Genomic DNA, 57,671 nt, shown 5'->3' on the forward strand with positions numbered 1-57,671 from the left:
GGACCCGCGCGAAGCGGTGAAGGCCGGTGATGTGGTGAAAGTGAAGGTCATGGAAGTCGACATCCCGCGCAAACGCGTCGGCCTGTCGATGCGCATGAGCGACACGCCGGGCGAAAAAGTCGACGGGGCCCGTGGTGCGCGTCCTGGCTCGACGCCACGCCAGTCGCAAAACACCGCGCCACGCAAGGAAACCGCCACCGCGGCACCCGCGAACAACGCCATGGCTTCTTTGTTCGCCAACGCCAAGCAGCTGAAGAAACGCTGATGGACGTGCCAGCCGGGTTGGTGGAGAGCGCCTTTTTCAAGCTGCTTGGCTGCCGTCTGCACAGCCTTGGGGACGGGGTGGCGCAAGTCGCCCTGGGCCTTGAGCCGCCGCTGCGCAATCGCGGCGGCAAGCTGCACGGCGGCGCGCTGTTCAGCCTGGTGGACATCGCCATGGGACTGGCCTGCTCCAGCGTCCATGGCTTTGACCAGCAAAGCGCGACCATCGAATGCAAGATCAACTACATTCGCGCCGTGTCCGACGGCGACGTGTTGTGCACCGCCCGGGTCATCCACCCCGGCCGGCGCACGCTGGTGGTCGAGGCCGAGGTGATGCAAGGCGACAAACTGGTCGCAAAAGCGCAAGGCACGTTCGCTGTCCTATAGCTCCCTGTCATCGATTTGAGTTAATTTCGATGCCATGAATGCCGCGCCGAAACCCCTTGTGGGAGCGAGCCTGCTCGCGATAGCGGTGGACCAGTCAATATAAAAGTTGACTGACAGACCGCTATCGCGAGCAGGCTCGCTCCCACAGGGGGTGTGATGATTGTCTTTGGCAGCATGAAAACCAGGCGAAAACGCCAGTTTTAACTTCACCCTTGTAGACCGTCTTGCCCACCCCCATATTGGGGCGACTGACGCGTGAAGGAATTCAACTTGAGCGACCTTTTAAACCGCCGCCTGGCCCTGCTCGGCGAGCGCGCCAACCTCTCTCTGCTCGAACAGTGCCTGCACGGCATCGAGCGTGAATGCCTGCGCGTCACCGGCAATGGGCACTTGGCGCCGACCCCGCACCCCAAGGCCCTGGGTTCGGCGTTGACCAACGAACAGATCACTACCGACTATTCCGAGTCGCTGCTGGAGTTCATCACACCGGCCCTGGCCAACCCGGCCGATACCCTGAGCAGCCTCGACAAGATCCACCGGTTTGCCTACAGCAAACTGGGCGACGAGTACCTGTGGAGCCCTTCGATGCCGTGCCCACTGCCGGCGGAAGAGGACATCCCGATCGCGTATTACGGCACCTCGAATATCGGTCGGCTCAAGTACGTCTATCGCCAGGGCCTGGCCCTGCGCTACGGCAAGAGCATGCAATGCATTGCCGGGATCCACTACAACTTTTCCCTGCCGGAAAAGCTCTGGCCCCTGCTCCGGCAGGCCGAGGGCATCGAGGCCAGCGACCGTGACTTCCAGTCGTCGGCCTACATCGCACTGATCCGAAATTTCCGCCGCTACAGCTGGTTGCTGATGTACCTGTTCGGTGCCTCGCCGGCCCTGGACGCCGGTTTCCTGCGGGGTCGCCCGCACCAGTTGGAACAACTGGACCCGGACACCTTGTACCTGCCCTACGCCACCAGCCTGCGCATGAGCGACCTGGGTTACCAGAGCAACGCCCAGGCCGGCCTCACGCCTTGCTACAACGACCTGGCCAGCTACACCGACAGCCTGCGCAAAGCGGTGGCGACACCTTATGCGCCGTACGTCGAAGCCGGCACCCACCAAAACGGCGAGTGGGTGCAGCTCAACACCAACATCCTGCAGATCGAAAACGAGTACTACTCCAACATCCGCCCCAAACGCGTGACCTACACCGGCGAGCGGCCGATCCAGGCCTTGATGGCCCGGGGTATCCAGTACGTCGAAGTGCGTTGCCTGGACATCAACCCTTTCCTGCCAATGGGTATCGACCTCACCGAGTCGCGGTTCCTCGATGCGTTCCTGCTGTATTGCGGCCTTAATGACAGCCCGCAGCTGGAAAACAACGAATGCAGCAACGCCACGAGTAACTTCCTGACCGTGGTCAAGGAAGGCCGCAAGCCGGGTCTGCAATTGCAGCATCAGGGTCAGTCAGTGGACATGCAGGCCTGGGCCGTCGAATTGCTGGAAAAAATCGCGCCGCTGGCCTCGCTGCTCGATCAGAGCCAAGGTGGCGATGCCCACCGCCAGGCGCTGGATGCACAAGTGGCGAAAGTCCGTGATCCGTCCCTCACGCCCTCCGCCCAAGTGCTGGCCGCCATGGCCAAGCACCAGGAAAGCTTCTCCCAGTTCTCCCTGCGCCAAAGCAAGGCCCACGCTGAGTTCTTCCGCGCCGAGCCTCTGCCCGCCCAGGCACAGGCGGCATTCGAAAAAACCGCCCGAGAGTCACTGGTCCAGCAAACTGAGCTGGAGCAGAACGAAGTGGGGGACTTCGACGTGTTCGTGGGTTCGTATCAGGCGAGCATCCTGGCAATCAGCAACTGACCCCTCTTTGACGAGGACGCTTCGCTGGACTGCACTGTAGGAGCTGCCGAAGGCTGCGATCTTTTGATCTTTTGATCTTCTGATCTTCTGATCTTTCGCTTGAGATTCAAGTGGCTGGGGGAAGATCGCAGCCTCGTTGCACTCGACAGCTCCTACGCGGTTCCGGCACGGTAGGGCGTTACTCAGCCGACGAAGGTTTCTCCCAAAGATTAATTCCGCCTTCCTGGGCAAACCGATCGATCTGCGCCAGTTCTTCAGCACTGAAGCTCAGGTTCTGCAACGCCCCGACGTTCTCGATGACTTGCTCCGGCCGGCTCGCGCCGATCAGCGCACTGGTCACGCGTGGATCGCGCAGGGTCCAGGCCAAGGCCATTTGCGCCAGGCTTTGGCCGCGCCGCTGGGCGATCTCATTGAGGGCGCGTACATGGGCGATGTTTTCCTCCGACAGGTGCGAGGCTTGCAGCGAGCCACCGCCCGGACGGTTCACCCGCGCATCGGCCGGAATACCCTTGAGGTACTTATCGGTCAACAGGCCCTGGGCCAGTGGCGTGAAAGCGATCACACCGGTGCCCAGTTCGTCGGTGGCGTCCAGCAGGTCCGTTTCCACCCAGCGGTTGAGCAGGTTGTAGGCCGGCTGATGAATCAGCAGCGGGACTTTCCACTCGTTGAGCAGCGTCGCCATTTCCCGGGTTTTCACCCCTGAATACGAGGAAATGCCGATGTACAGCGCCTTCCCCTGCTGTACGGCAGTGGCCAGTGCGCTGGCGGTTTCTTCCAGTGGGGTATCGGGGTCGAAGCGGTGGGAATAAAAGATATCCACATAGTCCAGCCCCAGGCGTTGCAGGCTCTGGTCGAGGCTGGCGAGCACGTATTTACGCGAGCCACCGCCCTGGCCGTAGGGGCCCGGCCACATGTCCCAACCGGCCTTGCTGGAGATGATCAACTCATCGCGGTACTGCTTGAAATCTTCGCGCAGCAACCGGCCGAAATTGATCTCGGCGCTGCCGTAGGGAGGGCCGTAGTTGTTTGCCAGGTCGAAGTGGTTGATGCCCAGGTCAAACGCCGTGCGCAGCAAGGCGCGCTGGGTATCGATGGGCGTGCTGTCGCCAAAGTTGTGCCACAACCCCAGCGACAGCGCCGGCAGCACCAGCCCGCTGCGACCGACGCGGCGATAAGGAATGGACTCGTAGCGGTTTTGCGCAGCGGTGTAGGTCATCGAAAGGCTCTCTGTTCGGACGCTGGTGGCAGAAGCTAACACTTCACAGACGCATCGGGGATTTCGTAATCGGTCATGGGCTTCATTTCAGGCCCGCCTGTTTCAATATGCTATTGATCGTGCCTCTGGGCAGATCGGCGTCTGGGTGTTTGCAGCTCTGCCGGAAAACTCTAGCTGCGAAAGATGAGTTCGATACACACAACACACACCCTGAAAAAGACTGGCTCAACTCTCCAGCCAATGCGTCGCCATCACCACTCGGTCATTGCGCCTGCGCAAACGCCTCCGCCAACCAATCCACAAACACGCGCACACGCGGCGACATGAGCCGGTTGTGCGGATAAAGCACCGACACCGGCATGGACGGCGGTGGGGTGGCGGTGAGGACTTCCTGGATCAGGCCCTGCTGGATCTGCTCTTCCATTCGGTAATGCGGGCATTGGATCAAGCCCAGGCCGGCGATGGCCGAGGCGGCATAGATTTCGGCGCCGGACACCGACAGCGAGCCCCCGATCGGTACCTCCTTGAGCTCGCCATCGACCATGAACTCAAACGGATACAGTTTGGCGGTGGTCCGAGAGACGTAGTTCACCGCTCTGTGATGTTTCAAGTCATCGAGGCTTTTCGGCTCACCGTACTGGCGCAGGTAAGCGGGACTGGCACAGGTAATCTGCCGAAGATTGGCGACACGTCGACCGATCAATGACGAATCCGCCAGCGCACCGGAGCGCAGCACGCAATCGACGCCTTCGGCGATCAGATCGACGAAACGATCCGCCTCGCTGATGAACAGGTCTATTTCGGGATAGCGGGCCATGAATTGCGGCAACGCCGGTATCACGAAGTGCCGAGCCTGGGTTCCGTGCAAGTCCACCCTCAGCTTGCCTTTGGGCGCCACGCCGCGAAACGCCAGTTCGGCTTCTTCAAGTTCCGCCAGCAATTGCACGCAGCGTGGGTAATAGGCTTCGCCATCGAGGGTCGGGCGCACTTTGCGGGTGCTGCGTTCCAACAAGCGAACACCCAGCCAGGCTTCGAATTGATTGAGGGTGTGGGTCATCGTCGCCCGTGGCATGTTCAAGTCTTCGGCGGCCAGGGTGAAACTGCTTCGCTCGTAGATGCGCACGAACACCTTCATCGCTTTGACTTGATCCATCTGAAACCGGCGCCTTTATTGTTAGCGATTGTTGAACAGTCAAGGCAACTTTCCGGCATTTATCGCCGAGAGTAAACATGTGAGCCTGGCCTCACCCACTTCAAGAGGACTCAACTATGCCGACTCAAACATCCAAAGTTGCCATCATCACCGGCGCGTCCCGCGGCATCGGTGCCGAAATCGCCAAGCAACTGGCCAGCGAAGGTTTCGCCGTCGTCATCAACTACGCCAACAGCGCCAGTGAGGCGTCCAAGTGGGTGGTGCAATTGCGCCAGGCCGGCCACCAGGCCATAGCGGTGAAGGCCGACGTGTCCTCTGCCGCCGATGTCCGTAGGCTGTTCGATGAAACCGAAGCGCAACTGGGCAAGGTCGATGTGTTGATCAACAACGCCGGTATCCTCCAGGTGATGCCTCTGGCGCAGCACAGCGACGAACTGTTCGACCAGACGTTCGCCATCAACACCCGTGGCACCTTCAATACCCTGCGCGAAGCCGCGACCCGCTTGAACGACGGCGGCCGGATCGTGAACTTTTCCAGTAGCACCGTGGGCCTGAACCTGCCCGGCTACTCGGTGTACATCGCCAGCAAGGCCGCAGTGGAATCCCTGACCCAGGTGTTCGCCAAGGAACTGCGCGGGCGGCAGATCACGGTCAACGCCGTGGCCCCCGGCCCCGTCGCCACCGAACTGTTCATGCACGGTAAGAGTGAAGAGCAGGTGCAGCACTACGCCAAGATGCCGCCCCTGGAACGCCTCGGCCAGCCACAAGACATTGCCAGCATCATCGCATTCCTGGTGAGCCCGGCTGCCGGCTGGGTGAACGGGCAGATCCTGCGGGCCAACGGTGGGCTGGTCTGAGGTTTCTTCGTCGCCAACCAAACCGCTCCGCCCGGAGCAGGCTCGCTCCCACAGGGTTACGTGATTGCCTTGTGGGAGCGAGCCTGCTCACGATGGGGTCGGCACGGTGGCACGTTGGTCAGCGCACCAAATGCAGGAACTGCAGATGACGCTCGTACTGGTCGAGGATGTCGTTGATGACTTGCTCCTTGGTGTAGCCCACCAGGTCGTAATCCTGGCTGCCTTCGCTCAAGTGCACCTCGGCACGGTAGTAACGACGGTTGTTGAGTTCCTTGGAGCCCATACCACCCCGGGCGAAGGACGGCGTGAAGTAGCCGCGCATCTGCACCTGGTAGATGAATGGATGCTGCTCGCCGTGACCGATCTCCAGGCTGACACTGTCGTTGGCCGGGTCAGGCTGAGTCACCACCGCCAGGCCTTTTTCGACGAACACCGCCGTCACCTCTTCAATGGCCGGGCGCACCGTGGTGTTGAGGAAACGGTACACCTCATCACGGGACGGAAAATGCACCGCCTGGCTTAAGCGTTGGCGCCAGCCGCCCGTGCCCCGGCGTGAATCCGACACCGGCGCCAGGGAGTGCAATTGCGCGATTTGCTTCTGCGACTCCAGGTAGAACGCCTTGTGCAGTCCCCACATCATCAGCAACAGAATCAACGAGAACGGCAAGGACGTCAGCACCACCGCCGACTTCAAGGCATCGATGCTGCCGGAGAACAGCAACGCACTGGTCACCAAGGCCGTCATCGCCCCCCAGAACACCCGCAGCCATTTCGGCCCGTCCTCATCGGGGTTGCCGCCCTTGGCCGACAACGTCGACAGCACCACGGTGCCCGAGTCGGCGGACGTGACGAAGAACACGAAGCTGATGAACACAGTGACCGCGATGACGGTCTTGCTCCAGGGGTAGGTTTCCAGCAGCAGGTAAAGGCTCATCGATGGGTTTTCCAGAGCGGACATGCCCAGGGCACTCATGCCGTGGTTCAGCACTTGGTCGATGGCGCTGTTGCCGAAGATCGACATCCACGCCAAGGTGAAACCCAGGGGAATCAGCAGCACGCCAAACACGAACTCACGGATGGTGCGGCCACGGGAAATCCGTGCGATGAACAGCCCCACGAACGGCGACCACGCGATCCACCAGGCCCAGTAAAACACCGTCCAGCCGCCCAGCCAGTCGCTAGGTTCATTGTAGGCGTACAGGTCAAAGCTCTTCATCGGCAGGGCGCCGAGGTAATCGCCGATGTTCTGGATCAAGGTGTTGAGTAAATGCTGGGTGGGCCCGGCGAACAGCACGAACAGTAACAATGCGCAGGCCAGCAGCATGTTGATATCGGACATGACCCGCACGCCCTTGTCGACACCGGCCACCGCCACAATGATCGCCGAGCCCATCATCAGCACGATCAGGCCGACCTGAATCCACTGGGTATGGGCGATGCCGAACAGGTAGTCGAGCCCGGAATTGAGGTGCAGCACACCAAAGCCCATGTCCGCGCCGAGGCCAAACACCGTGGCGATTATGCCGAAGCCGTCCACGGCGTAACCGATGGGGCCGTTGATGCGCTTGCCGATCAGCGGATACAGCGCCGAACGCAGGGCCAGCGGCAAATTGTGCCGGTAGGCGAAGTACGCCAGGGCCATACCGACGAACGCGAAAACACCCCAGCCGTGCAGCCCCCAGTGCAAGAACAGGATCTGCATGGCCTGGCGCGCCGCCTCGGCGGTACCAGCCTCGCCCTGGGGCGGCTGGACCATGTGGGTCAGTGGCTCGGACACGCAGAAGAAAAACAGGGTGATACTGATGCCGGCGGCGAACAGCATGCCGGCCCAGGACAGGTAACTGAATTCGGGTTCGTCGTGGTCGGCACCGAGCTTGATCTTGCCGTAGCCGGACAAGGCGGTGACCACCACGAAGACCAGATACAGCGTCATCGCCAACAGGTAGTACCAGCCGACCGTATTGGCCGCCCAGTTCTGCGCCGCCAACAACCAGGCGCCGGCCTGGGCGGGCATGGCAATCACCACCAGGCCGAACAACAAGATAAAGGTCGCGGCGAAGTAAAAGACCGGCGGGTTCATACGGACCAGGCCGCTGGATGGAAGGGGCGAGGTACTCATGAAACCAGCACCTCGGGAAAAAGAATCCGGGTGGTCGAAAATGGACTCGGCAAAGGCAAGCCTCCTGTTGTGAGCGGGCAGCAAACCGACGGTTTAACTTGAATGAACGTTCAAGTTAAACATAAATAGCTAGCTAAGGACCAATCGCAGGGCTTGATAGCACGCTTGCTACACCAACCTACGGGAGGGTATGACGTTGCCTGGAAGGCATTCGTTCATTAGCGCCAAGCCCGCTCCCCCAGATCAAGTACAGGGCAAACCGACGACGTGTCGCCAGATCCACGCTCAAACAAAAACATGCCGGTTGCCCCTGAATATCGGCGTGCCTATAGTCCAGGCATCGCCTACAACCAGTACGGACCCATGATCAAAGAACAGCTGTCTCGCTTTAACCGTCTCGACCTGCTCGGCCATCCGACACCGCTGGAAAAACTTGACCGCCTCTCCACCTGGCTCGGCCGGGACATCTATATCAAGCGTGACGACCTGACGCCCTTGGCCATGGGTGGCAACAAACTGCGCAAGCTCGAATACCTGGCCGCCGACGCCATCGCCCAAGGCGCCGATACCCTCATCACCGCCGGGGCGATCCAGTCCAACCATGTGCGCCAGACCGCAGCCCTGGCCGCGAAACTGGGCCTGGGCTGCGTGGCCTTGCTGGAAAACCCCATCGGCACCGAAGATAGCAATTACCTGGGCAACGGCAACCGGCTGCTGATGGAGTTGTTCGACGCCAAGGTCGAGTTAGTGGACCACCTGGACAACGCCGATGAGCAGCTACAAGCCCTGGCCGGTCGCCTGCGCAGCAACGGGAAAAAACCCTATCTGGTGCCAATAGGTGGTTCGAACGCCTTGGGCGCGCTGGGTTATGTGCGCGCCGGCCTGGAACTGGCCGAGCAGATCAAGGACACCGGAATTGAATTCGCCGCCGTGGTACTGGCCTCCGGCAGTGCCGGCACCCACAGTGGCTTGGCGCTGGCGCTGAGTGAAGCCCTGCCGGCGCTGCCTGTCATCGGCGTCACGGTTTCGCGCAGCGAGGAGGACCAGTTTCCGAAGGTCCAGGGCCTGGCCGAGCGCACCGCAGCGTTGCTCGAAGTCGCCCTTCCAGAAGCGTTCAAAGTGAACCTGTGGGACGAATATTTCGCCCCCCGCTACGGTGAACCGAACGCCGGGACACTGGCGGCGGTCAAGTTGCTGGCCAGCCAGGAAGGCCTGCTGCTCGATCCGGTCTACACCGGCAAGGCCATGGCCGGCCTGCTCGACGGCATGGGTCGTGACCGTTTCGACGATGGCCCGATCATCTTCCTGCACACCGGCGGCGCACCGGCGTTGTTTGCCTATAATGCGGCGTTCTGAGATGTCGGGGGGAACCTCTATATGGGCGTGAGCCTGCTCGCGATAGCGGTGGATCAGCCACGATCAATTTGGCTGACAGACCCTCGCGAGCAAGCTCGCTCCCACAGGAGAACCCATTGGATTTTGGAATATGTGGATGATTTAATATTATTTTCCAATCTATAAAAGCCATCCTATAGTCTCGCCGCAGGCGCATTTGCCGCAAGACGCCCAAGCTGCTTTAAGGCAGGATGTGGCAATCTTTTCGGATCGCGGCTACGCCGTCGCTCAGCCAAAATAACCTCTTCATAAGAAAACACAGGGGCTTGTCATGAATTTTTCCGCATTACGTCGCAACCTGTTGCTAGGTTCGCTGGGCCTGGCATTGAGCGCCGGGCTGTTGGGGCAAGCAGTTGCCGGTGAGCAACTGCAGAAAATCAAGGACACCGGCGAAATCAAGATCGGCTTGGAAGGCACGTATCCACCGTTCAGTTTCGTTGATGACAGCGGCAAACTGTCCGGCTTCGAAGTGGAGTTCTCCGAAGCCCTGGCCAAGGAACTGGGGGTGAAAGTCAAACTGCAAACGACCCCTTGGGCCGGCATTCTCGCGGCCCTGGAATCCAAGCGTCTGGACGCAGTGGTCAACCAGGTGACCATCTCCGAGGAACGTAAGAAAAAGTACGATTTCTCCGAGCCGTACACCGTCTCCGGGATTCAAGCGCTGGTACTGACCAAGAAAGCCGACGAGCTGAACATCAAGAAGGCCGCCGACCTGGACGGAAAAAAAGTCGGCGTGGGCCTTGGCACCAACTACGAACAGTGGGTCAAGGCAGAAGTACCGGGCGCCCAAGTCAAAACCTACGATGACGACCCAACCAAGTTCCAGGACCTGCGCGTCGGTCGTATCGATACCATCCTGATCGACCGCCTGGCCGCACTGGAATACGCCAAGAAAGCCAAGGACACCACGGTGACCAGCGAAGCCTTTTCGCGCCAGGAGTCCGGTATTGCCCTGCGTAAGGGCGAGCCAGAGTTGCTGGCAGCCGTGAACAAGGCGATCGAGAAACTGCGCGCCGACGGTACGCTGAAAGAGCTTTCGGAAAAATACTTCAGCGCTGACGTTACCCAATAATGGAAGCTGCTCTTCAACTCGCACTGGATTCCGCGCCCTTCCTGCTCAAGGGCGCGTATTACACGGTCATCCTCAGCCTGGGCGGTATGTTTTTCGGCTTGCTGCTGGGGTTCGGCCTGGCGCTGATGCGCCTGTCGCGCTTCAAACTGGTGAACTGGATCGCCCGCATCTACGTGTCGTTCTTTCGCGGCACGCCGTTGCTGGTGCAGTTGTTCGTGATCTATTACGGGTTGCCGCAACTGGGCATCGAGCTGGATCCGCTACCGGCGGCCCTGATCGGTTTCTCGCTGAACATGGGCGCCTACGCGTGTGAAATCCTGCGGGCCGCCATCAGCTCCATCGAGCGCGGCCAGTGGGAAGCGGCGGCAAGCATCGGCATGACCCGCGCCCAGACCCTGCGCCGGGCCATCCTGCCGCAAGCGGCACGCACGGCCCTGCCACCGCTGGGCAACAGCTTCATTTCCCTGGTCAAGGACACCGCGCTGGCGGCAACCATCCAGGTACCGGAGCTGTTCCGCCAGGCGCAGTTGATCACCGCGCGAACCTTCGAAATCTTCACCATGTACCTTGCCGCCGCGCTGATCTATTGGGTTCTGGCCAGCGTGCTCTCGCACCTGCAGAACGTCCTGGAAGCCCGGGTCAATCGGCATGACCAGGAGTCCTGACCCATGATTGTCGTGGAAAAACTGACAAAGCAGTTCAAGGGTCAGGTGGTGCTCAACGGCATCGACTTGAAGATCGAAGAAGGCGAAGTGGTTGCGATCATCGGCCCCAGCGGCTCGGGCAAGACGACGTTCCTGCGCTGCCTGAATTTCCTCGAAGAGCCTACCAGCGGCCGGATCAAGGTCGGCGACATCGAGATCGATGGCAGTCGCCCGCTAAACCAGCAACAGGGCCTGGTGCGCCGCTTGCGCCAGCAGGTGGGCTTCGTGTTCCAGAACTTCAACCTGTTTCCCCATCGCACCGCCTTGGAAAATGTCACTGAAGGCCCGCAAGTGGTGAAGAAAGTTCCCCGTGCCGAAGCCGAAGCCCTGGGGCGCAAGCTCTTGGCCAAGGTCGGCTTGGCCGGCAAGGAGGACGCCTATCCACGGCGCCTTTCCGGCGGTCAGCAACAGCGCGTGGCGATAGCCCGAGCGTTGGCGATGGAGCCGGCGGTCATCCTGTTCGACGAGCCGACCTCGGCCCTCGATCCGGAGCTGGTAGGCGAGGTGCTGGCAACCATTCGCGGCTTGGCCGAAGAAAAACGCACCATGGTCATCGTGACCCACGAAATGGGCTTCGCCCGAGACGTGGCCAACCGCGTGGTGTTCTTCGACAAAGGCGTGATCGTCGAACAAGGCGAAGCCAAGGCCTTGTTTGCAGCACCCAAGGAAGAACGCACGCGACAGTTCCTCAGCAAGTTCCTCTCCGCCGGACACGGCACCCAGTAAGTTATGGGGAGCGCCATCACTTCCAAGGATGGAAGTGAGGCCGCCACAACACATTCAAGACACTACCGTCATAAATTTGAGCACAAAGAAACAACGTGCGACTTGCGCCCCACTCAACATCCTCGACCGTTTTATGTGCGGCATGGACCTACCTCTCGTAACACTTCCTCTGAGCCCAAGCCCCTGCCTTTTTTAGTCTTAAGACGCTCTCCGGAGCACTTTTCAAAAACCTGCGAGCCTGGGAAAATGGCTTGTGATGCCGCGCATTATTAACACGAGTGCGTAGGATATTTCTGAAGCCTTTAACATTGAATTATTAAGCAAGTGCCTCTATTGACACTGAAACTATTGAGCCCTTATCTAGTGTCCAACAGGCGATGCACATTATTTATGTTCTGCTCAGTGATTAAGCACAATCCGCCTACATGACTGTACACATAAAGATATCTCGCAATTAGTCGTTGCCGTTGATCTTCCCGAAACGGACTTCGTTTTCAAGCATCAAGGAGAACACCATGACATGTAAGTCGAAGAGTTCCGAATTGGCTGCACCCACCTTGGCCAACGCCCACCCCACCGGCATCAATATCGCCAACGCCGCTCACCTGGAGGTTGCCATTGCGCCCTACCCCGGTATGGACGCCGGCGACCTGATCGAACTGTTCTGGGACAACTGCTACGTCGGCTCGCGCTTGCTGTCGCACGCCGATGCGCAAGACCGCGTCACCCTGCGGGTCCCGGAGAGTTTCATCGTCGATGGGATTTCGCGCATCCACTATCGGGTGATGCAGGTCGGGCGTGGGCCGGCGCTATCCGCCAAGCAACGGGTACACGCAAAGCTCGATTGCCCTGGCGGGCAGCCGTCGCCCCTGAGCGGCGATGAAAACCAAAGCCTGGCCCCAGTGCGCATTCCCGACACGATCCGACGCCAAGGGGTGAACCCCAACCAGATCAAGCGCGGCGTACCACTGACCATCGAACCCTACCTGAACATGGCCGCCGGTGATGCCGTGACCCTGCGCTGGGGCGATGTGCGCATGGACCTGCCTGCCGTTACCGCCAGCGACGTCGGCCAGCCAATCCATATCTGGGTCCCGCCGCAGATCATCCTGGAGGCAGGAGAAGACCTGCGCCTGGAAGTGACCTATTGCATCCTCGACCGTGTGGGCAACAACTCCCACTGGGCACCGCCACGGACGTTGAAGATCGGTTGCGCCAATCCGTATCTGAACAACCCGCCGAAAGAACCCCTCCTGGCGGCCGAGTCACGTCACCGAACGTGAATACCCTAAAGAAGCTTTTTGTCGCGTGGGGATAAATCCCCTCGCTACAACATCACCCGGCAAAAGCCCGCTAGCCGCAGTCCTAAAAGTTAGTTCAAAAAATAATATAAACGCGTTTAAGGTATATAGACCGGATCACCGGACATTCTCGATTTTCGCTCGCCGCATTCAACGCGGCGTTTTCTTGAGATGTGAGGTGGGTATGGAACGGAACACGATCACTCCAGTGCAATACGCCAAGGCCCTGCCTAGATTGCCGTGGCCGAAACGGCTGCCTGGGCCAAGCATGCCGAGTACCTGAGCTACGCCAGCGCCGAGGCCGGCGTGGCGCATTTTGCCGCATCGACGGGAATCGATTTTTCCCAGTACGTGGACGTCATCGACCTGGTGATTCCCGAGTTGCAACGACGCGGCTCGTACAAAACCGAATACGACAACGGCACCCTGCGCGAAAAGCTGTTTCACGCACTGGCCCATCTACCCCAACAACACACGGGCTCGACCCACCGGTAGACCAAGGATCTTGCGGTATAGTCGGCTGACGCTCCCCACCTAAGCCCACGATCATGAAACGCACCACCGAAGACTTGCACGCCATCACTGCCACGACCCTGGGCCATTACAACGCCGTGGCAGAAAGCTTTCGCGAAGGCACCCGCGATCACGATGTCAGCCAGAACATCGACGCCCTGCTGCGCCATATCCAGGGCCAGGCACCGTTGCACATCCTGGATTTCGGCTGCGGCCCGGGGCGCGACCTGCGGACATTCACGGCCCTGGGCCACGTCGCGGTCGGCCTCGACGGTTCAGAAGCGTTTGCCCGGATGGCGCACCAGGACAGCGGCTGCGAGGTGTGGCAACAGGACTTCCTGGAACTCGACCTACCGGCCGAGCGCTTTGACGGGATTTTCGCCAACGCGGTGCTGTTTCATGTGCCCGTCCAGGAACTGCCGCGGGTGCTCAAGCAACTGCACGCCACCCTCAAGCCCGACGGCGTACTGTTCAGCTCAAACCCTCGAGGCGAAAACCAGGAGGGCTGGAACGGCCAGCGCTTCGGCGCCTACCACGACCTCGCGGCCTGGCGCACGCTGCTCGGCGACGCAGGCTTCGTGGAACTGGAGCATTACTACCGACCGGCGGGGCTGCCGCGGGAGCAACAGCCTTGGTTGGCGAGTGTCTGGCGTAAACCCTGAAGACAGACTCGTCTGAACCGGTTAAATGCTGAACCCTGGCGAAGAACTTACTCCCACTGAGCTCTGTAGGCGCCTGCGATCTTTTGATCTTTTGATCTTTCGCTTGAGATTCAAGTGTCCTTGGAAAGATCGCAGCCTCGTTGCACTCGTCAGCTCCTACAGCCCCAACCACTTCTGCGACAACCGCTCCAGCCTTCCATCATCCTTGATACGCGTCAGGGCGTTGTCCAGGCTGGACTTGAAGGCCGGGTTGCCCTTCTGGAACGGAATCACCAGGCTCGGCGCCGGGTCGTTCTTTTTTTCTGGCTGGAATGACTGCGCCATGACCAACGGGCGTGGCGTCTCATCCTTGCTCGCCAGCAGTTGTGCATCCGGATGGCTGTAAGCAGCACTGAGATCGAAACGTTCCGCCAGTTCCGGGGTCATTGCTATGTGGTTGATGGCGACGTCGTACTTGCCGCTCTCCACCCCGCTCATCAGGTCCCCGGCATCAGTGACCACGAAGTCGGGGCGTACATCGAGCTCACTGGCAAGCATTTCGCCCAGTTCCACTTCGAAACCGGTGAGTTTGCCGTCTTCCTTGAAGTTGAAGGGCGCGGTGTTGGCCTCGAGGGCAATGCGCAGTTCGCCACGGTCATTGATGTCATCGATCAGTTCGGCATGAGCCAGGGGACTCAAAAGGGGTAGCAGGCAAATCAGGCCAGGCAGAAAGCGCATGGTCACTCCTTTGTATTTAGCGACGCCCGTTTCAGCCGCGCTTTGCTATGGTTGTTGCAAGCTTCGACAACGATTGGTCATGAAGTTGTCATGGCCAGGCGGATTTCATGGAAAAACTGGAGAAAAAAATGCAAAGCTTTATGTCTCGTGCCACGTTGGCCGGCCTGTTATTGGGCGCCTCGATGCTGGCAACCGCCGCGACCTCGGCACCCGAAGGTGCAAAAGTGTTCATCGTTTCCCCGGCAGACGGCGCCACCGTCGCCCAAGAGTTCACGGTCAAGTTCGGCGTCAAGGAGATCGCCCTGGCCCCGGCCGGCGATGTGACCAAAAATACTGGCCATCACCATTTGCTCATCGATGTCGACAAACTGCCTGCCGCTGGCGCGCCGATTCCAAACGACGCCAACCACATGCACTTCGGCAAGGCACAAACCCAGGCCGACATCAAACTGGCCCCGGGCAAGCACACCTTGCAATTGATCCTGGGTGACAGCGGCCACATGCCGTTCGATCCGTCGATCGTGTCCGAGAAAATCACGGTAAACGTGAAGTAACAGCCCTGGCCGACACACCACCACCCTTCAGGGTTTTGATGTTGCGTCAGGCAAAAAAAACGGGAGTCCCTTGCGAGGCTCCCGTTTTTTATTGCAAGCCAGGCCTGCTTAGAACAACACGCGGCAACGAATGGTGCCATTGATGTGCTGCAGCTTCTCTTGCGCCAGGTCCGAGTATTCGGCGTCGACGTCGATCACGACGTAGCCGACTTTCTCGTTGGTCTGCAGGAACTGACCGGAAATGTTGATGCCGTTTTCGGCGAAGACCTTGTTGATCTCGCTCATCACACCCGGGATGTTTTCGTGGATGTGCAGCAAGCGGTGCTTGCCAGGGTGTGCCGGCAGGGCCACTTCCGGGAAGTTCACCGACGATACCGACGTACCGTTGTCGCTGTACTTGACCAGTTTTTCCGCCACTTCCAGACCGATGTTGGCCTGGGCTTCAGCGGTGGAACCGCCGATGTGCGGGGTCAGGATCACGTTGTCCAGGCCACGCAGCGGGCTTTCGAAGATGTCGTCGTTGGAGCGTGGCTCCACCGGGAACACGTCGATGGCGGCGCCAATCAGGTGCTTGTCCTTGATCGCGTCGGCCAGGGCGTCGAGCTTGACCACGGTGCCGCGAGCGGCGTTGATCAGGATCCCGCCCTTCTTGATGGCGCGGATTTCCTTCTCGCCGATCATCCACTGGGTGGCAGCGGTTTCCGGCACGTGCAGGGTCACGATGTCGGCCATGCCCAGCAACTCGTGCAGGTTGTTGACCTGGGTAGCGTTGCCCAGGGGCAGCTTGGTCACGGTGTCGTAGAAGAACACCTGCATGCCAAGGCCTTCAGCCAGTACCGACAACTGGGTGCCGATCGAGCCGTAGCCGACGATACCCAGCTTCTTGCCACGGATTTCGAAGGAGTTGGCCGCACTCTTGATCCAGCCGCCACGGTGGCAGGAAGCGTTCTTCTCAGGGATGCCGCGCAGCAGCAGGATCGCTTCGGCCAGCACCAGTTCGGCAACGGAACGGGTGTTGGAGTACGGCGCGTTGAACACCGCGATACCGCGCTCGCGCGCCGCGTTGAGGTCAACCTGGTTGGTGCCGATGCAGAAGCAGCCGACCGCCACCAGTTTCTTGGCGTGGTCGAAGACCTCTTCGGTCAATTGGGTACGGGAGCGAATGCCGATGAAGTGAGCATCGGCGATCTTTTCCTTGAGCTGGGCTTCCGGCAGAGAACTGGTGATGTACTCAATGCTGGTGTAGCCCGCCGACTTGAGGACGTCGACAGCCGATTGGTGGACGCCTTCGAGAAGAAGGAACTTGATCTTGCTCTTATCGAGAGAAGTCTTGCTCATCTGCGTAAACCTGTGTCCCGGAGAAAAATGGCAGGGAATCGGACAGCGCATGCTGGCCCGACCGGCATGACAGCCGTCGCCGCAGAACAGCCGTTGGGCACTACGCTGCGGGGCCGGTATGCTAGCATACGCACCCCGCTAAACACTCATTCCTGCGACGTGAAGCGTTCTCAGGATGACCATGAATTGTTCGAGAGTTCTGTCGATGACCAATCCTGCCCTGATAGATGAGCTGAAGACCCTGGTTGAGCCTGGCAAGGTCCTGACCGATGCCGACTCCCTGAACGCTTACGGCAAGGATTGGACCAAGCATTTTGCCCCTGCGCCTTCGGCCATCGTCTTTCCCAAGACCACCGAACAGGTCCAGGCCATCGTGCGCTGGGCCAACGCACACAAAATCGCGCTGGTGCCATCGGGCGGACGTACCGGGCTTTCCGCCGCAGCCGTGGCGGCCAACGGCGAAGTGGTCGTGTCGTTCGACTACATGAACCAGGTGCTCGACGTGAACCTCACCGACCGCACCGCGGTCTGCCAGCCTGGCGTGGTTACCGAACAACTGCAGAACAAGGCCGAAGAACATGGCCTGTACTACCCGGTAGACTTCGCTTCGGCCGGCTCGAGCCAGATTGGCGGCAATATCGGCACCAATGCCGGCGGGATCAAGGTCATTCGCTACGGCATGACCCGCAACTGGGTGGCGGGCATGAAGGTCGTCACCGGCAAGGGTGACCTGCTGGAGCTGAACAAAGACCTGATCAAGAACGCCACCGGCTACGACTTGCGGCAGCTGTTCATCGGCGCCGAGGGCACCCTGGGCTTCGTGGTCGAGGCCACCATGCGCCTGGACCGTGCGCCGAAAAACCTCACCGCCATGGTGCTCGGCACACCGGACTTCGATTCGATCATGCCGGTGCTGCACGCCTTCCAGGGCAAGCTGGACCTGACCGCCTTCGAGTTTTTCTCCGACAAGGCCCTGGCCAAAATCCTCGCTCGCGGCGACGTGCCCGCACCGTTCGAAACCGAGTGCCCGTTCTACGCGCTGCTGGAATTCGAAGCCACCACTGAAGAAGTCGCCAACCACGCCCTGGAAACCTTCGAGCATTGCGTGGAGCAAGGCTGGGTGCTGGACGGCGTGATGAGCCAGAGCGAAACCCAACTGCAGAACCTGTGGAAGCTGCGCGAGTACATCTCCGAAACCATCTCCCACTGGACGCCGTACAAGAACGACATCTCGGTGACCGTCTCGAAAGTTCCAGCATTTTTGCAGGAAATTGACGCGATCGTCGGCGAACACTACCCTGACTTCGAAATCGTCTGGTTCGGCCACATCGGTGACGGCAACCTGCACCTGAACATCCTCAAGCCGGAAAGCCTGAGCAAGGATGAGTTCTTCGCCAAATGCGCAACCGTGAACAAGTGGGTCTTTGAAACCGTCGAGAAATACAACGGCTCGATTTCCGCCGAACACGGCGTGGGTATGACCAAGCGCGACTACCTGACCTATAGTCGTTCGCCTGTGGAAATCGAGTACATGAAAGCCGTGAAGGCGGTATTCGACCCGAACGGCATCATGAACCCGGGCAAGATTTTCGCGGTTTGACGCCTAAAAACACCTGATGAATCCCTGAAGCAGGAGTCGGTAATGAGCTATCAGCACCAGTATGTCGACGGCACACGTATTCACTTCCCGGTAGGGAAAGTGGTGTGCATTGGCCGTAACTACGCCGAACATGCAAAGGAACTGGATAACCCGGTGCCCACCGAACCCTTGCTGTTCATCAAGCCGGGCAGTTGCGTGGTGCCGCTGGAAGGCGGTTTCAGCATTCCTGCCGACCGTGGCTCGGTGCACTACGAGGCGGAAATCGCCGTGCTGATCGGCAAACCGCTGTCGCCACGCCCAAGCGCCGAGGAAGTGCTGGACGCCATCTCCGGCTTCGCCCCGGCCCTGGACCTGACCCTGCGGGACAAGCAGGCCGAACTCAAGGCCAAGGGCCTGCCCTGGGAAGTGGCCAAGTCCTTCGACGGCGCGGCAGTGCTCGCCCCGTTCGTGTCGAGCGGCACCTTTGCCGACCTGACCGATATCGCCGTTCGCCTGACCATCAACGGCGAAGTGCGCCAGGACGGCAACAGCAGCCTGATGCTCAACCCCATCGTGCCGATGATCCAGTACATGGCCGGCTGTTTCTCGCTGCTGGCTGGCGACGTGATCCTCACCGGCACCCCGGCGGGCGTCGGGCCGCTGAATGCAGGCGACGAACTGATCCTGGAACTGCCCGGGGCGAGCCGCTTCGAAAGCAGCGTTCGTTAAAAACGCAATGCTGACCTCACTGTGGGAGCGAGCCTGCTCGCGATAGCGGTCTATCCGACACATTAATGTTGGCTGACACACCGCTATCGCGAGCAGGCTCGCTCCCACAGGTATATATGGCGCATATCCGATCATTTACCGTTTTTTTCACATGTCATCCGGATAATTCCGGGGAATGCGGCATCTGAGCCAACACCCCCTAGCCGAATTCTCTGGAACGCATTCCCCGATGGCCAAAACCCAAGCACTGCCTGCTGCCAAACCTGCCCGCCGCTCCCGCTTCGCCCTGCCCTGGTATGCCTGGTCGCTGCTGGCGGTGGCCGCTGCCTATGGCCTGGCGTTTGCGATGCATTGGGACGACCGCGGCCTGCTTTGGCTATCGGAACACTTCCAGAGCCCGGCCCAGCGCCAGGAGAGCATCTGGTTGCCGGACTACCGCGCCGTAATCGACGCCAAGCCACTACCCGGCATGGAGAAGGACGAGGCGTCCGATGTGACCTACAACCCGCAGACCAAGACCTTGTTCGCCGTCATGGGCAAGTACCCGTTCCTGGTGGAACTGACCCTGCAAGGCGACGTGCTGCGCAAGATGCCCTTGGTGGGCTGGAACAACCCCGAGGGCGTGGCTTATATGGAAAACGGCCTGCTGGCCATCACCGACGAACGAAATCACACACTGACCATCGTCCACGTTGATGCCGATACCCGCGAACTGAACAATGCCGACTTCCCCCACTATGATCTCGGCCCATCCAAGAACCAGAACAAAGGGTTCGAAGCGATCGCCTGGGACCCGCGCAACCAGCAACTGGTGCTCGGAGAGGAACGCCCACCCGCGCTGTTCACCTGGAAAAGCGATGGCAGCCAGTCGCTCAAGGGCGACAAGCAGAGCCATGCCAGCCATGAACTGGACCTGCGCAACCTCTCGGCACTGGCGATCGACCCGCGCAGCGGTCACATGCTGGCACTTTCCGCCGACTCCCATCTGCTGCTGGAACTGGACGAAAAAGGCGAACAGCTCAGCTTCATGACCTTGCTGGGCGGCCTAAACGGATTGAAAGACACAATCCCTCGTGCCGAAGGCGTCACCGTCGATGAAGCCGGCAATCTGTACATGGTCAGCGAGCCGAATCTGTTCTATCGTTTCGAAAAACAGCGCTGACAGCACTAACTCTGTAGGATAAATCCTCCTTCGTTGTAGGGTGTGGCACACAGCCATTAAGCTTCAGTTCAGGCATCCGTGGTATTTCCACGCACCTGTTCTTATCCGAGCCCACCCCAACATGCGTCGACTCGCCCGCTCCAAAACCTTGATCCTGATACTGCTGGCGCTGGCGCTGATCTTTCTGATCGCCGCCGGCCAACATCTGCGCCTGTTCGAACGCGCCTGGTTCAACCTCAACACCCTCTGGAGAACCACCAGCGAACAGGCCATCGCCCTGGATCAATACCGGGTTACGGTCGAAGCGCAGGTGATCGACGGCCTGGACGATGACGTTTCAGCGCTGACGTTCGATCCGATCCGCAAGAGCCTGTTCACCGTCACCAATAAAAATGCCGAGCTGATCGAGTTGTCGCTGGACGGCAAGATTTTGCGGCGCATCGCCCTGATCGGCTTTGGCGATCCGGAGGCGGTGGAATTCATCAGCGAAGACATCTACGTCATCACCGACGAGCGCCAGCTGCGCCTGATCAAGATTCACCTGGAGGACGACACCCAATTCCTCGACGCCGCCGAAGCCGAACAGATGACCCTGGGCGTGCACATGAGTGGCAACAAGGGGTTCGAAGGGCTGGCCTACGATTCGGTGGGCAAACGCCTGTTCGTGGCGAAGGAACGCGACCCGATGCTGATTTATGAAGTGCATGGGTTTCCCCACCACAATCCAGAAAAGTCCTATGCAGTCCATGTGATCAACAACCCCAAGCGCGATGCCAGGCTGTTCGTACGCGACCTCTCAAGCCTGCAATACGACGAACGCAGCGGCCATTTGCTGGCGCTGTCCGAGGAGTCGCGGTTGATTATCGAATTGGATATCGACGGCCGGCCGTTGAGCACGCTGTCGCTGAGCAAAGGCCGCCAGGGCCTGCAAAAAAACGTGCCCCAGGCCGAAGGCCTCGCCATGGACGACGATGGCAACCTGTATCTGGTGAGCGAGCCGAATCTGTTCTACGTGTTCAAGAAACCGCAGTCTTGATCCGCTCACTCCGACCCACCACAAAAACCAATGCGGGAACGGGCAAGCCCGCTCCCACAGGGTTCGAGCTCTGATCAATAAATGACCAGCTCCGGGCTTACTCAGCCCGCAGGGTCTTCACCCCTTCAGGGGTCCCCAGCAGCAGCACATCCGCAGGACGTGCAGCGAACAAACCGTTGGTGACCACGCCCACGATGGCGTTGATCTGGCTTTCCAGCTCCACCGGGTTGGTGATCTGCAGGTTGTGCACGTCCAGGATGATGTTGCCGTTATCGGTCAGCACGCCTTCGCGATACACCGGGTCGCCGCCCAGCTTCACCAGTTGGCGGGCCACATGGCTGCGGGCCATGGGAATGACTTCCACCGGCAATGGGAACGCGCCGAGCACCGGCACCAGTTTGCTGGCGTCGGCGATGCAGATGAAGGTCTTGGCCACGGCCGCGACAATCTTCTCGCGAGTCAGGGCCGCGCCGCCGCCCTTGATCAGGTTCAGGTGCGCGTCGCTTTCGTCGGCGCCGTCAATGTAGAACTCCAGATCGCTCACGGTGTTGAGCTCGTACACCGGGATCCCGTGGCCCTTGAGACGCGCGGCGGTTGCTTCGGAGCTGGCGACCGCGCCGTCGAATGCGCCCTTGTGTTGCGCCAGCGCGTCGATGAAGCAATTGGCCGTAGAGCCGGTGCCAACCCCGACGACGCTCTTGTCATCCAGCTTCGGGAGGATGAGGTCGACGGCGGCCTGGGCCACGGCCTGTTTGAGTTGATCCTGGGTCATGCGGGCTCCGAAAGCGGGCAGGAAGTAAAGAGGGGGGCGAGTATAACCCAACAAAACCTTGGGATTCGTGTGGTCGCCCAGCTAAAAGCCGGGTTAGACTCCTTGGCCCTGCCCAACCCGCTCAGTGATGCTTTCCGATGCTTGAACAGTACGTCAAAAAGATCCTCACCTCGCGCGTTTACGACGTTGCCGTAGAAACCCCGCTGCAGACCGCTCGCCAGCTCTCCGAACGGCTGGGCAACAGCATCTTGCTCAAGCGCGAAGACTTGCAGCCGGTGTTCTCGTTCAAGATTCGCGGGGCCTACAACAAGCTGACCCAGCTCAGCGACGAAGAGCGCGCACGCGGCGTGGTCACGGCTTCGGCGGGCAACCACGCCCAGGGCCTGGCCCTGGCGGCCAAGGTGCTGGGCGTCAAGGCCACCATCGTGATGCCCAAGACCACCCCGGAAATCAAGGTCGAAGGCGTGCGCTCACGGGGCGGCAAAGTGGTGCTGCACGGTGACTCGTTCCCCGAAGCCCTGGCCTATTCGCTGAAACTGGTCGACGAAAAAGGTTACGTCTACATCCACCCGTATGACGATCCCCACACCATTGCCGGGCAGGGCACCGTGGCGATGGAAATCCTGCGTCAGCACCCGGGGCGCCTGGATGCGATTTTCGTCCCGGTGGGCGGTGGCGGGCTGATTGCCGGGATCGCGGCCTACGTGAAATACCTGCGCCCGGACATCAAGGTCATCGGCATCGAGCCGGACGACTCCAATTGCCTGCAAGCGGCCATGGCGGCTGGCGAGCGCGTGGTCCTGCCGACCGTGGGGCTGTTCGCCGACGGCGTCGCCGTGGCGCAGATCGGCCAACATACCTTCGATATCTGCAAGCACTACGTGGACGAAGTCATCACCGTCAGCACCGACGAGATATGCGCAGCCATCAAGGACATCTACGACGATACCCGCTCGATCACCGAACCTGCCGGCGCCCTGGGCGTGGCAGGGATCAAGAAATACGTCGAGTCACGGGGCATTAGCGGGCAGACGCTGGTGGCCATCGACTCCGGTGCCAACGTCAACTTCGACCGCTTGCGCCACGTTGCCGAACGCGCGGAACTGGGCGAGGGCCGCGAAGCGATCATCGCCGTGACCATCCCCGAGAAGCCGGGCAGCTTCAAGGCGTTCTGCGAAGCCGTCGGCAAGCGCCAGATCACCGAATTCAACTATCGCTACAACACCGGCAGTGAGGCGCACATCTTCGTCGGCGTGCAGACCCACCCGGAAAACGACCCGCGCAGCGCGCTGATCGCCAGCCTGACCGATCAAGGCTTTCCGGTGCTGGACCTGACCGACAACGAGCTGGCCAAGTTGCACATTCGCCACATGGTGGGCGGGCATGCGGCCCATGTCATCGACGAAGTGGTGCTGCGCTTCGAATTCCCGGAACGCCCGGGTGCGCTGTTCAACTTCCTCAACAAGCTGGGCGGGCGCTGGAACATCTCGATGTTCCACTACCGCAACCATGGCGCGGCGGATGGCCGTGTGGTCGCCGGGCTACAGGTGCCTCACGATGAGCGCCACCTGGTGCCGGCCGCCCTGGAAGAAATCGGCTACCCGTACTGGGATGAAAGCGATAACCCGGCCTATCAACTGTTCCTCGGTTGATAAAGCCGGGCTAGGCTGTGAGCAAGACTTAAGGAAGATCCAACAATGGAAACATTGACTGCGCTGAAGATCGCTCACGGCATCGCCACCGTACTGCTGCTGGCGGGCGCCCTGGGGTTGGCCGCCTGGGTCTGGCGCACGCGCCGCAACGGCGATGCCACGGCGGCCGCGCGGACGTTGCAACGTCCGCGGCTGTTCATCTGGCTGGTGATGATCCTGGCACTGGCGAGCCTGCCCTTCACGGGCTGGTGGATGGTGCATCAGGTCGGCTGGCCGCTGGGGCAGACGTGGCTGTTGGCTTCCAGCGTGCTCTACACCCTGGCGGCGCTGGCGGGGGCCTGGCTGATGGTGCGTTTGAACGCGTTGCGCAAGACGCCGGGAGGTAGCGGGAAGTTTACCTTTGCCTTGGCGCTGTTCAGCGTTGTCTGCTTTATCGCCATTGCGGGATTGATGGGCGCAAAGCCGGTTTAAAACACTGCCTAGCAAGGCTTGCCCGCGATTGGCTTACACGATAGGTCTGAAACCCTGTGCGGCGCAGGTGCGGACGCCATCGCGAGCAAGCTTAGCTCCCACAGTCAATTGCGCAACGAAATCACCGGCCAACCCCGCTTCTGGGCCTCGGCCCGAAGATTCGGATCCGGATCCACCGCCACCGGATGCGTCACCACCTCCAGCAGCGCCAGGTCATTCATCGAGTCACTGTAGAAATAGCTGCCATCGAGCGAATGCCCGGTCTCTTCCAGCCAACGGTTCAGCCGGGTCACCTTGCCCTCGCGAAAGCACGGGACATCAGTGCTGCGCCCGCTGTAGCGCCCGTCGATCATTTCGCACTCGGTGGCGATCAGGGTTTCGACCCCTAGGCGCTCGGCAATCGGCCCAGTAACGAAGCGGTTGGTGGCGGTAATGATGACCAGCTTGTCGCCGGCGTCACGGTGTTTTTCCAGCAATTCGATGGCCTGGGGCAACACGATCGGCTCGATGCAGTCGCGCATGTAATCCAGGTGCCACTGGGCCAGCACGTGCATTTCGGTACGACCGAGGATTTCCAGGCAAAAATTCAGGTACTCGGCGTTGTCGAGCTTGCCGGCCAGGTAATCCTGGTAGAACTCGTCATTGCGCGCCTTGTACGTGACAGCGTCCAGGAAACCGCGCTCGCACAGGTAATCGCCCCACGCGTGGTCGCTGTCGCCGCCCAGCAATGTGTTATCCAAGTCGAATAAAGCCAGCCGCATTGCAGTTACTCGCTGAAAAATCTGAAGAAAGGCGTCCAGAATACGGACTTTTCACAAACGTGCACATAAGGTGGTGGCCTGTGTGGTGAGTTCGTTGGTTCAAATTCGGATGTCAGAAGTGCCTGGTCAAGGCGTTGCGACGAGTCATAGCCCGCTATGGCGAGGAGCAACAACACAGGCCAGGCGCTTCTGGCGCCGAAGTTGACCAACAGAACTAACTACACAGGCCACTGCGCAGGCTCGTTGCTGCTTTCACAACCTTTGTGGAACAATGCGGCGACATGCGTTTGCGAGGTTGTTGCCGTGATCGACCCCGATGGTTTCCGCCCCAATGTGGGGATCATTCTTACGAATGATGCAGGGCAGGTGCTATGGGCTCGCCGTATCAATCAAGACGCCTGGCAGTTTCCCCAGGGCGGGATCAACCCCCAGGAGACGCCGGAAGAGGCCTTGTACCGCGAGTTGAACGAAGAAGTGGGGCTTGAGCGAGAAGATGTCGAAATACTCGCCTGCACCCGAGGCTGGTTGCGCTATCGTTTGCCTCAACGCTTGGTCAGGACACACAGCCAACCGCTGTGCATCGGCCAGAAGCAGAAATGGTTTCTCCTGCGCCTGATCTCCAACGAGCAGCGGGTGCGGATGGATTTGACCGGTAAACCGGAGTTCGATGGCTGGCGCTGGGTCAGCTATTGGTATCCGTTGGGCCAGGTGGTGACATTCAAGCGCGAAGTGTACCGACGCGCTCTCAAAGAGCTTGCCCCGCGCCTGCTGACGCGCGACTGACGACGGAGTTCGACCCCGAGCCATGCTCAATACGCTGCGCAAGATCGTCCAGGAAGTTAACTCCGCCAAGGATCTCAAGGCGGCGTTGGGGATTATTGTATTGCGTGTCAAAGAGGCCATGGGCAGCCAGGTCTGCTCGGTCTACCTGCTGGATCCCGAGAGCAATCGTTTCGTGCTGATGGCCACCGAGGGCTTGAACAAGCGCTCCATCGGCAAAGTCAGCATGGCCCCCAATGAAGGCCTGGTCGGTCTGGTCGGCACGCGCGAAGAACCCCTGAACCTCGAAAACGCCGCGGATCACCCGCGTTACCGCTACTTTGCCGAAACCGGCGAAGAACGCTACGCCTCGTTCCTCGGGGCCCCCATCATCCACCACCGCCGCGTTGTCGGCGTGTTGGTCATCCAGCAAAAAGAACGCCGCCAGTTCGATGAGGGTGAAGAAGCCTTCCTCGTGACCATGAGCGCGCAACTGGCCGGGGTGATCGCCCACGCCGAGGCCACCGGTTCGATCAGCGGCCTGGGTCGCCAGGGCAAGGGCATCCAGGAAGCCAAGTTCGTCGGCGTACCGGGTTCACCGGGCGCGGCGGTGGGCACGGCGGTGGTCATGTTGCCGCCCGCCGACCTGGACGTGGTGCCGGACAAGGCCATCACCGACATCGACGCCGAACTGGGGTTGTTCAAGACCGCCATTGAAGGCGTGCGCGCCGACATGCGCGCCCTGTCGGCCAAGCTGGCGACGCAACTGCGTCCTGAAGAGCGCGCGCTGTTCGACGTTTACCTGATGATGCTCGACGATGCCTCCCTGGGCAGCGAAGTGACCACCGTCATCAAGACCGGCCAGTGGGCCCAGGGCGCACTGCGCCAGGTGGTGACCGACCACGTAAACCGTTTCGAACTGATGGACGACGCTTACCTGCGCGAGCGGGCCTCGGACGTCAAGGACCTTGGCCGCCGGTTGCTGGCCTACTTGCAGCAAGAGCGCCAGCAGACCCTGGTCTACCCCGACAACACCATCCTGGTCAGCGAAGAGCTGACCCCGGCCATGCTCGGCGAAGTGCCCGAAGGCAAGCTGGCGGGGCTGGTCTCGGTATTGGGTTCGGGCAACTCCCACGTGGCGATCCTGGCCCGGGCCATGGGCATCCCGACGGTGATGGGCCTAGTGGACCTGCCGTACTCCAAGGTCGACGGCATCCAGATGATCGTCGATGGCTACCACGGCGAGGTCTACACCAACCCCAGCGACGTGCTGCGCAAGCAGTTTGCCGATGTGGTCGAGGAAGAAAAACAACTGTCCCTGGGCCTGGATGCGCTGCGGGACCTGCCGTGCGTGACACTCGACGGCCACCGCATGCCACTGTGGGTCAACACCGGCCTGCTGGCCGACGTGGCCCGGGCGCAGAAACGTGGCGCCGAAGGTGTGGGCTTGTACCGCACCGAAGTGCCGTTCATGATCAACCAGCGCTTCCCCAGCGAAAAGGAACAGCTGGCGATCTACCGCGAACAACTGGCCGCGTTCCACCCGCAACCAGTGACCATGCGCAGCCTGGACATCGGCGGCGACAAGTCCCTGTCCTACTTCCCGATCAAGGAAGAGAACCCGTTCCTCGGCTGGCGCGGTATTCGCGTGACGCTCGACCACCCGGAAATCTTCCTGGTCCAGGCCCGCGCCATGCTCAAGGCCAGCGAAGGCCTGAACAACCTGCGCATCCTGTTGCCGATGATCTCCGGCACCCATGAACTGGAAGAAGCCCTGCACCTGATCCACCGGGCCTGGGGCGAAGTACGCGACGAAGGCACCGACGTACCGATGCCGCCGGTTGGCGTGATGATCGAGATTCCGGCAGCGGTGTATCAAACCAAGGAACTGGCGCGGCAGGTGGACTTCCTGTCGGTGGGCTCCAACGACCTGACGCAATACCTGCTGGCCGTTGATCGCAATAACCCGCGGGTCGCGGACCTGTACGACTACCTGCACCCGGCGGTGCTGCAAGCCCTGCAGAACGTGGTGCGTGACGCCCATGCCGAAGGCAAGCCGGTGAGCATCTGCGGCGAAATGGCCGGCGACCCGGCGGCGGCAGTGCTGTTGATGGCGATGGGGTTCGACAGTTTGTCAATGAACGCCACCAACCTGCCGAAAGTGAAGTGGATGCTGCGCCAGATCAACCTCAGCAAGGCCCAGGAATTGCTCGCGGAAGTGATGACCATCGACAACCCACAAGTGATTCACAGCTCCTTGCAACTGGCGCTGAAGAACCTTGGGTTGGCGCGGATGATCAATCCGGCCTCGAACAAGACCCTCTGACCGTTCAACGAGCATTTGTGGCGAGGGAGCTTGCTCCCGCTGAGCTCTGTAGGAGCTGGCGAAGGCTGGGGCCGCGTTCGGACGATCTTTTGATCTTTCGTTTGAGATTCAAGTGTCAGGGGAGAGATCGCAGCCTCGTTGCACTCGACAGCTCCTACACAGCTTCTACACAGTCCCTACAGGGCTGAATCAAATGTGCAGCGCCACCTCCCCCAAATGCCCCCCATGGGGCCCGAAACTGCGCTCGACCATCTGCCGCGTCCCGTCGGCATGGACAATCAACACCGTACTGGCCCGCGTCCCGTAAGCCGGGCTGGCGATGAACACACTCGATAGCAGCATTTCGGTCGCCACTCCCACCCCCGTATCAGGCAGCTCAGCCACCGGCGCAGGCTGCGGGTCATTCAGCAGCGCAAGCAGTGCCTGGGGCTGCGGATCGTCCAGCACCTCGCTCAGCGCCGCGCGGGCCTTGAGCAACTTGGGCCATGCCGTGTTCAGCCCAGCGTTCGACAAGCCATAGACCCCCACGTCCAACCGCTGCGCCTGGGCATCGCGAGCGTTGTGGTGCCACAGTTCGACGCCATCGCCGAGCAGCAGGTTGAACCCTCCATACTCGCTGGCGCGGGGCACGACTTCGCTCAAATACTCGACAATCGAAAGATTCCCGGTCAGGAACCGCGCCACCAGTTCGCCGCGGGACTTGAAAGCCGGTAACTGGCCCGGGTCACGAATGTTGGTCAGCGCCGCAAAGCGCCCCTCGGCGCCAATGCCGAGCCAGGTGCCGCCGGCCTCCAGATCGCGACCGGCATGCACATGGGGCGCATCAGGCCACTGGGCCAGGGGCAAGGTCGGCCGGGCATAGAACTCGTCGCGGTTGGCCGCCACGATCAGTGGCCGGGCATGGCCGGGTCGCCAGGAAAATACGATCAGGCACATCAGGTCGTCCTGTTAAAAATGCCAATCACCAAATAAGGCTCGCACAGGGCTCTGTAGGAGCTGGCGAAGCCTGCGATCTTTTGATCTTTTGATCTTTCGCTTGAGATTCAAGTGTCTGGGGAAAGATCGCAGCCTCGTTGCACTCGACAGCTCCTACACAGCTCCTGCGGGTGCAGTCGAGCTTGCTCCTTCGCCACAACATCTGTTCACCACTCTACCCACACATCGCCCTCGCATCCATCACCTTCAGTGGAGCCTGGGACCCTGGATCCGTTACCATGCCGCTCTTATTTCAGGGATGGACGGGGAGACGCTGGTGGAATTTGTGCTCTATCTGCTGCTCGGCGCCTGCGCCGGCGTGCTGGCCGGGTTGTTCGGTGTGGGGGGCGGGATCATCATTGTCCCGGTGCTGGTGTTCAGTTTCACCCTGCAGGGTTTCGACCCGCAGGTGTTGACGCACCTGGCCGTTGGCACGTCGCTGGCATCGATCATCTTCACCTCGGTCAATGCGGTGCGCGAGCATCAGCGCAAAGGCGCGGTGCGCTGGCCGGTGTTCGCCTGGATGACCGTCGGCATCCTGATCGGTGCCGGATTCGGCGCGATCACCGCCGAAGCGATTTCCGGCCCACACCTGCAAAAGATCATCGGCGTGTTCGCCCTGATCGTTGCCGTGCAACTGACCCTGAACTTCAAGCCCAACGCCAGTCGCAGCGTACCAGGCAAGGCCGGACTGACCCTGGCCGGCACGGTGATTGGCTGGGCCTCGGCGATTTTCGGCATCGGTGGCGGTTCGCTGACCGTGCCGTTCCTGACCTGGCGCAGCGTACCGATGCAGCAAGCGGTCGCGACCTCATCGGCCTGCGGACTGCCCATCGCCGTGGTCAGCGCGCTAAGTTTCATGATTCTGGGCTGGCACGATCCACTGCTGCCGGCCCATAGTCTCGGTTTTGTGTATTTGCCCGCGCTGCTGGGCATCGCCCTGACCAGCATGGTCTTCGCCCGCTTCGGTGCGCGGCTGGCCCATCGCCTGTCACCGCGCTTGCTCAAACGGCTGTTCGCCGGCTTGCTATTGTGCGTAGGCTTGAGTTTTCTGTTCTGACGCAATCCTGGTTTAATCCCGAGGTGGCAGCGTCACCCGGGTATTTTTGACGTTTACGAGGAGTATCAATGCTGCCTTACCCGCAGATCGATCCGGTGGCCCTGGCCATCGGCCCGCTGAAAATCCACTGGTACGGCCTGATGTACCTGGTCGGCATCGGCGGCGCCTGGTTACTGGCGTCGCGTCGACTCAACCGTTTCGACCCGACCTGGAACAAGGAAAAACTCTCCGACCTGGTGTTCTGGCTATCCATGGGCGTGATCGTCGGTGGGCGCCTGGGCTACGTGCTGTTCTACGACCTGAGTGCGTACCTGGCCAACCCGACACTGATCTTCGAAGTCTGGAAGGGCGGCATGTCGTTCCACGGCGGGTTCATCGGCGTGATGCTGGCGGCGTTGTGGTTCGGCAAGCGCAACAACAAATCGTTTTTCGAGCTGATGGACTTCGTCGCGCCGATGGTGCCGATCGGCCTGGGTGCCGGGCGCATCGGCAACTTCATCAATGCCGAGTTGTGGGGCAAGCCGACCGACGTGCCATGGGCGATGATCTTTCCGCCGTTCAGCGACCCGGCGCAGTTGCCGCGCCACCCGTCGCAGCTTTATCAATTCGCCCTCGAAGGCGTGGCACTATTCCTGATTCTCTGGCTGTTCTCGCGCAAGCCGCGGCCAACCATGGCGGTGTCGGGCATGTTCGCGCTGTTCTATGGCATCTTCCGTTTCATCGTTGAGTTCGTCCGCGTCCCGGACGCCCAGCTCGGCTATCTGGCGTGGAACTGGCTGACCATGGGTCAGGTGCTGTGCCTGCCGATGATCATCGGCGGCCTGGCGCTGATCTGGCTGGCTTATAATCGTGCGCCGGCTGCGGCGGCCAAGGTTTAAAATTCGAACCCGGGGCGCAGGCCTCAGGTTCAAGGACACAGGTAATCCATGAAGCAATATCTCGATCTGGTGGCCGACGTCATCGAGCACGGCACCCGACAAGCCAACCGCACGGGCGTCAATACCATCAGCCTCCCCGGCGCCATGCTGCGCTACGACCTGAAGAAAGGCTTCCCGGCCATCACCACCCGCAAAATGGCCTTCAAATCAGCCATCGGCGAGATGTGCGGCTTCCTCCGTGGCGTGAACAACGCCGCCGAATTCCGTGCCCTGGGCTGCAAGGTCTGGGACCAGAACGCCAACGAAAACGCCCAGTGGCTGGCCAACCCGTTCCGCCAGGGCGAAGACGACCTGGGCGAGATCTATGGCGTGCAATGGCGCAAGTGGCCAGCCTACAAACAGATCCCCCTGAGCAACCCGGCGGCCATCGAGCAGACGCTGGCCCTGGGTTACCGGCAGATCGCCGAAGGCGAAGAAAACGGTCAGGCCTACGTGGTGCTGTACAAGGCCATCGACCAGGTGCGCCAGTGCGTCGACACCATCATCAAGGACCCGGGCAGCCGGCGCATCCTGTTCCACGGCTGGAACTGCGCCCAGCTTGATGAGATGGCCCTGCCGCCGTGCCATCTGCTCTACCAGTTCCACCCGAATGTCGAGACCAAGGAAATTTCCCTGACCCTCTACATCCGCTCCAACGACCTGGGCCTGGGCACGCCGTTCAACCTCACCGAAGGCGCCGCGCTGCTGAGCCTGATCGCTCGCCTGACCGGCTACACGCCGCGCTGGTTCACCTATTTCATCGGCGATGCCCACGTCTACGAAAATCATCTGGATATGCTTAAGGAGCAACTCACGCGCGAGCCGTTCCCGATGCCCAAGCTGGTGATTTGCGAGCGAGTGCCGGAGTTTGCCAAGACCGGCGTGTACCAGCCTGAGTGGCTGGAGTTGGTGGAGCCGAGCGACTTCACCCTCGAAGGCTACCAACACCATGCGCCGATGACCGCGCCGATGGCGGTCTAGAAAATACTATTGTTGATTGCCTCCACACCCTGGGTGGCGGCGATCAATTTAAGCCTAGACTTAATACTCACGCTCCGGGCTGGGAACGAATTTGAGGGAAGATACACAAGTTGATTCATTTCCGCATAATCAGGAGGTTATTCGATTCAAGCCACGCTCTAGGACAATAATTTCAGGGCCATCGATCATAACTTCAGAGCCTTTCTTCTTTTGCTGGGCGGTATAGCTCAGGAAATACTCGCCCCCTTGAAGGTTATCAGCACCATGCGCCAATGACCGCGTCGATGTTGGTTTAAGCCTCATCACCTTCCCCCTTGTATGCGGAGGGTGTTCTCTGCGTCGGGGCCGTGGTGGCGACTGGCGCGTGGGGAGGCACGGCCCTTGGAGCTATGGGAGGTGAGGGAATCGGAGAAGTACTATACGAGAAAACGCTGCAATGATACCGGAGGAGTTCTGGAAGTCTTGGCTGGCTTTTTGGCTTATGGCCGGCCCCACTCTGCTGAGCTTTGTAGGTGCGGTATTTAGCTTATACCTGAGCCACCGCCATCTGGATGCGATGAAGGAGGCTTTGAAGAACAGCCGCTATATTTATCTTTGGGGCCCGAACCTGGGGAGACGGGGTTTGATTTGGTCGTTCTTGGAGATAGGAAAAATTGCCGGGATGGTGTTGTGGCCTGGAGTATCAATCCGTATTGGTGAAGTAGACCCGGTCGATATCGAGAACTTCCCGCGTTATTTGAAACGGCTCCTATTAATTGAAATGACGATAATAATCGTCGCCCTCGTCTGGATGGCACTTGCAGCCGTGCTAATCCAATTTAAATAACTCGATCAAAGCCAGCTGAACTGACGCTACTCGCGTGGTGATGATGCTCGTCGCGTCGATTGGGATACTGCTCGGAGCGGTACTGGTAAAGCTCCTATGAGGAGTCCTACGGCGGTTGCTCGTTCACGTCCTCACATTCAATACTTATGTGACTGATCCACCGCTATCGCAAGCAAGCACGCCCACATTGGATCTGCATGTGCTCCAAGATCGGCTCAATGCCCATGACTACGCCCCACATGGGAATGCTCCACCTCCGCCGCCACCGCCCCACTCACTTCCAACCGCTGCAAGATCCCGCATTGATCCAGGTCCGGCCCTTCGCCACAGCGATGGCGCAGGTCGATCAGTTGCGTCTGCAAGGCCTGCAGGCCGTCGATACGGGCCTTGACGTGCTGGATGTGTTCATCGATCAGCGCATTGACGCTTTCGCATTGGTCCTGGGGGCTGTCGCGCAGGCTCAGGAGGCTGCGGATTTCTTCCAGGGTCATGTCCAAGGTGCGGCAGTTGCGGATGAACGTCAGCCGCTCGGCGTGGGCCTGGGTGTAGACGCGGTAATTGCCGTCACTGCGGGCCGGTTCCGGCAGCAGGCCTTCGCGTTCGTAGTAGCGGATGGTTTCGACCTGGCAGTCGGTGATTTTCGCCAGTTCTCCGATCTTCATGATGCGGCCTCCAAAATAGGTGCTTGACCCTATAGTGGCTACAGGGTCTTTACTGCGCAACAGGCACTTTTCACGGACGTCACCCGATGAGCGATTCCCTTCATATCCACAAACCCGACCACGGCCATGACCACGGGCATTCCTGCTGCGCATCGAAAGCAGCGCCGTCGCAGGTCAACCTCGGCAAGGCGCCGACGGACGGTGCACGGCTGAGCAGTTTCCGCATCGAAGCCATGGACTGCCCCACCGAACAGACGCTGATCCAGAACAAGCTCGGCAAGCTCGAAGGCGTGCAGCAACTGGAGTTCAACCTGATCAACCGCGTGCTGGGCGTGACCCACGATTTGTCGAGCGACGCGCCCATCATCAAGGCTATCGAATCCTTAGGGATGCAGGCCGAGCCACTGACCCCCGGCCAGAAACCGAAAACCAACGACTTGCCCGCCCCGGCCAAGCCTTGGTGGCCGCTGGCGCTGTCCGGCGTGACGGCCTTGGGTGCCGAGGTGATCCACTTCACCAACGCCGCGCCAAACTGGGTGGTCGCACTGGTGGCGCTGGTGTCGATCCTCAGCGGCGGCCTGGGTACCTACAAAAAGGGCTGGATCGCGCTGAAGAACCGTAACCTGAACATCAACGCCCTGATGAGTATCGCCGTGACCGGCGCCGTGCTGATCGGCCAATGGCCGGAAGCGGCGATGGTGATGTTCCTGTTCACCGTGGCCGAGCTGATCGAAGCCAAATCCCTGGACCGGGCCCGCAACGCCATCAGCGGCCTTATGCAGATGGCCCCGGAACAGGCCACCGTGCAACAGACTGATGGCAGCTGGCAGGCGCAAGACGTAAAAGTCATCGCCCTCGGTGCGCGGGTGAGGGTTCGCCCGGGGGAAAGGATTGGCCTGGACGGCGACGTGGTCGCCGGTCGTTCGACCATTGACCAGGCACCGATCACGGGCGAGAGCCTGCCGGTGGAAAAAACCATCGGCGACAAGGTGTTTGCCGGCACCATCAACCAGGCCGGCGAATTGGAATACACCGTGACCGCGGCGGCCGATCACTCCACCCTGGCGCGGATCATCCACGCCGTGGAACAGGCCCAGGGCTCCCGCGCGCCGACCCAGCGCTTCGTCGACCAGTTCTCGAAAATCTACACCCCGGCGGTGTTTGTCCTGGCCCTGGCGGTAGCCATCATCCCACCGCTGTTCATGGGCGCAGTCTGGTTCGATTGGATCTACCGGGCGCTGGTGCTGCTGGTGGTCGCTTGCCCATGCGCATTGGTGATCTCCACCCCCGTCACCATCGTCAGCGGCCTCGCCGCCGCTGCGCGCAAAGGCATCCTGGTCAAGGGTGGCGTGTACTTGGAGGGGGGCTACAAGCTCGACTACCTGGCCCTGGACAAGACCGGTACGATCACCCACGGCAAGCCGGTGCAAACCGACTATGTGGCGCTGGACCCGAGCGTGGAAACCACCGCTGCGGCCCTGGCCGCCAGCCTCGCCGCCCGCTCCGACCACCCGGTATCCCGGGCAATTGCCAGCGCGGCTGTGGATAAGCAACTGACGCAGCAGGTTGTGGATAACTTCGAGGCACTTGCCGGGCGCGGCGTGCGCGGCGACATCGACGGCCAGACGTATCACCTGGGTAATCACCGCCTCGTGGAAGACCTCGGCCTGTGCTCCCCCGAACTGGAAGAGAAACTCTTCGCCCTGGAAAAACAAGGCAAATCCGTGGTGCTGCTGCTCGACACTACAGGCCCCTTGGCGCTGTTTGCCGTGGCCGACACCGTGAAAGACTCCAGCCGCGAAGCCATCCGGCAACTGCATGAGCTGGGCATCAAGACCTTGATGCTCACCGGCGACAACACCCACACCGCCGACGCGATTGCCGCGCAGGTGGGCATAGATCAGGCTCGGGGCGACCTGTTGCCGGAAGACAAGCTGCAAGCCATCGAAGCGTTGTACGCCCAGGGTCACCGCGTCGGCATGGTCGGCGACGGCATCAACGACGCCCCGGCCCTGGCCCGTTCGGAAATCGGTTTCGCCATGGCCGCGGCCGGCACCGACACGGCCATCGAAACCGCCGATGTCGCCTTGATGGACGATGATCTGCGCAAGATCCCGGCCTTCATTCGCCTGTCGCGGCAGACTTCAAGCATCCTGAAACAGAACATCGCCCTGGCATTGGTGATCAAAGCGATCTTTCTCGGGGTCACCTTCGCCGGGTTCGCCACCATGTGGATGGCGGTGTTTGCCGACATGGGGGTGAGCTTGCTGGTGGTGTTCAATGGGTTGCGGTTGTTGCGCAAATGAAGCATCCGGGGTGACTCAAAGGACGCCTCGCGAGCAAGCTTTGCTCCCACAGCAGATCCGTAGTGAATTCAGATTCTGTCTTCGCAAAGATCCAACTGTGGGAGCAAAGCTTGCTCGCGATGGGCTGCACACGGCCCTCATGATTTAACGCCAATTCAATCGCGCTTCGGCTCGCGGATCTTGTACCAGGCCACATACAGCGCCGGCAGGAAAAGCAACGTCAGTAGCGTCGCGATGATGATCCCACCGATCATCGCGTAGGCCATCGGCCCCCAGAACACTTCCCGGGCAATCGGGATCATCGCCAGGCTCGCCGCAGCCGCCGTGAGCAGGATCGGCCGGCGCCGGTGCTCGGTGGCTTCCACCACCGCATCCCAGGGCTCGTAACCGTCACGTTCGTATTGATCGATCTGGGTCACCAGGATCACCGAGTTACGAATGATGATGCCAATCAACGCGAGGATCCCGAGGATCGCCACGAAACCCATGGGCGTGCCCGTCGGCACCAGCGCCAGCACCACGCCGATCAACCCCAGGGGCGCGACGCTCGCCACCAGGAACAGCTTCTGCACGCTGTGCAGTTGGATCATCAGGAAGGTCGCCATCAAGAACAGCATCAACGGCACGACACTGGCGATCGGCCCTTGGGCCTTGCTGCTCTCTTCCACCGTACCGCCCGTGGCGACCTTGTAGCCCACTGGCAGGCCGGCGGCGAACGTGTCGATCTGCGGTTGCAGTTGCTTGACCAGATCGGTGGGCTGAATCTCGTCGCGCACAGCAGCCTTGATGGTGATGGTCGGCTTGCGGTCACGACGCCACACCAAGGGCTGTTCCAGTTCATAGCGCACCGTGGCGAACGCCAGTAACGGAATCGAGATGCCGCCCGGGGTAACGATTTGCAGGTTCTGCAGGGTTTCCGGCGAACCACGCTCGGCATCTTCGGCACGACCGACCACGTCGATCAGATAAATATCGTCGTTGACCTGAGTCACTGGCGAGCCGCTGACGATGCTGTTCATCAGCCTGGCCACATCATCGGAAGACAAGCCCAACTGCCGCGCCTTGTCCTGGGCGATGTCGATGCGCAGCACCTTGCCCGGTTCGTTCCAGTCGTAAATGATTTCGCCAATGTGCGAGTTCTTGTCCAGCTCGGTGGCCAGTTCGATCGCATGCTTGCGCACCCGGTCGATGTCCTTGCCGCTGACCCGGTACTGAATCGGCCTTCCCACCGGCGGGCCCATTTCCAGGGCCTGCACGTAGCTGCCAACCCCGACGAAATCTTCACGCAGACGCTTTTGCAGGCGCTCGGTGAGGGCCGTGCGCGACTCCAGGCCTTTGCTGACAATCACCAGTTGCGCGTAGTACGGGTTCTGCAATTGCTGGTCCAGCGGCAGGTAAAAACGAATCGCGCCCTCGCCAATGTAGGTGCTCCAGCGCTCGATGTCCGGGTCGCCCTTGAGGGTCGCTTCCAGGCGATCGACCACCCGGCGAGTCTCGTCCATCGAGGCGTTTTGCGGCAGGTTGAGGTCCACCAGGATTTCCGGCCGATCCGAGGAGGGGAAGAACTGATTCTGCACAAAGCGCATGCAAAACACCGACAGCACGAACAGCAGCACGGTGATGCCGATGGCCCACCAGCGATTGCGCATTGCCCACAGCAGGCCGCCGTTGAACGCCCGGCCGATCCGCCCCGGCTCGGCGCTGTGGGGTTTTACGTGGGTGCTGAGGATGTGCACGCCGATCACCGGGGCAAACAACACCGCGACGACCCATGACACCAGCATCGCCACGGCGATGACCGCGAACAGGGTGAAGGTGTATTCGCCGGCGGAGCTGGCGTTCAGGCCAATGGGCACGAACCCGGCGACCGTCACCAGGGTCCCGGTGAGCATCGGGAACGCCGTCGAGGTATAGGCAAAAGTCGCGGCCTGTTCCTTGCTGTCGCCTTTTTCCAGGCGCGTGACCATCATCTCCACGGTGATCATCGCATCGTCCACCAGCAGGCCAAGGGCGATGATCAACGCACCGAGGGAAATCCGTTGCATGGTGATGCCGCTGTATTCCATGAACAGGAAGACCATCGCCAGCACCAGCGGAATCGAACAGGCCACCACCAGTCCGGCCCTGACGCCGAGGCTGACGAAGCTGACGGCCAGCACGATAATCACCGCCTCGAACAAGGCACTGGTAAAGCCGCCGACCGCCTCCTCAACCACTTCGGCCTGGTCCGACACGGTGTGCACGCCAACGCCCACCGGCAGGTCGGCGGTCAGTTCGGTCATGCGCGCATGCAGCGCCTTGCCGAAGTCCTGGATGTTGCCGCCCTTTTTCATCGCGATGGCGAGGCCGATGGCCGGCGTACCGTTGAAACGGAACATCGGTGTAGCGGGGTCGACGTAACCCCGGCTGATGTCAGCGATGTCGGCCAGTCGATAGAAGCGGTCCTTGAGCCGCAGGTTGACATTGGCCAGATCTTTTTCCGACTGGAACTGCCCGGACGTGCGCACGGAAATCCGCTCCGGCCCGGCGTCGATCACCCCGGCCGGGGTCACGGCATTCTGCGATTGCAGGTTCTGCACCACCTGGCGCTGATCGATGCCCAGCGCGGCGAGTTTGCGCGTGGAGAAGTTCAGGTACAGCACTTCGTCCTGCTCGCCCACCATCTCGACCTTGCCCAGGCCGGGCACGTCACGGATCTCGGCGCGCGCCTGTTCCACGTAGTCGCGCAACTGGCGCATCGACAGGCCATCGCCGGTGAAGGCGTACACCGAACCGTACACGTCACCGAACTCGTCGTTAAAGCCAGGCCCTTGCAAGCCGTCAGGGAAATCGCCGCGAATGTCGTTGATCTTCTTGCGTACCTGATACCAGATCTCGGGGATTTCCTTGGCCCCGGTGGTATCACGCAGGTACACGAACACCGTCGACTCTCCCGGGCGGGTGTAGCTTTTGACGTAGTCGAGGGAATCGAGCTCTTCGAGTTTTTTCTCGATGCGGTCGGTGACCTGCTTGAGGGTTTCCTCTTGGGTCGCGCCGGGCCAACGGGTCTGGATGACCATGGTCTTGATGGTGAACGATGGGTCTTCTTCGCGCCCCAGGTTCATGTACGAAAACACGCCCATCAACAATGCAACGAACATCAGATACCAGACGAATGACTGATGCCGCAGGGCCCATTCGGACAGGTTGAAAGGCCCTTTCATCGTGCGTCCTCGTCGAGTTTCACTTTCTGCCCCGGCTGGAGACTGTTCACACCCGCACTGACCACGCGATCGCCAGCCTTGATGCCGTTGGCCACCAGCACCGAGCTGGCCGAACGTTCGAGAATCCGCACGTCACGGGGTGAGACGGTCTGGCTGTGCGGGTCGACCAGCCAGATCCGCGCCTTGCCGTCGATCTCTTGCAACGCGCTGAGTGGCAGCTCGATGCGCGGCTCGATGGTCGAACTCAGGGTCACACTGATGGCCGTGCCCAGACGAAAACCTGGCGGTGTATCGACCAACGTCAGACGCGCGCGGCGCGTGCGGGTGGCGCTCTGGGCCTGGGGTTCGATCTCGCGCACGGTGGCGCTGGTGTGGATGCTCGGGTCCATTTGCGCGGCAACCTCGAACACCACGTCCGAGGGCAGGCGCTCGACCAGCCCGGCCGGCAGGTCGATCACCGCTTCCTTGATGTCCGGGCGAGCCAGAGTCACCACTTGCTGGCCGGCGGTGACCACCTGCCCGGCCTCGGCATTCCAGGCGGTGACGACGGCGTCGTGGTCGGTGTGCAGTTCGCTATAGTTGAGCTGGTCGCGGGCCTGCTCCACCGAGGCCCGGGCTTGTTCGAGAGAGGCGCCGGTGGTTTTCAAGTCGGTCTGGGCGATGTCCAACTGCGCCTGGGCACCGACGCCACGGTCGAACAATTGTTGCTGGCGACGGGCATTGGCCTGGGCATTGATGTATTGCGCCTCGATCCGCGCCAGATCGCCCTGGGCGACGCGCAACTGGTTCTGCTGGTCGGTGGGATCGAGCGTGGCAAGCAGGTCGCCCTTCTTCACCTGCGCGCCGACATCGACATTGCGACTGGCGATCCGTCCTGGCACGCGGAAACCCACGTTGCTCTCGTAGCGAGCCTGGATATTCCCGGCGAACCGCCCAAGCGCTTGCTGGTCGAGGGCCCTGACCTCAACGGACAACACCGGACGCACCGGTTCGGGCGGCGCTTCCTCCTTGGAGCAGGCGGCCAGTAAGAGGCCGGCCGAGATCATCCACAAGCGCTTCATGGCTGAACTCCCGGCGTTGTTTTTTCAGCGGTGTTTTCAGCAATCTCGACGCGTACGCCGGGGTGGAGCAGTTGCCCGCCTGCGGTGATGATTTTCTCACCGCCCTTGAGGCCGTCGCTGATGATGACCTTGCCGGTCAGGTAGCGGCCGACGGTCACCGTTTGCAACTGCGCCTTGCCCTCGCCGTCCACCAGCCACACGGCCGGGTCACTGAGGTTTTTGGTCAGTGCCGACCAAGGCAGCTCGAAGGCGGGCTTGCCGGCGGACTTGGCCGTGGCGCTGACCACCGAGCCCAGGCGCATGCCTTCGGGTAAATCATCAAGGGTGACCTTGACCTGCACGGTGCCGGTCTGGGCAGACACCGCCGGGGTGATCTCACGCACCGTGCCGGTGGTCTTGATGGTGGGGTTATCCAACAAGCTGATGGTGATTGCAGGGTCCGACGGCGGTTCGCTCAACAGCGATTCGTAGATGTTGAACACCGCGTCGCGTTCGCCGTCCCGGGCCAGGCTGAAGATCGGCTCCGTGGCCTGCACTACCTGGCCGACTTCCGCCTGACGCGCCGTGATGATGCCCGGTGCCTCGGCAACCAGTGCGGTGTAGCTCAGTTGTTCACGGGCGTTGGCCAGCTGGGCCTGGGCGGCGGTGAGCGCACTCTGGCTGCTGCGCAGTTGAGCCTGGGCGGCGTCGTATTCGCTCTGGCTGGTGTAGCCCTTGGGCAAGAGTTTGTGCTGACGCACGAACGCCGCCGCGCTCTGCTTGACCCGCGCCTGCTCGGCAGCCACCTGGGCCTCGGCGGAGTCGACGTTGGTCTGCAGGTCCCGAGGATCGAGCCGGGCCAGCACTTGCCGGGCCGAGACCCGGTCGCCGACATCGACCTTGCGCTCAATGATCTTGCCACCCACGCGAAACGACAGGTCGGTCTGCACCCGCGCCTGGACATCGCCGGTCAGGGTCACCGAGGCGGCGTATTCGCTGGGCACGGCTTGCTGCACGAACACCCGTGGCAGGGCTTTTTCCACAGGCTTTTGATCACCGCATCCGGCCAGCAGCGCGCAGAGGCACAAGCCAACTACCAGTTTGATTCGGGGACCAGCCATGCAGACTCCTTGGCGCTGTACGGACGTACCAGTGACGATACGACTGTGAGCTTAGAACAGGGTTCAACGAATACAATGGACGCAGCAACTCGGGCAAACTGATCGCCTCCTGTAGGCGCTGCCGAGCGAAGCGAGGCTGCGATCTTTTGATCTTTCACTTGAGAATCAATGGGGTTCGGAAAGATCGCAGCCTCGCTTCGCTCGACAGCTCCTACGAACCCATGCAGCAGGAGTCTGCCCATGCTCAAGACATTGGCGGTGGCCAACTATCGCTCGATCAATAAACTGGTCATCCCCCTGGGCCGGCTGAACCTGATCACCGGTCCCAACGGCAGTGGCAAGTCCAATCTGTACCGCGCCCTGCGCCTGTTGGCCGAGACAGCCCAGGGCGGGGTGGTCAACGCTCTGGCCCGCGAAGGTGGACTGGACTCGACCTTCTGGGCCGGGCCTGAAGAAATCAGCCGGCGCATGCGCAACGGCGAAGTGCCGGTCCAGGCAACTCTGCGCCGGGATACCAAGCGCCTGCGCCTGGGCTTCGCCGGTGAAGACTTCAACTATTCGATTGCCTTGGGCTTGTCGGCAAACGGTGGCTCAGCGTTTTCACTGGACCCTGAAATCAAGCGCGAATGCATCTGGGCCGGCCCGGTGTTTCGGCCTGCCAGCCTGCTGGTGGACCGCAACGGGCCGATGATCCGTGCCCGCGAAGGCCGCTCCTGGGATGTGCTGGCCCAGCACACGCCGACCTTCGACAGCCTGTTCGACCAGGTCGGCAGCTTGCGTACTTCGCCCGAGGTCTTGCAGATGCGCGAGTTCATTCGTCGCTGGCGCTTCTATGACCATTTTCGCAGCGATGCCGACGCCCCGGCGCGCCAACCGCAACTGGGCACCCGCACGCCGGTGCTGCACCACGACGGACGCGACCTGGCCGCTGCACTGCAGACCATCCTTGAAATCGGCGATGTCGAGGCCTTGGATGCCGCCATCGGCGACGCGTTCCCCGGTGCCCACCTGCATATCGAGCAATTGCAGGGCGGACGTTTCGCCATCGCGTTTCAACAGCATGGCCTGCTGCGCCCGCTGTCCGCCGCTGAACTGTCGGACGGGACCCTGCGCTATCTGTTGCTGGTAGCCGCCCTGCTCACACCACGACCGCCCTCGCTGATGGTGCTCAACGAACCGGAAACCAGCCTGCACCCCGATTTGTTGCCAGCCTTGGCGCGACTGATCATCCGGGCTTCAGTCAATTGCCAGGTCTGGGTGGTGTCCCACGCCACGCGCCTGATCACCGCCTTGGAGCAGGATGAGGGTTGCAATTGCATCGTGCTGGAAAAGGAGCTTGGGCAGACTGGGATTGTCGGGCAGCGGGTGTTGGATGAACCGGCGTGGCATTGGCCGGATTAATGAGCGCCTGCTCAACCGAATCGCGAGCACAAAAAACGCCGACGCTGTATCAGCCGTCGGCGTTTGAAACCGTGAAAGGGTTTAGCCTGCGAATCAGAACGCCGGCAGTACCGCGCCGCTGTATTTCTTCTCGATGAACGCCTTCACTTCAGGGCTGGTCAGGGCCTTGGCCAGCTTCTGGATGGCCGGGCTGTCCTTGTTGTCCGGACGGGCCACCAGGAAGTTGACGTAAGGCGAGTCCGCGCCTTCGATCACCAGTGCATCCTTGGCTGGGTTAAGACCCGCTTCCAGGGCATAGTTGGTGTTGATCATGTCCAGGTCGACCTGGTCCAGCACACGCGGCAGCATGGCCGATTCCAGTTCCTTGAACTTGAAGTTGTGCGGGTTCTTGGCGATGTCCTTGGGCGTTGCCAGAGCGTTTTTCGGATCCTTGAGCTCGATCAGGCCAGCCTTCTGCAACAGGATCAGGGCGCGACCACTGTTGCTGCCTTCGTTGGGAATGGCGATGGTCGCACCGTCCTTGAGTTCGGCCAGGCTTTTGACTTTCTTCGAGTAGCCACCGAAGGGTTCCACATGCACACCGATCACGGTCACCAGATCGGTGCCTTTGCCTTCGTTGAAGCTCTTGAGGTAGGGCAGGGTCTGGAAGTAGTTGGCGTCCAGGCGCTTCTGGTCAACCTGTACGTTGGGTTGCACGTAGTCGGTGAAGACCTTGATTTCCAGGTCCACGCCTTCTTTGGCCAGGGCCGGCTTGATCAGCTCGAGAATCTCAGCGTGGGGCACCGGGGTGGCCGCGACGACCAGTTTCTCCACGGCCTGGGCCAGGCCAGAGGCCAGGGCTGCCGCCAATGCGGTGAACAACAGAACCTTTTTCATGCAGTGTCCTTATCGAAAATCACAGTCGTCATGGACGACGGCCAAATGTGGAGTGCCAGTGAAGTGCTATCGCTGGCGTGATGCGGACGATACCGATATTTTTTATTCCTTAACAATATCTTTTGTTCAAGTTCATATTCATTTTACTCATATAGAAAACACCGCTTTTGCGGCGAGGGCGCGTGCTCGCGCTAAGCTTCTGTAGGAGCTGGCGAAGCCTGCGATCTTTTGATCTTGATCTTGATCTTGATTTTTCACTTGCGACTCAATTGTCTGGGACAAGATCGCAGCCTCGTTGCACTCGACAGCTCCTACACCGCTCCTACACCGCTCCTGCACGATTGAGCAGCGCCTTGAGGGCTGTGCGCTCGGCCTCCGAACCCCGTGCAATGACCTGCGCCACCTGCTGATCAATCAGCTCCAGGGCTGAAGGCTGGGACGGCAGATTCAAGTGCTCCGGCAAAATCTCATCCCCCGTGCTCACCAGCAACGCGAAGTGAATGACGTTTTCCAGCTCGCGGGTGTTGCCCGGCCAACTGTGCCGCTCGAGGGCATACTGCGCCGCTTCACTGATCAGCGGCACCGTGAGGCCGAGTCGCTGGCTGTAGATGCCCAGAAAGTATTCGGCCAGGGACAGAATATCGCCCACCCGTTCGCGCAGGGCCGGCAGCTCCAGCTGGCCTTCGCCAAGGTAATGGTAGAGCCGTTCGTGGAATTTTCCGGCCGCCACCGCTTGCGCCAGGTCGATGCTGGTCGCTGCCACCAGGCGGACATCCACCGGGCTGGGCTGATGCGCGCCCACACGGGTGACTTCGTGGTTCTCCAGGGCCGCCAGCAGTTTGATCTGGATCGGCAGCGGTAAATCACCGATTTCATCCAAGTAGAGGGTGCCGCCATTGGCCGAACCAAACCAACCGGCCCGGCTGCTGGCGGAGCCGCTGTAGCTGCCGGCGGCATAGCCGAACAGTTCGGCGTCGGCGTAGGTCGGGCTGATGGCGCCGCAGTTGACCGACACAAACAACCCGCCGCGATCACTTTCACGGTGGATATGCCGGGCCAGCAGTTCCTTGCCGCTACCGGTTTCGCCGCGTATCAGCACCGAGATCGCCCGGGGCGCCAGTTGCTCCAACGCCTGGCGCAACTGCCGCGAACGAGGGTCGACGAACACCAGCGCCTTGGCGCGAATGCTCAGGGGGCTTTTTTCCGCATCGGGAAAGGTCAGCAACGGCTGACCGAAGGTTTCATGCAAACTCATGACAAGCTCCCGCCCAGACCGCCGGGAGACGGCGGGCGCTAAACATTCAGGCGCGGCGCAGGGCGTGATGCTCCATGCGGTTTTGCAGGCGATAGAGGTAAGCGAAACCCTGCTCCCAACGCTGGTGACCGGACTTCACATTGATATGCCCGGCCCCGGCCAGGATCCCGGCCTCGGCCCCCCAGTTGCGCGCCAGCGCCAGGGCGCGCGGGGCGCTCACGGCGGCGTCGTTGTCAGAGCTGACCACTTGGCTTGGGAACGGCAACAAAGCGGTGGGAATCGGCGCGAAGTTGCGCAGCGCCGGAACACAGGTCGGCCGCTCGACATCCGCCGGCGCCACCAGCAACGCCCCACGCACCTGCCGCAGAAACTGCACCGGCGCGGTGGCGGCCCAATGGGCCACCGTGATGCAGCCCAGGCTATGGGCAATCAGGATCACTGGCGTGCTGTCGGCGGCCACGGCCTCGGCCAACGCCGCGACCCAGTCTTCACGCCGGGGCGTGACCCAGTCGGCCTGCTCGACCCTGGCGCTGTTGGGCAGGCTGTTCTGCCAGTGGGTTTGCCAATGATTTTGCGGCGATCCTTGCCAGCCCGGCACAATCAGGTAGCGAATCGATTCGTTGCGCATGGGGGGCTCTCCTGCGTGTCTGTTCCCGGACGAGTATAGGGAGGAGAGCTATATTGTTTAAGGAATAAGAAGCTATTTGTTAATGCAAATAAAGAATAAGCGAGCATCTCTGTGGGAGCGGGCTTGCTCGCGAAAGCGGTGGATCAGTTGACACTGATGTTGCCTGACACGACGCATTCGCGAGCAAGCCCGCATAGGCTTGGTATGTGCCTCACTCGCTACGCCCCTTGCGCAACAACACATCCAACTGGTCTATCACTTCCGCCCAGTCCGCATCCTCGAGGATTTCGTCGCGCAGCATTTGCCGCTGGCTCTCGCTCCAGAAAAACGCATCGGCCAGGTGCAGCCCAGGCTTGAGGGGGGAATGGCTGGTGATAAATTGATCAATGCCCTGAGCGTCATCGGGCAAGCCCAGTTGCTTGAATAAAGAGGAAAGAGGGTGAATTGGGGGTTCCATACGGGCCTCCTGAACATAATGGAGATGGCTGGGTGTTTCTCCGCAGTCTAGCCCCTCGACGACCGCCAGACTGATCAAAATTCAATCAGCCCTCGATTCGACTAGACTTTGGATAACATCCCGACGAATACACGTTGCGGAGGATCCTGTGAACATTCATTGGTTAACGGTTGCGCTGCTGGCGATCAGCGGGCCTGCGTTCGGCGCCGACGGCCCGGTTCTGCCGGGCACCGATCCCATGGGTTTCTGGCTGATCGCCGTTGGCGTGAGCTTGCTGGTCTTCGAGGCGGCCCTGCCCAATTATGGCGTCGCGGGGCTGGGCGGGATTGTCCTGTGTGTGATCGGCGCGGTCATCCTGACCAACGCCGACGTCCCGGTTCCGCTGATGCTCGGCCTGGGCCTGGTCAGCGCCCTGCTGCTGATCGTCCTGTTGGTCCGTGCATTGAAAACACGGCCGCGCCAGCCTGTCAGCGGCGATGCCGCGCTGTTGGGTAGCGTCACGGCAGTGACCGCGTTGCAGGCCGGCAATCATCATCATGGCTGGGTCCAGTTGGAAGGCGAACGCTGGCAGGTGGCAAGCGCAACACCGCTGCGGCCTGGGCAAGCGGTGCGAGTCATCGCACGCAAGGGTTTGCTGCTGGAAGTAGCCGCCGCTGACTCAGGAGGGGTATGAGATGGGCATGCAAATCGGTTTTACGCTGCTGTTGCTGCTGTTGATCGCACTGGCGGCTTCGACATTCCGGATCCTGCGTGAATACGAACGGGCAGTGGTGTTTCAGCTCGGTCGATTCTGGCAGGTCAAGGGGCCGGGGTTGATCCTGCTGATCCCGGTGGTGCAGCAGATGATCCGCGTCGATCTGCGCACCATTGTCCTCGACGTGCCAGCCCAGGACGTGATCACCCACGACAACGTCTCGGTGAAGGTCAACGCGGTGCTGTATTTCCGTGTGCTCGATCCGCAGAAAGCCATCATCCAGGTCGAAAACTTCCTCATGGCCACCAGTCAACTGGCCCAGACCACGTTGCGTGCGGTCCTCGGCAAGCATGACCTGGACCAACTGCTGGCCGAGCGCGAGCAATTGAACAGCGATATCCAACAGGTGCTCGACGCCCAGACCGACATCTGGGGCATCAAAGTCGCGAACGTCGAGATCAAGCACGTGGACCTCAACGAATCCATGATCCGCGCCATCGCCCGACAAGCCGAAGCCGAGCGGGAACGCCGGGCCAAGGTGATCCACGCCGAAGGCGAGCTGCAAGCCTCGGAAAAACTCATGCAGGCTGCCGAAATGCTCGGTCGCCAGCCAGGCGCCATGCAGTTGCGCTACATGCAGACGCTGGGCTCGATTGCCGGGGATAAAAGCTCCACCATCGTCTTCCCCTTGCCGATTGAATTGCTCAAGGGGATGGCGGAGTTGTCGCCCAACAAAACTTGATGCGTTGCTCACTGTGGGGCGCGGCGACGTTTTGCTAAATCCCCTTGCCACAGTGCAATGTTTCGAGTGTTTCATAAGGCCCCTGCGCCCAGCGCATGACCCGCTCACGCAACAACGCCGAAGCTTCCCGGCGCTTGTCCTCGCTATCGCCGACAAACGCCTGCGCCGGCTGCTTGGCATGCTGCCCCACGGCGGCGAACACTTGCCTGCATTGCGCCTCATCGAGGCGGAAAAACGCCGCCAGCCGGCCCGTCATCGCCTCGGGCAACTCGGTGTAGTTGACCGCCATTGCGGTCAATGCCTGACAGTGTTCCAAGCCCGTCGCCAACAACCGCCCCACCCGGCGCGAGATGAAATCTTCCGGGCCACTGAACGGCAAGCCATCGTCCAAGACACTCGTCCCGATCATCCCCGGCACCATGTGCATGCCAGGACGACGCAGATGGGAGACGGCGATTTCCAAGGGATCGCGGTACAGGAACAGCCAAGGCGTGTCGGGAAAACATTCTCGCAACAGCGCCAGCTCACCGATGTTCCAGGCGTCGAGCTTGACCACCAGGCGTTGCTCCACACCTCGGCGGCGCTGCCCGTAGGCCGACATCAAACCCTTGAGTGCCACGCACCGCTCGGCCGGTGGCAAATCACTGCGCAGCAGGGTATCCAGGGGCGGCGGTTCCGAGATGACGATGTGGTCGTCCAACTGGGCAAGCATCTGGCTGATCAATGTCGAGCCGCAGCGGGAAGCATGAAAAATGAACGCACTGGGCGCCAGACCCGGGCTTTGTCGTTGCCACTGACCGAGCACGTCCAAGGGTGTCTGGCGGTGGAACGCCTGGTTGAAGGGCAAGCGCAGGGCGTCTTCCACGGCGTCGCCGAAAAAAGGCTGCGACAGTCGCGCGTCGCCAAACCAGCACCAATCGACCCACCATTGCCCGGCCTCTTGCCCTACGCGGATCGGCAGCCAGCCGTGCAGGTTCAGGTCTTCCACTGGTTTCTCCACTGCTGGCGACCGGCGCGCATCGCAGCGCGCAATTCTTCCCGGGTGAAATGAAGCCCTTGCTCGGCCCCCAGCGCCAGCGCCGACTCAATGAAAGCGTCGAGGTCGCGCAGGCTCTGCAAGGTGCGGGCGAGGTCAGGATCGGTTGCCACGCGCTGCTGAAAGCGGACAAAGTCGCTTTGCCCGACGCCCGCGGCGGGGGTGGTGGGCAGCCCATCGGCGATCTGCTGGGCCAGCCACGGTCCGGGGCGACAATCGAGCACCAGGTGAACCCGCGAAAGAGCACTTCGATTCACCACCCGATGAGGCCGCGCCAAGTCGAGAAACCAGCACTCGCCCGCCGTCATCGCAATGATTTGCCCATCCAGAAAGAAGTCCACGCCAGGCGAGCTGAGCAGCGGCACGTGCAGGCGCAGGTCGGCGTCCGGCCCGCCCAGGTCATAGTCGCGATGTTCGTGGATGCACCCGTCGGGCCCGAGCCGTAGCAGCCGGGCCGAAACAATCTCCAGGGGCCAGTCGCGCAACGCTTCGTGCCAGCGGCCATCCGTTGACCAAGGCGCGCGGTGCAAGGGCTGACCGCGCCCCGGCGACAGCTCGGTGACGGCATCGGCCGCCGAAATCAGCGCCACCCCACTCCAGTCGCCGCTGTAATAGGCATGGTTGAAATGCCCCTGCCAGCGCTCGTCTTCAATGGCGGCCAGTGCCTGCAACAGCAACGGCAGGTTCACCGACACTGGCAGCCGGGAAAACGCCGGGCGCGTCATGCCTGCGCCCGGTTATTGAGTCACTGCGGCGGTCGTCGGCTCCGTGATATCGCCCTGAGCCCAGGCTGCTTCACGGTTAGCCAGCGCTGTGGCAATCGACTGGACTTCGGTCGATTGCACTTCGTTTGGCAATGGGTCGAGACCGGCACTGGCAAAAATCTGCCCGTAAGCGTTACGCAGGTCGGCGTAGGCCAGGTCCCGACGCAGATCGGCCTGCAGGGTGTTCAGTTCACCCTGGATCAGATCCAGCTCGCCAATGCCGGCAGCCTGGTGACGGTTGCGCAATTGACCGACAATCTGCCCGTCGATGTCCGCCAGTTGCTGGCTGGTCTTGAACTGGCGCAGCGCTTCGCGATAGTTGGCATTGGCCACGTACAACTGCGCCAATACAGCAATCGACATCGCCTGGCGCCGCGCCGACGCCACTTCTTCACCGGCCTTGGCCACGTCGATGGCCGCCGGGGCGGAAATCACGTTGAACAGGTTCCAGGTGACTTTCACGCCATAGTCGGCCCAGCCCTGTTCCACCAGGAACGAGTTGCTGTCGTAATGCCCGCCGGCGGAAAACTCCAGCCCCGGCAGCAGGCGCAGCATGGCCTTGCGGGTTTCGGCGGCGGTGATGCGGGTCTGGTAATCCTGCTCGCGCAGTTCCGGACGGCTGGCCAGGGCTTCCTGTTCGAGACGGGCCAGGTCGACCTTGAGTTCCGGGACGGCGTATTCATCCTGGGTCGCCAAGGTCAGCTCGGTACCCAAAGGCAAGTTGATCAGGGTCGCCAGTTCGGTCTTGGCCAGGGACAGCGCCCGGCGCTGCTCTTCCAGTTGACGGGTGGCCTGGATCAGCGAGCGCTGGTAACCCAGGGCCTGCACCGGGTCACCGATGCGCTGTTCGCTCATGCTCTGGCTGTTGTCGCGCGCCGCCTCGACCCGAACCATCAGGCTGTCGATCTGCTTGAGCAGGCGCTCGGCGGCCATGGCGCGCCAGTAGGCCGAACGCACGTCCTGGACGATGGTGTTGATCACCTTGCGCCGGCGCTCCTGCACGATCAGTCGCTGGTCCCCGGCCTGCTTGGCGCTGATGTAGCTGACGCCAAAATCGAGCACGTTCCAGACCATGGTCAGGTCAGCCACCTCACGGTCGCGATCCTGGGAGGTCGACGGCTCCAGGGACTGGGTACCGGTTTCCACGCTCTGGCTGCTGGAGGCGTTGACGTTGTTGCGACCCACATACCCGGCGTCCAGGGCCATGCGCGGCAGCATGTCGAAACTGGCCAGGTCCAACTGACGCTTGGCCAGGGCTTCCTCCATGATCTTCAAGCGACCTTCGAGGTTGTACTTCACTGCCCGGGCCATGGCCTGGTGCAGGGTCAGCGGGCCGCTGAGCGGCTCCTGATCCTTGTACATATTCTGCAGGTCGGTTCGAGCGCGCTGTTCGCTGACGCTACGCTCGATCGGATCGCTAGTGACCGCACAACCACTCACCACCAACGCCAGCAAACTCATTCCGAATAACTTCTGACTTCTATTCATTCCCTGGATTGCCCCTGACTGCCCCAATATATTTAGAATTCAAGCCTGCACTTGGCTGATGCCGACCTGTCGTAACGCGGTTGCCAGGCTGTCGACCTGACGTTGTTCAGTGTCCTTGAGCTGTTGCAGTTGTTGACCCAGGGTTGGCGCCCCGAACATCCCGCGCAGGCCTTGGGACACGCCATCGCCCTGCATCGACTGGCTGCCGAAGGCGTCCATTGATTCGCCCTCGGAGCCGGAGTCCTGGTTGAACAGGGTCGAAAGCGTGCTGCTGCCAAACACCCCGCCATCACCACCACCAAAGCCCAGGAACCCTTGGCCGGCGCCATCACCGGAGGCGTCATTGCCGAACACCTGGGCGATGTAGCTCGGCGCCAGTGCGCCATGGTTGATGAAAATATCCCCAATCGGTCGCAGGCCCCCGCCCACGTCCCGTTGCTCGAACAGCGCTGGGAAGCCCAGTGGCGACCCCAGGTTGCCGGTCGGCGGTGTAAAGACGATCGGTTGCAACGGCACCTCGGACGGAGGAGTGACCGTGACCGGGTCGGCGGTCAGGAAGTCCGGCGGCGGCTTCACATCGTTGGGCACCACGGTGTCGATCGCATAGTTGTTGGACACCGCCACGCTGGCCCCGGCGTTGCCCGACAGGTCACTGACGTTGCTCGTGTCCAGGGCAATGAAGTTGCTCGGGTCGGTGAGGCTCACCGTTGGCGTGAACGTTGCTGTCCAGGTCTTGCCACCATCGCTGGTGGTCAGGTTGGTCAGTTCGCCGTTGGTGACGCTGAGGTCCGACAGGTCAAAGTCCGTCACCGCTTCGCTGAAGGTGAAGGTCACCTGGGTCGTCTCGCCCACCGTCAGGTTCGGGTCGGCGACCACGATGGTTGCCGTCGGCCGGGTGGCGTCGAGCGCGTAGTTGGCGGAAATCGCGATGCCCACGCCGGCGTTGCCGGCCAGGTCCTGCACATTGCTGGCGTCGAGCAGGATCAGGTTGGTGGCATCGTTGACGCCCGCAGTCGGCGTCAGGGTCGCGGTCCAGGTCAGGCCACCGTCACTGCTGGCAAGGTTGGACAACACGCCATTGGCGACACTGAGATCCGACAAATCGAAACCGGACACGGCCTCGGTAAAGCGGATGGTCACGGTGGTGCTCTGGCCGATGCCCAGGCTGGTATCGCCCACGGTGATGGTGGCGCCAGGGCGAACCGTGTCGATCGCGTAGTTGTTGGAGTCCACCACGCCGACACCGCTGTTGCCCGAAACGTTGACCACACCGCTGGTGTCCAGGCTGATCAGGTTGCTGGTGTCGGTGATGCTGGCGCTCGGCGTGAACGTGGCCGTCCAGGTAATGCCGCCGTCGGTGGACGACACATTGCTGAGCGTGCCGTTGCTGATGGTCAAGTCGCTGTTGTCGAAACCGCTCACCGCTTCCGAGAACGTAATAGTGACCTGCGAGGTTTCCCCTATCTGCAGCGCACTGTCGGCCACCACGATCGTGGCCGTCGGTACCTGCGTCTCGACCACATAATTGGCCGAATCAGTGGTGCCTGTCCCGGTATTGCCGGCCGCATCGCTCACGCCGGTATTGTCCAGGGTGATCAGGTTGCTGGTGTCGGTCACGCCCAGGGTCGGCGTGAAGGTCGCGGTCCAGGTCAGGCCGCCATCGCTGCTGCTGACGGCGCTCAGGGTGCCGTTGGCAACGCTCAGGTCAGCGTTGGTAAACCCGGTCACCGCCTCGCTGAAGGTGATGGTCACCTGCGCGGTTTCACCCGGTTTCAACTGCGAATCGCTTAGCACAATGGTGGCGGTCGGACGCTGGCTGTCGACGCTGTAGTTGTTCGAATCGGTGGTACCGCTGCCCGCGTTGCCCGCCAGGTCGGCGACGCCGCTGTTAGTCAGGGTGATGATGTTGCTGGTGTCGGTGATGCCAGCGGTTGGCGTGAAGGTCGCGGTCCAGGTGAGGCCGCCGTCACTGCTGCTCAAACCGCTGAGCGTACCGTTGGCCACGCTCAGATCGGCGCTGGTGAAGCCGGTGACGGCCTCGTTGAAGGTAATGGTCACCAGCGAAGTCTCGCCAGCGGCAATGGCAGTGTCGGCGACGACGATGGTCGCCGTTGGCCGCACGGTGTCGATGGCGTAGTTGTTTGAGTCGGTGGTGCCGACACCCGCATTGCCTGAAATGTTGATGACACCGGTGTTGTCCAGGGTGATCAGGTTGCTGGTATCGGCAATGCTCGCGTTCGGCGTGAACGTGGCCGTCCAGGTGATGCCACCGTCGGAGGACGACACGTTGCTCAACGTACCATTGCTGATGGTCAGGTCGCTGTTATCAAAACCGCTCACCGCTTCATTGAAAGTGATGGTCACCTGGCTGGTTTCACCGATGCTCAGGGACGTGTCGGCCACCACGATGGTCGCCGTCGGCACCTGCGTGTCGATCGCGTAGTTGGCCGAGTTGGTGGTGCCGGTTCCGGTATTGCCCGCCGCGTCACTCACCCCGGTATTGTCCAGGACGATCAGGTTGGATGTATCCCGCACGCCGAGGGTTGGCGTGAAGGTCGCCGTCCAGGTCAGGCCGCCATCGCTACTGCTGACGGCACTGAGGGTGCCGTTGGCAACGCTCAGGTCAGCGTTGGTGAAACCGGTCACGGCCTCGCTGAAAGTAATGGTCAGCAACGAGGTTTCGCCGACACTGAGGTTGGAATCGGCCAGCACGATCGTTGCGGTCGGACGTTCGGTGTCCAGCGCGTAGTTGTTGGAGTCGGTGGTGCCAACATTGGCGTTGCCTGCCACGTCAACGATGCCGCCACTGTTGAGCGAGATGACGTTGCTGGTGTCCGTGACGCCACCGGTTGGCGTGAAGGTCGCGGTCCAGGTGATGCCGCCGTCGCTGCTGCTCAGCCCACTCAGGCTGCCGTTCGCCACCGTCAGGTCGGCCAAGGTGAAACCGGTCACGGCCTCGTTGAAGGTGATGGTCACCACGGAGGTCTCGCCGGCGGCTATGGCGGTGTCGGCCACGACGATGGTCGCGGTTGGCCGCACCGTATCGACGGTGTAGTTGTTGGAGTCTGTGGTGCCCACGCCCGCATTGCCCGCGCCGTTGATCAAGCCGGTATTGTCCAGGGTGATCACATTGCTGGTATCGGAAATGCTGACGCTCGGCGTGAACGTGGCCGTCCAGGTGACACCGCCGTCGGAGGACGACACGTTGCTCAACGTGCCATTGCTGACGGTCAGGTCCGAATTGTCGAACCCGCTGACCGCCGAGTTGAAGGTCACGGTGACCAACGACGTCTCGCCGATGCTCAACGTGGTATCGGCAATCACGATGGTCGCCGTCGGCACGTTGGTGTCGACCTGGTAGTTGTTGGAATCGGTGGTGCCAGTGCCGGTGTTGCCCGCCACATCACTGATGCCGGTGTTGTTCAAGGTGATCACGTTGGACGTGTCGCTGACCCCGAGGGCCGGGGTGAAGGTGGCGGTCCAGGTGATGCCGCCATCACTGCTGCTGACCGCACTCAGCGTGCCGTTGGCCACGCTCAGGTCCGAATTGTCGAAACCCGTCACCGCTTCGGAGAAGGTGATGGTCACCAGCGAGGTTTCGCCGACGCTCAGCGCCGTGTCAGCCACCACGATGGTGGCGGTCGGACGCTGGGTGTCAACGGCATAGTTGTTGGAATCGGTGGTGCCGCTGCCGGCATTGCCCGCGCCGTCCACCACGCCAGTGTTATCGAGCGTGATCAGGTTGGTGGCATCGCTGATGCCAACGCTTGGCGTGAAGGTCGCGGTGTAGGTGATGTTGTCGCTGGTACTCAGGCCGCTCAGGCTGCCGTTGACGGCGCTCAGGTCCGCCAGGGTGAAACCCGTCACGGGCTCGCTGAAGGTGATCGTCACCACCGATGTTTCGCCAACGGCGATGGCCGTGTCGGCGACCACGATGGTGGCGGTCGGACGCGCGGTGTCGATGGCGTAGTTGTTGGAGTCGGTGGTGCCGCTGCCGGCGTTGCCCGCCGCGTCCGCAACGCCGGTGTTATCCAGGGTGATCAGGTTGCTGGTGTCGCTGACGCTGGCACTTGGCGTGAGCGTGCCGGTCCAGGTGATGCCGCCGTCGCCGCTGCTCAGGCCAGTGACCGTGCCGTTGGCGACCGTCAGGTCGGCGGTGGTAAAGCCTGTCACCGCCTCGTTGAAGGTGATGGTCACCAGGGAGGTTTCGCCAACGCTCAGGGAGGTGTCGGCTACAACGATGCTAGCGGTTGGCCGCAGCGTGTCGACCGCGTAGTTGTTGGAGCTGGTGGTGCCGCTGCCGGTGTTGCCCGCCGCGTCCGCCACACCGGTATTGGCCAGGATGATCAGGTTGGTGGCATCGCTGACGCTGGCGCTCGGGGTGAGCGTCGCGGTCCAGGTAATGCCGCCGTCGCTGCTGCTCAGCCCGCTCAGGCTGCCGTTGGCCACCGTCAGGTCGGCCAGGGTGAAACCGGTCACGGCCTCGCTGAAGGTAATCGTCACCAACGAGGTTTCGCCGATGTTCAGCGCGGTATCGGCCACCACGATGGTGGCGGTCGGGCGCAGCGTGTCGATGGCGTAGTTGTTGGAGTCGGTGATACCGCTGCCGGCGTTTCCAGACAGGTCGGCAATGCCGGTGTTATCCAGGGTGATCAGGTTGCTGGTGTCGTTGACGCTGGCACTTGGTGTGAGCGTCCCGGTCCAGGTGATACCACCGTCACTGCTGCTCAGGCCGGTGACCGTGCCATTGGCGACCGTCAGATCGGCGGTGGTGAAACCACTCACGGCCTCGGTGAAGGTGATGGTCACCACGGAGGTTTCACCGACGCGCAGCGCGGTGTCAGACACCACGATGGTGGCGGTCGGGCGTTGCGTGTCGACGGCGTAGTTGTTGGAGTTGGTCGTCCCCACGCCGGCGTTGCCATTGAGGTCCGCCACGCCCGTATTGTTCAGGACAATGAGATTGGAGGTATCGGTGGTCGCCGCATCCGGCGTCAGCGTGGCCGTCCAAGTGATGCCACCGTCGCCGCTGCTCAGGCCGCTGAGCGTACCGTTGGCCACCGTCATGTCGGCCGTGGTAAAGCCGGAAACGGCCTCGGAGAAGGTGATGGTGACCGTGGAGGTCTCGCCAATCCTGAGGGCAGTGTCGCTCACCACGATGGACGCCGTGGGCGCCACGGTGTCGTTGACGATGTAATTGTTCGAGTCGGTGGTGCCCACGCCGGCATTGCCGGCCAGGTCGGCAACGCCGGTGTTGTTCAGGGTGATGATGTTGGTGGTGTCGGCGATGTTGCTGGCCGCGGTCAGCGTGCCGGTCCAGGTGATGCCGCCATCGCCACTGGTCAAGGTGCCGACGCTGCCGTTCTGCACCGTCAGGTCCGCCGCGGTAAGACCGGTCACGGCTTCGGAAAAGGTGATGGTCACCAGCGACGTGCCACCGGAGTTCAGGTTGGTATTGGCCACGACGACGGTCGCGGTGGGCGGCGTCTCGTCCGGCGTATAGTTGGTGTTGATCGTGCCGCCATCGCCGTAGACGTTGGCCACCGACGCCGGCGAAACACCAGCGCTGCCGGCGCTGGTCCCGCCCACGCCGCTGCCGCCGACGTTACCGGCCAGGGCGGCAAAGTTGGCGGCCGTGATCAGGATCGAGCCTTTGTTCCAGATGGCGCCGACACCGACACCACCGGCACCACCCGCCTGGAGATAACCACCACCGGCACCACCGCCGCCGCCGCCGCCACCCGCGCCGACGTTGTTGGAGATGACCGAGTTGCCGATGATCCGCAGGGTTGCGCCGGTATCGTTATAGATCCCCCCCGCCGCGCCGCCGCCGGCGCCGCCGATGTCGTTATAGCCGTCGCCACCGCCGCCACCGCCGATGGACAAGCCACCGCTGGTGGCCGTGCCACCGGCCGAACCGGTGCTGTAGCCCGGATAAGCCGCACCGCCCGCGCCACCGCTAGTGGAACCGCCGCGCCCGCCAATGTTGAAGAAACCGCCGCCCGCGCCGCCCTGTCCGGGCGTGCCGTTGGCGCCCGAGGAGTTGAGCGTATTGCCGCCCTTGCCACCGGTACCCCCAGTGATCGCGCCACCGCCACCACCGCCGCCGCCGGCGTACTGCGGCGTTACACCACCGCCACCACCACCGCCCGAAGCGGCGTTTGCGGTCACTGTGACGTTTCTAAGGGTCAAGGTGCCGGCGTTGTAGATACCACCGCCCTGGGACACCAGCGCATCGTCGCCGCCGTTACCACCGTTGCCTGCCACCATGCCCCGGGTAATCACCAGGCCATCGAGGGTCGCGGTGGTCCCCGACGTCACGTTGATGATCTGGGTGCGGTATTGCCCATCCAGGGTCACATCGGCCACGTTGTCGTTGTTGAGGTCACCATCGATGGTGACGTTCTTGTCGACGACCAGCACCTGGGTCAGCGCGACGGTCATGCTGGCATTGAAGGTGACGATATCGCCGCTCTGTGCAGACGACAAGGCGGCGCGCAGGGAGCCCACGCCGCTATTGAGGTTGTTGGTAGCGGTCCAGGTGGCCAGGCCCCATTGGTACTCGCTCATGGCCTTGCTCGACAGCACGTTGGCGCTTTCGATGTTGCCAGTGGCAATTTCCAGGTCCCAGTCGCCGCCCAGGCCAGTGCGGTCGTTGGACGCCGCCACGTCGCGGCCGGTCAACTGCGCCAATGAATCGACCAGGTTCAAGCCACGCTCGCCTTCGGCGGTGTAGCAGCCATAGATCAGGATATCGCCGCCAGCGTTCATGTCCTGGCCGATCTGCGCGAGCACTTCGCTGCGCGCCTGGACGTTATCCGCCGACAGGTAGCTGTTGCCCAGCCACAAATCACCGGCGTTACCGTGGGCGATGATCTGCACCGAGCTGATGCCCTGGTGGGTGTCCAGGTAATCGGCGATCTGTTGCAAGCCGTCCTTGCTGGCATCCAGCTGCACGACCTGGGTACCGGGCGCCACACCTTCGAGCAGGCTGGCGGAATCCTTGACCCGGGAATCGACGAACACCACGGTCTTGCCCGGCACGGCGGCCTGGGTGGCATCGACCTGGCCCTGGGGAGCATGGCTGTCGACTGGCTGATCCGTCGTGGGCGCCTTGGTCGCCTCGGCGGTGGGATGGGCGTCCGGCTGCGCGGCATCGGCCA

47 protein-coding genes and 1 pseudogene (2 of these 48 cut by a window edge) are annotated in these 57,671 nt (G+C 61.4%); 28 read left to right on the forward strand and 20 right to left on the reverse strand.

Going from position 1 to position 57,671, the window contains the following annotated elements; genetic code table 11:
• From AACY31_RS02285 to gshA, 3 genes are all read left to right on the forward strand, one after another.
• A protein-coding gene (locus tag AACY31_RS02285) for a Tex family protein (protein WP_339481398.1) crosses the window boundary here: on the forward strand, positions 1–265 show its final stretch. It extends 2,060 nt beyond the left edge of the window; 265 of the gene's 2,325 nt are visible here — the last part of the coding sequence; the start codon falls outside the window, past its left edge; its stop codon occupies positions 263–265.
• Entirely contained in the window at positions 265–648 is a 384-nt protein-coding gene (locus tag AACY31_RS02290) for a PaaI family thioesterase (RefSeq protein ID WP_092169213.1), read from the forward strand. The genes AACY31_RS02285 and AACY31_RS02290 overlap by 1 nt, the downstream gene beginning before the upstream one ends.
• 270 nt (positions 649–918) lie before the next feature.
• Positions 919–2,502, forward strand: a complete 1,584-nt coding sequence (gshA, locus tag AACY31_RS02295; RefSeq protein WP_339481395.1) for a glutamate--cysteine ligase — start codon at positions 919–921, stop codon at positions 2,500–2,502.
• Between the two features lie 178 nt (positions 2,503–2,680).
• Here gshA and mgrA read toward each other — a convergent pair whose 3' ends face one another.
• Both mgrA and AACY31_RS02305 read right to left on the reverse strand, forming a co-directional pair.
• Positions 2,681–3,718 (reverse strand): L-glyceraldehyde 3-phosphate reductase, encoded by a 1,038-nt coding sequence (gene mgrA, locus AACY31_RS02300; protein WP_339481394.1) that lies wholly within the window; start codon positions 3,716–3,718, stop codon positions 2,681–2,683.
• A 262-nt stretch (positions 3,719–3,980) separates the two neighbouring features.
• On the reverse strand, positions 3,981–4,871 hold the full coding sequence (locus tag AACY31_RS02305; protein WP_339481392.1) for a LysR family transcriptional regulator: 891 nt from the start codon (positions 4,869–4,871) through the stop codon (positions 3,981–3,983).
• Between the two features lie 116 nt (positions 4,872–4,987).
• Here AACY31_RS02305 and AACY31_RS02310 point away from each other — a divergent pair, with 116 nt between their 5' ends.
• Entirely contained in the window at positions 4,988–5,728 is a 741-nt protein-coding gene (locus AACY31_RS02310; RefSeq protein ID WP_339481390.1) for an SDR family oxidoreductase, read from the forward strand.
• A gap of 118 nt (positions 5,729–5,846) precedes the next feature.
• On the opposite strand, the gene betT is transcribed toward AACY31_RS02310, so the two are convergent.
• A complete protein-coding gene (gene betT / locus AACY31_RS02315) occupies positions 5,847–7,808 on the reverse strand; it encodes a choline transporter BetT (protein ID WP_339481460.1) in 1,962 nt (653 codons plus the stop codon).
• Positions 7,809–8,210: 402 nt separating this feature from the next.
• On the opposite strand from betT, the gene AACY31_RS02320 reads away from it, so the two are divergent.
• From AACY31_RS02320 to AACY31_RS02350, 7 genes and pseudogenes are all read left to right on the forward strand, one after another.
• The gene (locus tag AACY31_RS02320) at positions 8,211–9,203 is read left to right on the forward strand and encodes a D-cysteine desulfhydrase (protein ID WP_339481389.1); all 993 of its coding nucleotides are present in this window, start codon (positions 8,211–8,213) and stop codon (positions 9,201–9,203) included.
• Between the two features lie 310 nt (positions 9,204–9,513).
• A complete protein-coding gene (tcyJ, locus tag AACY31_RS02325) occupies positions 9,514–10,314 on the forward strand; it encodes a cystine ABC transporter substrate-binding protein (RefSeq protein WP_339481388.1) in 801 nt (266 codons plus the stop codon).
• Complete coding sequence (tcyL, locus tag AACY31_RS02330; protein ID WP_339481387.1) at positions 10,314–10,979, forward strand: cystine ABC transporter permease; 666 nt, start codon at positions 10,314–10,316, stop codon at positions 10,977–10,979. The genes tcyJ and tcyL overlap by 1 nt, the downstream gene beginning before the upstream one ends.
• Positions 10,980–10,982: 3 nt before the next feature.
• Positions 10,983–11,744, forward strand: a complete 762-nt coding sequence (tcyN, locus tag AACY31_RS02335; protein WP_339491386.1) for an L-cystine ABC transporter ATP-binding protein TcyN — start codon at positions 10,983–10,985, stop codon at positions 11,742–11,744.
• Positions 11,745–12,259: 515 nt separating this feature from the next.
• A complete protein-coding gene (locus AACY31_RS02340; RefSeq protein ID WP_339503796.1) occupies positions 12,260–13,027 on the forward strand; it encodes a hypothetical protein in 768 nt (255 codons plus the stop codon).
• Positions 13,028–13,279: 252 nt separating this feature from the next.
• A pseudogene (locus AACY31_RS02345) lies at positions 13,280–13,540 on the forward strand (hypothetical protein); the annotation flags it as partial.
• A gap of 53 nt (positions 13,541–13,593) precedes the next feature.
• Positions 13,594–14,220, forward strand: a complete 627-nt coding sequence (locus AACY31_RS02350) for a class I SAM-dependent methyltransferase (protein ID WP_339481383.1) — start codon at positions 13,594–13,596, stop codon at positions 14,218–14,220.
• A gap of 156 nt (positions 14,221–14,376) precedes the next feature.
• Here the strand turns inward: AACY31_RS02350 and AACY31_RS02355 are convergent, their stop codons facing one another.
• The gene (locus tag AACY31_RS02355; RefSeq protein ID WP_339481381.1) at positions 14,377–14,937 is read right to left on the reverse strand and encodes a transporter substrate-binding domain-containing protein; all 561 of its coding nucleotides are present in this window, start codon (positions 14,935–14,937) and stop codon (positions 14,377–14,379) included.
• 128 nt (positions 14,938–15,065) lie between these two features.
• On the opposite strand from AACY31_RS02355, the gene AACY31_RS02360 reads away from it, so the two are divergent.
• Positions 15,066–15,491, forward strand: coding sequence for a DUF4399 domain-containing protein (locus tag AACY31_RS02360; protein WP_339503798.1), 426 nt, complete (start codon positions 15,066–15,068; stop codon positions 15,489–15,491).
• 108 nt (positions 15,492–15,599) lie between these two features.
• Here AACY31_RS02360 and serA read toward each other — a convergent pair whose 3' ends face one another.
• Entirely contained in the window at positions 15,600–16,829 is a 1,230-nt protein-coding gene (gene serA / locus AACY31_RS02365) for a phosphoglycerate dehydrogenase (protein ID WP_339481380.1), read from the reverse strand.
• 205 nt (positions 16,830–17,034) lie between these two features.
• Here serA and AACY31_RS02370 point away from each other — a divergent pair, with 205 nt between their 5' ends.
• The 4 genes from AACY31_RS02370 to AACY31_RS02385 all read left to right on the forward strand — a co-directional run bounded on the left by AACY31_RS02370 (position 17,035) and on the right by AACY31_RS02385 (position 21,335).
• On the forward strand, positions 17,035–18,429 hold the full coding sequence (locus AACY31_RS02370; RefSeq protein WP_339481379.1) for an FAD-binding oxidoreductase: 1,395 nt from the start codon (positions 17,035–17,037) through the stop codon (positions 18,427–18,429).
• A 42-nt stretch (positions 18,430–18,471) separates the two neighbouring features.
• Positions 18,472–19,137, forward strand: coding sequence for a fumarylacetoacetate hydrolase family protein (locus tag AACY31_RS02375; RefSeq protein WP_339481378.1), 666 nt, complete (start codon positions 18,472–18,474; stop codon positions 19,135–19,137).
• A gap of 229 nt (positions 19,138–19,366) precedes the next feature.
• Positions 19,367–20,299: an SdiA-regulated domain-containing protein gene (locus AACY31_RS02380; RefSeq protein WP_339503800.1), complete on the forward strand. Its 933-nt coding sequence runs from the start codon at positions 19,367–19,369 to the stop codon at positions 20,297–20,299.
• A 121-nt stretch (positions 20,300–20,420) separates the two neighbouring features.
• Entirely contained in the window at positions 20,421–21,335 is a 915-nt protein-coding gene (locus AACY31_RS02385) for an SdiA-regulated domain-containing protein (RefSeq protein WP_339481376.1), read from the forward strand.
• Positions 21,336–21,432: 97 nt separating this feature from the next.
• Here AACY31_RS02385 and rpiA read toward each other — a convergent pair whose 3' ends face one another.
• Positions 21,433–22,107 carry a ribose-5-phosphate isomerase RpiA gene (gene rpiA / locus AACY31_RS02390; RefSeq protein WP_014336005.1) on the reverse strand — a complete coding sequence of 225 codons (675 nt, stop codon included), beginning with the start codon at positions 22,105–22,107 and terminating at the stop codon, positions 21,433–21,435.
• Between the two features lie 137 nt (positions 22,108–22,244).
• Here rpiA and ilvA point away from each other — a divergent pair, with 137 nt between their 5' ends.
• Together ilvA and AACY31_RS02400 are read left to right on the forward strand one after the other, a co-directional pair.
• Entirely contained in the window at positions 22,245–23,759 is a 1,515-nt protein-coding gene (gene ilvA, locus AACY31_RS02395) for a threonine ammonia-lyase, biosynthetic (RefSeq protein ID WP_339481374.1), read from the forward strand.
• Positions 23,760–23,804: 45 nt separating this feature from the next.
• Positions 23,805–24,230 (forward strand): DUF2269 family protein, encoded by a 426-nt coding sequence (locus tag AACY31_RS02400; RefSeq protein WP_339481372.1) that lies wholly within the window; start codon positions 23,805–23,807, stop codon positions 24,228–24,230.
• A 104-nt stretch (positions 24,231–24,334) separates the two neighbouring features.
• Here AACY31_RS02400 and AACY31_RS02405 read toward each other — a convergent pair whose 3' ends face one another.
• The gene (locus AACY31_RS02405; RefSeq protein WP_046065246.1) at positions 24,335–24,991 is read right to left on the reverse strand and encodes an HAD family hydrolase; all 657 of its coding nucleotides are present in this window, start codon (positions 24,989–24,991) and stop codon (positions 24,335–24,337) included.
• 303 nt (positions 24,992–25,294) lie between these two features.
• Here AACY31_RS02405 and AACY31_RS02410 point away from each other — a divergent pair, with 303 nt between their 5' ends.
• Positions 25,295–25,774 carry an RNA pyrophosphohydrolase gene (locus AACY31_RS02410; protein ID WP_003186867.1) on the forward strand — a complete coding sequence of 160 codons (480 nt, stop codon included), beginning with the start codon at positions 25,295–25,297 and terminating at the stop codon, positions 25,772–25,774.
• 22 nt (positions 25,775–25,796) lie between these two features.
• On the forward strand, positions 25,797–28,076 hold the full coding sequence (gene ptsP, locus AACY31_RS02415; RefSeq protein WP_339481369.1) for a phosphoenolpyruvate--protein phosphotransferase: 2,280 nt from the start codon (positions 25,797–25,799) through the stop codon (positions 28,074–28,076).
• A gap of 189 nt (positions 28,077–28,265) precedes the next feature.
• On the opposite strand, the gene AACY31_RS02420 is transcribed toward ptsP, so the two are convergent.
• Entirely contained in the window at positions 28,266–29,012 is a 747-nt protein-coding gene (locus tag AACY31_RS02420) for an NRDE family protein (RefSeq protein ID WP_339503802.1), read from the reverse strand.
• A gap of 316 nt (positions 29,013–29,328) precedes the next feature.
• Here AACY31_RS02420 and AACY31_RS02425 point away from each other — a divergent pair, with 316 nt between their 5' ends.
• From AACY31_RS02425 to AACY31_RS02440, 4 genes are all read left to right on the forward strand, one after another.
• Positions 29,329–30,111 (forward strand): sulfite exporter TauE/SafE family protein, encoded by a 783-nt coding sequence (locus tag AACY31_RS02425; protein WP_339481366.1) that lies wholly within the window; start codon positions 29,329–29,331, stop codon positions 30,109–30,111.
• Positions 30,112–30,179: 68 nt separating this feature from the next.
• On the forward strand, positions 30,180–30,989 hold the full coding sequence (lgt, locus tag AACY31_RS02430; protein WP_339481365.1) for a prolipoprotein diacylglyceryl transferase: 810 nt from the start codon (positions 30,180–30,182) through the stop codon (positions 30,987–30,989).
• Between the two features lie 48 nt (positions 30,990–31,037).
• The gene (locus tag AACY31_RS02435) at positions 31,038–32,009 is read left to right on the forward strand and encodes a thymidylate synthase (protein ID WP_339481363.1); all 972 of its coding nucleotides are present in this window, start codon (positions 31,038–31,040) and stop codon (positions 32,007–32,009) included.
• A gap of 481 nt (positions 32,010–32,490) precedes the next feature.
• Complete coding sequence (locus tag AACY31_RS02440; protein WP_339481361.1) at positions 32,491–32,835, forward strand: hypothetical protein; 345 nt, start codon at positions 32,491–32,493, stop codon at positions 32,833–32,835.
• A 215-nt stretch (positions 32,836–33,050) separates the two neighbouring features.
• Here the strand turns inward: AACY31_RS02440 and cadR are convergent, their stop codons facing one another.
• Complete coding sequence (gene cadR, locus AACY31_RS02445) at positions 33,051–33,497, reverse strand: Cd(II)/Pb(II)-responsive transcriptional regulator (protein WP_339481360.1); 447 nt, start codon at positions 33,495–33,497, stop codon at positions 33,051–33,053.
• An 86-nt stretch (positions 33,498–33,583) separates the two neighbouring features.
• Here cadR and AACY31_RS02450 point away from each other — a divergent pair, with 86 nt between their 5' ends.
• Positions 33,584–35,803, forward strand: coding sequence for a heavy metal translocating P-type ATPase (locus AACY31_RS02450; protein ID WP_339492963.1), 2,220 nt, complete (start codon positions 33,584–33,586; stop codon positions 35,801–35,803).
• Positions 35,804–35,958: 155 nt separating this feature from the next.
• Here the strand turns inward: AACY31_RS02450 and AACY31_RS02455 are convergent, their stop codons facing one another.
• The 3 genes from AACY31_RS02455 to AACY31_RS02465 are packed head-to-tail and all read right to left on the reverse strand — an operon-like array spanning position 35,959 to position 41,167.
• Complete coding sequence (locus AACY31_RS02455) at positions 35,959–39,006, reverse strand: efflux RND transporter permease subunit (protein WP_339492964.1); 3,048 nt, start codon at positions 39,004–39,006, stop codon at positions 35,959–35,961.
• The gene (locus AACY31_RS02460; protein WP_339492965.1) at positions 39,003–40,067 is read right to left on the reverse strand and encodes an efflux RND transporter periplasmic adaptor subunit; all 1,065 of its coding nucleotides are present in this window, start codon (positions 40,065–40,067) and stop codon (positions 39,003–39,005) included. The genes AACY31_RS02455 and AACY31_RS02460 overlap by 4 nt, the downstream gene beginning before the upstream one ends.
• Positions 40,064–41,167, reverse strand: a complete 1,104-nt coding sequence (locus AACY31_RS02465; RefSeq protein WP_339481355.1) for an efflux RND transporter periplasmic adaptor subunit — start codon at positions 41,165–41,167, stop codon at positions 40,064–40,066. Before AACY31_RS02465 ends, AACY31_RS02460 begins: the two co-directional genes overlap by 4 nt.
• 240 nt (positions 41,168–41,407) lie before the next feature.
• Between AACY31_RS02465 and AACY31_RS02470 the strand changes: the two genes are divergently transcribed.
• Entirely contained in the window at positions 41,408–42,568 is a 1,161-nt protein-coding gene (locus AACY31_RS02470) for an AAA family ATPase (RefSeq protein ID WP_339481353.1), read from the forward strand.
• 93 nt (positions 42,569–42,661) lie between these two features.
• Here AACY31_RS02470 and AACY31_RS02475 read toward each other — a convergent pair whose 3' ends face one another.
• From AACY31_RS02475 to AACY31_RS02490, 4 genes are all read right to left on the reverse strand, one after another.
• Positions 42,662–43,444: a MetQ/NlpA family ABC transporter substrate-binding protein gene (locus AACY31_RS02475; RefSeq protein WP_339481352.1), complete on the reverse strand. Its 783-nt coding sequence runs from the start codon at positions 43,442–43,444 to the stop codon at positions 42,662–42,664.
• A 322-nt stretch (positions 43,445–43,766) separates the two neighbouring features.
• Positions 43,767–44,699, reverse strand: coding sequence for a sigma 54-interacting transcriptional regulator (locus AACY31_RS02480; RefSeq protein WP_339481351.1), 933 nt, complete (start codon positions 44,697–44,699; stop codon positions 43,767–43,769).
• Positions 44,700–44,745: 46 nt separating this feature from the next.
• Complete coding sequence (locus tag AACY31_RS02485) at positions 44,746–45,327, reverse strand: alpha/beta hydrolase (protein ID WP_339481350.1); 582 nt, start codon at positions 45,325–45,327, stop codon at positions 44,746–44,748.
• 211 nt (positions 45,328–45,538) lie between these two features.
• Complete coding sequence (locus AACY31_RS02490; protein ID WP_339481349.1) at positions 45,539–45,784, reverse strand: DUF2789 domain-containing protein; 246 nt, start codon at positions 45,782–45,784, stop codon at positions 45,539–45,541.
• A gap of 148 nt (positions 45,785–45,932) precedes the next feature.
• Here AACY31_RS02490 and AACY31_RS02495 point away from each other — a divergent pair, with 148 nt between their 5' ends.
• Together AACY31_RS02495 and AACY31_RS02500 are read left to right on the forward strand one after the other, a co-directional pair.
• A complete protein-coding gene (locus tag AACY31_RS02495; RefSeq protein WP_339481348.1) occupies positions 45,933–46,457 on the forward strand; it encodes an NfeD family protein in 525 nt (174 codons plus the stop codon).
• A gap of 1 nt (position 46,458) precedes the next feature.
• The gene (locus AACY31_RS02500; RefSeq protein WP_339481347.1) at positions 46,459–47,220 is read left to right on the forward strand and encodes a slipin family protein; all 762 of its coding nucleotides are present in this window, start codon (positions 46,459–46,461) and stop codon (positions 47,218–47,220) included.
• 34 nt (positions 47,221–47,254) lie between these two features.
• Here the strand turns inward: AACY31_RS02500 and AACY31_RS02505 are convergent, their stop codons facing one another.
• The 4 genes in view from AACY31_RS02505 to AACY31_RS02520 are tightly spaced (at most 39 nt apart) and all read right to left on the reverse strand, a layout consistent with a single transcriptional unit that may run on beyond the window.
• Positions 47,255–48,208: a sulfotransferase family protein gene (locus tag AACY31_RS02505; protein ID WP_339481345.1), complete on the reverse strand. Its 954-nt coding sequence runs from the start codon at positions 48,206–48,208 to the stop codon at positions 47,255–47,257.
• Positions 48,196–48,981, reverse strand: coding sequence for an aspartyl/asparaginyl beta-hydroxylase domain-containing protein (locus AACY31_RS02510; RefSeq protein WP_339481343.1), 786 nt, complete (start codon positions 48,979–48,981; stop codon positions 48,196–48,198). The genes AACY31_RS02505 and AACY31_RS02510 overlap by 13 nt, the downstream gene beginning before the upstream one ends.
• 12 nt (positions 48,982–48,993) lie before the next feature.
• Complete coding sequence (locus AACY31_RS02515) at positions 48,994–50,508, reverse strand: TolC family protein (RefSeq protein WP_339481342.1); 1,515 nt, start codon at positions 50,506–50,508, stop codon at positions 48,994–48,996.
• Between the two features lie 39 nt (positions 50,509–50,547).
• Positions 50,548–57,671, reverse strand: the 3' portion of a protein-coding gene (locus tag AACY31_RS02520) for an Ig-like domain-containing protein (RefSeq protein WP_339503805.1). The gene runs 115 nt beyond the window's last position; the window shows 7,124 of its 7,239 coding nt (coding positions 116–7,239); the start codon falls outside the window, past its right edge — the gene reads right to left on this strand; it ends in the stop codon at positions 50,548–50,550.

Origin of the sequence: Pseudomonas sp. RL_105y_Pfl2_101, from assembly GCF_963970585.1 — a bacterium.
In the GTDB taxonomy this organism is placed as follows: domain Bacteria; phylum Pseudomonadota; class Gammaproteobacteria; order Pseudomonadales; family Pseudomonadaceae; genus Aquipseudomonas.

Excerpts from the sequence above, each read along its gene's own strand:
- AACY31_RS02310 (WP_339481390.1), top strand. The coding sequence starts at position 4,988 with ATGCCGACTCAAACATCCAAAGTTGCCATCATCACCGGCGCGTCCCGC.
- AACY31_RS02360 (WP_339503798.1), top strand. The coding sequence starts at position 15,066 with ATGCAAAGCTTTATGTCTCGTGCCACGTTGGCCGGCCTGTTATTGGGC.
- ilvA (WP_339481374.1), top strand. The coding sequence starts at position 22,245 with ATGCTTGAACAGTACGTCAAAAAGATCCTCACCTCGCGCGTTTACGAC.
- serA (WP_339481380.1), bottom strand. The coding sequence starts at position 16,829 with ATGAGCAAGACTTCTCTCGATAAGAGCAAGATCAAGTTCCTTCTTCTC.
- AACY31_RS02350 (WP_339481383.1), top strand. The coding sequence starts at position 13,594 with ATGAAACGCACCACCGAAGACTTGCACGCCATCACTGCCACGACCCTG.
- AACY31_RS02320 (WP_339481389.1), top strand. The coding sequence starts at position 8,211 with ATGATCAAAGAACAGCTGTCTCGCTTTAACCGTCTCGACCTGCTCGGC.
- lgt (WP_339481365.1), top strand. The coding sequence starts at position 30,180 with ATGCTGCCTTACCCGCAGATCGATCCGGTGGCCCTGGCCATCGGCCCG.
- mgrA (WP_339481394.1), bottom strand. The coding sequence starts at position 3,718 with ATGACCTACACCGCTGCGCAAAACCGCTACGAGTCCATTCCTTATCGC.
- AACY31_RS02475 (WP_339481352.1), bottom strand. The coding sequence starts at position 43,444 with ATGAAAAAGGTTCTGTTGTTCACCGCATTGGCGGCAGCCCTGGCCTCT.
- AACY31_RS02465 (WP_339481355.1), bottom strand. The coding sequence starts at position 41,167 with ATGGCTGGTCCCCGAATCAAACTGGTAGTTGGCTTGTGCCTCTGCGCG.
- AACY31_RS02460 (WP_339492965.1), bottom strand. The coding sequence starts at position 40,067 with ATGAAGCGCTTGTGGATGATCTCGGCCGGCCTCTTACTGGCCGCCTGC.
- AACY31_RS02500 (WP_339481347.1), top strand. The coding sequence starts at position 46,459 with ATGGGCATGCAAATCGGTTTTACGCTGCTGTTGCTGCTGTTGATCGCA.
- AACY31_RS02340 (WP_339503796.1), top strand. The coding sequence starts at position 12,260 with ATGACATGTAAGTCGAAGAGTTCCGAATTGGCTGCACCCACCTTGGCC.
- AACY31_RS02420 (WP_339503802.1), bottom strand. The coding sequence starts at position 29,012 with ATGTGCCTGATCGTATTTTCCTGGCGACCCGGCCATGCCCGGCCACTG.
- AACY31_RS02385 (WP_339481376.1), top strand. The coding sequence starts at position 20,421 with ATGCGTCGACTCGCCCGCTCCAAAACCTTGATCCTGATACTGCTGGCG.
- AACY31_RS02375 (WP_339481378.1), top strand. The coding sequence starts at position 18,472 with ATGAGCTATCAGCACCAGTATGTCGACGGCACACGTATTCACTTCCCG.
- AACY31_RS02380 (WP_339503800.1), top strand. The coding sequence starts at position 19,367 with ATGGCCAAAACCCAAGCACTGCCTGCTGCCAAACCTGCCCGCCGCTCC.
- AACY31_RS02370 (WP_339481379.1), top strand. The coding sequence starts at position 17,035 with ATGACCAATCCTGCCCTGATAGATGAGCTGAAGACCCTGGTTGAGCCT.
- AACY31_RS02490 (WP_339481349.1), bottom strand. The coding sequence starts at position 45,784 with ATGGAACCCCCAATTCACCCTCTTTCCTCTTTATTCAAGCAACTGGGC.
- AACY31_RS02355 (WP_339481381.1), bottom strand. The coding sequence starts at position 14,937 with ATGCGCTTTCTGCCTGGCCTGATTTGCCTGCTACCCCTTTTGAGTCCC.
- rpiA (WP_014336005.1), bottom strand. The coding sequence starts at position 22,107 with ATGACCCAGGATCAACTCAAACAGGCCGTGGCCCAGGCCGCCGTCGAC.
- AACY31_RS02400 (WP_339481372.1), top strand. The coding sequence starts at position 23,805 with ATGGAAACATTGACTGCGCTGAAGATCGCTCACGGCATCGCCACCGTA.
- AACY31_RS02480 (WP_339481351.1), bottom strand. The coding sequence starts at position 44,699 with ATGAGTTTGCATGAAACCTTCGGTCAGCCGTTGCTGACCTTTCCCGAT.
- cadR (WP_339481360.1), bottom strand. The coding sequence starts at position 33,497 with ATGAAGATCGGAGAACTGGCGAAAATCACCGACTGCCAGGTCGAAACC.
- AACY31_RS02290 (WP_092169213.1), top strand. The coding sequence starts at position 265 with ATGGACGTGCCAGCCGGGTTGGTGGAGAGCGCCTTTTTCAAGCTGCTT.
- AACY31_RS02435 (WP_339481363.1), top strand. The coding sequence starts at position 31,038 with ATGAAGCAATATCTCGATCTGGTGGCCGACGTCATCGAGCACGGCACC.
- AACY31_RS02450 (WP_339492963.1), top strand. The coding sequence starts at position 33,584 with ATGAGCGATTCCCTTCATATCCACAAACCCGACCACGGCCATGACCAC.
- AACY31_RS02515 (WP_339481342.1), bottom strand. The coding sequence starts at position 50,508 with ATGAATAGAAGTCAGAAGTTATTCGGAATGAGTTTGCTGGCGTTGGTG.
- tcyN (WP_339491386.1), top strand. The coding sequence starts at position 10,983 with ATGATTGTCGTGGAAAAACTGACAAAGCAGTTCAAGGGTCAGGTGGTG.
- AACY31_RS02405 (WP_046065246.1), bottom strand. The coding sequence starts at position 24,991 with ATGCGGCTGGCTTTATTCGACTTGGATAACACATTGCTGGGCGGCGAC.
- tcyL (WP_339481387.1), top strand. The coding sequence starts at position 10,314 with ATGGAAGCTGCTCTTCAACTCGCACTGGATTCCGCGCCCTTCCTGCTC.
- AACY31_RS02455 (WP_339492964.1), bottom strand. The coding sequence starts at position 39,006 with ATGAAAGGGCCTTTCAACCTGTCCGAATGGGCCCTGCGGCATCAGTCA.
- ptsP (WP_339481369.1), top strand. The coding sequence starts at position 25,797 with ATGCTCAATACGCTGCGCAAGATCGTCCAGGAAGTTAACTCCGCCAAG.
- AACY31_RS02305 (WP_339481392.1), bottom strand. The coding sequence starts at position 4,871 with ATGGATCAAGTCAAAGCGATGAAGGTGTTCGTGCGCATCTACGAGCGA.
- AACY31_RS02510 (WP_339481343.1), bottom strand. The coding sequence starts at position 48,981 with ATGACGCGCCCGGCGTTTTCCCGGCTGCCAGTGTCGGTGAACCTGCCG.
- betT (WP_339481460.1), bottom strand. The coding sequence starts at position 7,808 with ATGAACCCGCCGGTCTTTTACTTCGCCGCGACCTTTATCTTGTTGTTC.
- tcyJ (WP_339481388.1), top strand. The coding sequence starts at position 9,514 with ATGAATTTTTCCGCATTACGTCGCAACCTGTTGCTAGGTTCGCTGGGC.
- AACY31_RS02440 (WP_339481361.1), top strand. The coding sequence starts at position 32,491 with ATGGCCGGCCCCACTCTGCTGAGCTTTGTAGGTGCGGTATTTAGCTTA.
- AACY31_RS02470 (WP_339481353.1), top strand. The coding sequence starts at position 41,408 with ATGCTCAAGACATTGGCGGTGGCCAACTATCGCTCGATCAATAAACTG.
- AACY31_RS02485 (WP_339481350.1), bottom strand. The coding sequence starts at position 45,327 with ATGCGCAACGAATCGATTCGCTACCTGATTGTGCCGGGCTGGCAAGGA.